Raw genomic sequence first — 57,203 nt, 5'->3', positions numbered from 1 at the left:
CGTCCTGATCGGAATTTTCACGCTGGCGGTGATCGCCGCAGCGTTCGGCTTCGTACTCTGGTTCCAGAATCTGCATTCGACCACGCAGCGAACGCCGCTGCGCATCATCTTCGAAGGCGCGGCGTCGGGCCTGCGCAACGGCGGCAATGTCAACTTCAATGGTATCAGGGTCGGCGAGGTCGTCTCTGTGAAGCTCGACAATCCCAAGCGCGTCGTTGCGCTGGCTATGGTCGAGAACATCGCGCCCATTCGCAAGGACACGCAGGTCGGTCTGGAATTTCAGGGGCTCACCGGTGTAGCGGCGATCGCGCTGAAGGGCGGCGATGAAGCTGCGCCCGCGGTCCCGCTGGACACCGACGGCGTGCCGGTGCTGACGGCCGATCCGGAGCTGTTGCGGGATATCTCTGAATCGATCCGGGCAACGCTGAACAACGTCAATCGTCTGGTCGCCGACAATCAGGATACTCTCAAGGGCGCCATGAAGAATGTCGAAACCTTCACGGCAACGCTGGCGAAAAATTCGGAAGTAATCGACGGCATCATGCTGAAGATCGACAGCGTGATGGGCAAGGCTGATGGTGTCATGGGCAAAGCCGACAGCGTCGTCGCGCGAACCGACAATATCCTGCTCGGTCTTGATGCGCTCGCGGGCGGCAAGGACGGCGGCGAACTCACGGCGGCCGTAAAGTCGTTCCATGAGCTGACCGAGAACCTCGACAAGCGCTCGGGTGCTCTGATCCTCGACGGTCGCCGCACGCTCGCCGATATCAGCCGTGCGGTGAACAATCTTGACCGCAACCCGACGCGCCTGTTGTTTGGCGCCAGCAGCGGCACACCCGCGGCTGCGCCTGCACCGGCGGCGCCTCCGGCATCTGTCGCTCCGCCGCGTCGTCGCCAGCAGGCTCAATAGACACCAGTCCCGATATACATGGAGAGCGCTGATGGAGACCCAAGATAGCTTCACCATCAGCAATGGCCGCGTCACGGCGACGATCAAGGCCGATGGCGCCGAACTCTGCTCATTGAAGGATGCGCATGGGCATGAGGTGCTCTGGCAGGCCGGCGAGGAATGGCCTCGCCACGCGCCGCTACTGTTTCCGATCGTCGGGAAGCTGAAAGACGATGTGCTGCGCCATCGCGGCCAGGTCTATGCAATGACCCAGCATGGCTTTGCGCGCGACCAGCGCTTCAGCTGGACCGGGCAGGGACCTGCATCCTGCGCGCTGTCGCTGGCGGACAACGACGCCAGCCGGGCGAAATATCCGTTCGCGTTCCGGCTCGACGTCACCTATGTGATCGAGGGCGATGAACTGGTGATCGGTTATGCCGTCACCAATATTGGCGACGAGATGCTGCCGGCCTCGATCGGTGCGCATCCGGCATTTCACTGGCCGCTGACGGACGGCGCCGACAAGCGCGCGCATACGATCATCTTCTCCGATGCTGAACCGGCGCCGATCAGACGGCTCGAGGGTGGACTGTTGCTGAGGGAGCCGGAACCATCGCCGGTGCAGGGCGGCGCACTGGCGCTGTCGGAATCGCTGTTCGTGAAGGACGCGATGATCTTCGATCATCTCGCCAGCAGGTCGCTGAGTTATAGCGCGCCTGGCGGACCGACGATCACCTTCGCCTGGGAAGGCTTTCGCGAACTTGGCATCTGGTCGAAACCATCCGGCGCTGCATTCCTTTGCATCGAACCGTGGTACGGCTATGCCAGCCCGGTAGATTTCGACGGCGAGTTCGCCGACAAGCCGGGCGTGATGCACATTGCGGTGGGCGAGACGCGCAGCTTCACCCAACGCATCGGGTTCGCATAAGGTAACTGTCGCGGCCCGTGATCCAGCAGACCGCTGCATCGAGGAGGTCCGTCATGTCGAGAACTGCGTCCTGTTCGTGCGGTCAGCTGTCCATCGTGCTCGAAGGCGAGCCGAGGGGCGTCGGTATATGCCACTGTTTTGCTTGTCAGCGCCGGACCGGTAGCGTCTTTGCAGCGCTCGCGGGCTTCGGGCCAAGTTACAATGTGAGCGGCACCGCGACTGAATATGTCCGCACAGGGGATCAGGGGGCGCGCTTCCGATTCCGGTTCTGTCCCGTCTGCGGCACCAATCTCTTCCACACCGAAGAAGGATATGAAGCGCGTTCCGTAGCCGTGGCGGTCGGCTGCTTTGCCGATCCGGATTTTCCGCCCCCGGAGATTTCCGTCTATCACTGTCGCCGGCATGCCTGGGTGTCTTTGCCATTCGGCGTCAACATTCACGACAAGGATCCGGCGTGATGACGGCACCGGCTTGGCCCGCGTCTAGCGCTCCGGCACAACAGCAGGCTCAACAAAAAAGCGGAGGCATCGCTGCCTCCGCTTTTCGCGTTCGTATTTAATCTTGCTTAGCCCAGCCGACCCGCTGCATGAGCGAGCAGGGTGTAGACCAGACCCGTTTCCGAGGTCAGATGGCTGCGCAGCGCTGCCGGACCGCGTTCATCGCGGGCGACTTCGTCAAGCAGGCGTTCGAACTCGGTGATGTAGCGATCCACCGTGCCCTTGAAGTTGCGGTCCGACCGATACTTGCGGGCGACTTCATCGAAAGCCTTCTGGCCGGCGGGCGTATAGAGCCGCTTGCTGAAGGCCTTGCTCTCGCCGCGCTGATAGCGATCCCACATCTCTGCAGCCAGCGTCCGATCCATCAGGCGGCCGATATCGAGCGACAGCGACTCCAGCGGATTGGCCGAGGTTGCAGGCTGCTGCGGAGCCGGTGCGCGGCGCGGCGGCGTGCGATCTTCCTCGACGTGATCGGCGCGGCCGAGTAGATCCGACAGCCAGCCGTCACGGCCCTGGTCGGAGTTGGCCGGAGCGACCGACGGCGCTTCGGTGCGACGCGGCGCAGGGCCACCGATATCGGGCATCGGCAAGTTCGTTGCGCTACGGGCAGGCGGCTCCTCGCGGCGTGGGGCCGGACGCGGAGCCTCGTGGCGCGCTTCACTACGGCTGCTGGCGATCGCCATCGCCGGCTCCTCATCACGCTGCACGCTGGTGACGCGGCTGGTCGAGACCACGTCGAGGCCGCGGCCGTGGCGGGCGACGATGCGGTTGAGCTCGGCGAGCGCCTCGATCTGGTCGACGATCACCTTGCGCATCTGCGCAGTGCTCTCGGCGGCTTCCTGCGGCATGTCGAGAACGCCACGGCGCAGTTCGGTGCGGGTGCTCTCGAGCTCGTTGTGCATTTCGGCAGCCATCTGCTTCATGCTGGCGACCATCGACGAGAACTTGTCGGCCGACTGCTTGAACATGGCATCGGCTTCCTGCGTGCCCTGCTGGTAGATTTCGCTCATGGCTTGCGTTGTCGCGCGGCGTTCTTCTTCCGCTGCAGTGCGGACGGCTTCGAACTGCCGGCTGATCGCTGCCGAGCCCTGACCTGCGGTCTCCGCGACGACGCGGGCGATGTCACGGGCCCGTTCTTCGGCGGCTGCCAGCGATTCATCGAGCAGGCCGGTGAAGCGGGTGAGGCGCTGATCGAGATCGGTGGTGCGCAGATCGATGGTGGTGACCAGCGATTCCAGCGCCGCCTTGCGTTCGCCGACCGACGACATCGTGGTGCGGTTGCTCTGTTCGACCAGAGCCGCGGCGTCCACGAGGGCATGGCCATGGGTTTCGAACTGGCCCGAGAGTGAGCCGAGATCTTCCAAGGCCTTGGAGGTCTTGGAGGTGAACACGGTGAGCTGTTCTTCCAGCGTCTGGGTAGCCAGGCCGTTGCGCGACGTCACGTCGTTCATGGTGGACACGAAGTCCGCCACGCGGGTGACCAGAGCGCGCTCCAGCGAGTTGAGATTGTCGTGGGCGCCGGTGAGGACTTCCTGCAGCAGGATGTTGCCTTCACGCAGGCGTTCGAACAGCGCCACGGTATCGGTGCGCAGGATCTTGCTGGTTTCCTGCATCTCCGTGACCGCAGTGATCGAGACCTGACGCGACTGCTCGATGGCGGTGCGCGAGCTCTGCTCGAGATCCTTCAGCGACTTGTTGACCGCACCGGTGGCGAGTTCGCCAGCCGTGGTGATTGCGCGAGCCACGTCCGTGCTGTTGGTGACCATGGTCTGCGAGAAGGTCTGGCCGCGGCTCTCGATCGCCTTGAGCGCGTCGGCGGTGACGCGATCGATATCGACCGTGAGCTGATTGGCCTTGGCGCCCAGCGCATCGACCAGCGAACCGCGCTTGGCGTCGACCATCTGCGACAGACGGTCGGTCTGCTGCTGCACATAGGTGACGATTTCGTCCGTCTTGCCGGTCATCGTGGTGCCGAAGCTGCCCGAAGCGGCGAATACCGACCGCTCGATCTCCGACGAGGTGGTCTTGATCTTGGTGGTGATCTCGTTCGAGGCGGCAACCAGCGAGTTGTGCGCATTCTGCGCACTGGTCTGGATGTTGTCGGTCGTGTTGGCGGTGACGTTCGAGAGCGAACGCTCGATGTCGGCGGAAATCACCTTGATCTGGTTCGCGGCATCCGCCGAGGAGGTTGCCAGCGAGGTTTGCACTTCGCGGGCACTCGACAGGATGGCAGCCGCCGTGTCGGCGCCGACGGCGGTGAGCGTGCGCTGCACGTCGATCGAGAGCGACTTCACATGGCTTGATGCCTCGGAAGACGCGGTGACCAGCGTGCTCTGGGCTTCGCGGGCGCCGGCGACGATCGACTCAGCAGTTGCGGTGCCGGCTGTCGTGAGGCTCCGCTCCATATCGGCCGCGAGGTTGCGGACATGGTTCGACGCTTCGGTCGAGGCGTCGATCAGCGAGGACTGGACGTTGCGCGTGCTGGCCAGGATCGAGTCCGCGCTGGCGGTGCCGGCGGCGATCAGGGTTCGCTCGACATCGGCCGCAAGGGTGCGGACCTGCTGCGAGGCGTCGGTCGATGCGGCGACCAGTGTGCTCTGCGCGGCGCGGGCGCCGGACAGGACCGAGTCGGCCGTCGCCGTGCCGGCGGCAGTGAGCGTGCGTTCGATATCAGCCGAGAGCGACTGGATCTGGCTGGCGACTTCCGAAGAGGTGGCGACCAGGGTCGACTGGGCGTCGCGGGCACCTGAGAGCATCGAGGCTGCGGTGGCGGAGCCGGCCGCGGTGAGGGTGCGCTCGACATCGGCCGACAGTGACTTCACCTGTAGCGAGGCTTCCGAAGACGCATTGACCAGCGTGGCTTGCGCATCGCGGGCACTGTTGACGATGGCCGTGGCGGCAGTGGTGCCGACAGCGGTCAGCGAATTCTCGATATCGGACGCCGTCAGCTTGAGTTGCGCGCCGACATCGGTCGAGATCGACACGAGGGATTCCTGCGCGGCGCGGGCGCCGGCCTGAATGGTCTCACTCGTATTGACCATGAGATGCGTGAGCGAACGCTCGGCGTCCTCGACATTGGTCTTGATGCCGATCGAGAGTTCTTCGGCGCGGGCCATGAGCGAGTCGCTGGCCGTGCGGCCGGACGTTTCAATACGGCCGGCAACAGCCTCAATGCGCGAGCCGAGCAGTTCCTCGAACTGTTCGACGCGGGTTTCGATCCCGCCGGCGACGATGCCGATACGACCTTCCATGCCTTCGTGGATCGTCTGGAAGCGCGCAGTGATGGTATCCGCGAACTGTGTGCTGCGGCTGTCGATGGCATCGGTGACGTTGTTGATGCGGCTGTCGATGGCCGTGATCGCCTGCGTCGTGCCTTCGGTGAGCGAGCTCGTGAAGTAGGAAAGGCGGTCGTCGATCGAGTGGATCGCCTGCACGGCGCCTTCCGTGAGCGCGGTCGTCAGGTGGGTCAGGCGGCCGTCGACCGAGCTGACTGCGAGATTCGCGCCTTCGGTCAGGGCGGTGGTCAGATGCGTCAGGCGCGCGTCGACCGACTGGACGGCCTGATTGGCACCTTCCGAGAGCGTCGATGCGAGGTTCTCAAGGCGCGTATCGATGGTCGCGGTGACCGACTGCGCCCGAGCGTCAAACGTTTCTTCAAGGCTCTTGAGACGTCCATCGACGGTCTCGTCGAACGACTTGATCCTGCTGTCGAGCGACGCATCGAGATTGACGACGCGGCCTTCGAATTTGGTCTCGAATTCTGCGAGGCGGGTGTCGAGCGACGACGTGATGCCGCCAACATTGGACGCAACGCGCGTGTCGAAATTGTCGACATAGGCCTTCAGCGTTTCGGAGATGTCCTGCGTGCGTTGACCGAGGCGATCGACGACTTCGCCGCCGAAAGTCTTCACGGTACGGTCGAATTCCGAGATGTGTTTGGTGATCAGCGCCCCCAGCGTGCCGCTGTCGCGCGAGAAACGCTCGGCGAGCTCGGTGCCCTGTTCCTTCACCAGCTCGTCGAAGGCGTTCATCTGCAGGCTGAGCGTGTCGTGCGCGGTCTCGGTCTGGGTCGCGACCTTGGCCACCAGCGCGTTGACGGTGGCGTCGAGGGACTCGCTGGCCTTGTCGCCTGACGTGAGGATCTGGTTGGCAAGGCGGTTGCCGGCATCGTCGATCTTGCTGACGAGGTCGCCACTGCGCAGCTCGAGCTCGAGCAGCAAGGAGTCGCTGGAATTCTTAAGCGAGTCGTGGACCTGCTCGGTGCGATCCGACACGCGATCGACGATGGTCGAGGAACGCTGTTCGAATTCGCTGGTGATGCGGTCGATACGCTCGTTGAGCATTTCGTGGACGCGGTCTGCGAGATCGACGAACTCGTCGTGTACGTGGCCGGTCTTGAAGTTGAGGCTCGTCGTCAGACGCTCGCTGGCGTCGAGCACCGCGCGGGTGGTCTCGGCGCTGGCCTCTTCGAGGCGGTCGAGCAGGTCGCCGCCACGCTCGCCGAGCGCGAGGATCATGTTGTCGCCGGCATTGCCGAGCGCACGAGTGATGTGTTCGCCGCGCTCTTCGAGGGCGCCGGTGATGCTCTTGGCGACTTCGTCGACGCGCGATGCGATGGCGTCCGAAATCAGCGCGATGTCGTGGCGAAGATCGATCTGCACACCCGAAATGGCGGAGCGAACCTGCTCGGCCTGACCGACCAGGTTGTCGCGCTGATGCGCGATGTCCTGCAGCAGCGCGCGGATGCGGACTTCGTTGTCAGAGTAAGCGCGCTCAAGCGCGGAAACTTCATTGGCGACGAGGGTTTCGAGTTCGCCGGCACGCGCAATCGCGCGCTCGACGCCGTCGCCCATCGCGGCGACTTCGCGGCGGATCGCCTGGCCGACCGTGACCATCGAGTCGCTGGCGGTGCTTTCGGGCTCGGAGAAGCGGATCGCAACCTGTGCCATCGACTGGGCGATCAGGCGCATTTCCTGGCCGCGCCAGGCAAGACTGGCGAGGAAGTAAAACAGCAGGATCGGGGCGAATAGCAGCGCGGCGAGACCGGCCAGCGCCAGCGTGCCGCCGGAGCCCTGACCGATCAGGGCCTGCAGCGACGGCAGGAACGCAACGGTCAACAGGCCTGCGCCGACGATCCACAAGCCGGCGAACAGGGTGGCGAGTGTATAGACGTTGCGAGCGGGGCGGTTCTTCTGCAGCGCCTGCAGGATCTGGCCGATGGTTTCGCGGTCATCGTTCGCGGGACGGCGCGCAAAGCGCTGATCGTCCTGCGGCTCGAAGCTCGGGCGATCATTGGCGATGCGTGCGTCGAAGGCGTTGTCGTCGAGGTCGACGGGGGAAGATGGATTGGTGGGAGCGTTGTCGGCACGGATCGCGGGTTGATCGCGATCGACATGCGCGGGGTCGCTGATGTTGAGTGCTTCCTGGATGGCAGAGAGAGCGACTTCGGTCGGATCCTTGGCCTTTTTGGTGTTGTTTGCCATGCTCGTTCCACGCCCCCTGATTACGCAACTGACACAGAAGTCCCCACGATTCGTTCCCGCCTGCAGCATGGCGACTGGCCATGTGCACCCCGCGGGACGAATTTCGGACTGCCGGTCGCTCGGCTTGTCCGCTACTTCCGCAAACATCCTATTGGCTTGGTCGTGCGAATGAAATGGTTCTGGTTAAGACATTCTTAATGATAGTTAACGGCTTCCCCCGGTAACTTCTTGTAGCGCCTCAAATAAACGGAATGGCCCCTCAATCGTGGCGAGTTTGCGTCAAAACTGCGTCAACCCGGCGGATTGTACCTAGAACGTTCCGTTAACCAATTCCGTGTTTGGCTGCAAAAAATCGCAGCCGGATCGTTCGGTTGGCGGGAATTTGGGCGATCATCAATGCCGCTTCACCTCGAACGGGTTCAATGGATGCCGTCACCGCCGCTGGTTCCCGATGACGGACCGATCGATTTCCCCCACCTTCAACGTATGACTATGGGCGATAGCAGCCTGGAACGTGAAGTTCTGGCGATGTTCGCGGCCCAGTCGAGCGAGTTGATCGAGAAGATCGTCAAAATGCCGGCGGATGCGGCTGAACTCACGCACAAGCTGAAGGGCTCCGCGCAGGCGGTCGGCGCGTTCCGCATCACGGAAGCCGCAGAATGGCTGGAAACGACGCTGCGCGATAGCAGCGATACCGCTGAGGCCCTGATGACGCTCACCGACGCCGTTCTCGAGGCGCGGGCGGAGATCGACGTCCTTCTGAAACGGTCCTGATCCCCAAGGGATCAGCTTTGATCCCGAAGGATCGTTTTTAATCCCCCAAAGGGGTCATGCTTGGCCCTGCTTTTCTAGATGACGGTTTTGCTGCGGAGCGCTGGCGCGATCCGGATCGACCCGTTATAGGACAGCCGGTATCTTCCTTTCGGCAGCGCGAGCATCATGGCCAAGATAAACTTTGTCGATCACTCCGGTGAGACCCGCAGCATTGACGCCGAGATCGGCTCCACGGTGATGGAGGCGGCCATTCGCAATGCCATCCCGGGTATCGAAGCCGAATGTGGCGGCGCCTGCGCCTGTGCCACCTGCCACGTCTATGTCGACGAAGCCTGGCAGGAGCGCGTCGGTGCGCCGACGCCGATGGAAGAGGACATGCTGGACTTCGGTTACGACATCAAGCCGAACTCCCGGCTGTCGTGCCAGATCAAGATCACCGATGCGCTCGACGGCCTTGTTGTGATCACGCCGGAACGCCAAGCCTGAGCTTCCCAAGACTTGTTCTGAGCTTTCCAAGCCCTGTTATTTACTGCGCGTTCAAGCCGCGCAGCATCCATGGCTGAAACCGTTCGATGACCTCGGGCGGGATCGGCGTCGGCTGGCGGTTGGTGAGGCCGACCATCACGGTCGTTGCAATCGCCGAGGCCATGCACTTGCCTTCCGAAAACACCACCTGCGAATAGGTCACCGAGGTCCGGCCGATCTTGGTAACGCCGAGCCCGAGTTCGATCTTGCCGGGCCAGTGCAATTCGGCGCGAAAGTGAATATCGAGCCGCGCTAGCACCCAGCTTTGCCCCGGCGCGATCAGCCCGCAGGCCGGGTCCCGCATCAGCAACACGCGGCTGGTTTCGAAATAGCTCGAATACACCGCGTTGTTGACGTGGTTGTTCGGATCGAGATCCGCAAAGCGCACATTGTCCGACAGGCGATAGGGATAGTCGTCGAGGACGGGCGCCGGGGCGCGGGCAGGGACGTTCACGAAATTGATCTCCAGCAATGCTTGGCAGGTTTGCGCCTGTTACAGCGCAGTTGCACAGCCCAGGCAAGGGCGGGGCACATGCTGATTTCAGGCCGAGCCGCTGTGGCTTTCCCCGTGTGGCGCCGCTAGGCTGGACGCAATTGCCGGATGGCGCCGGGCTCTGCGATCTCGCAGGGCTGGTTCAACCGAGAAAAAACACTATGGGCGAAACGATCAAGACGGACGTGCTGATCATCGGCGCCGGCCCCTGCGGACTGTTCGCCGTTTTTGAACTTGGTCTGCTCGATATGAAGGTCCACCTCGTCGATATCTTGGACAAGATCGGTGGCCAATGCGCCGAGCTCTATCCTGAAAAACCGATCTACGACATTCCTGCGATTCCGCTGGTCACCGGTCAGGGGCTGACCGAAGCACTGCTGGAGCAGATCAAGCCGTTCCATCCGACCTTTCATCTGAATGAAATGATCGAGACCATCGAGAAGATCGGCGATCCCTTGTTTCGTGTCACGACGGATGCCGGCCAGGTGTTCGAAACCAAGGTGGTGGTGATCTCCGCCGGCGGCGGCTCGTTCCAGCCGAAGCGTCCGCCGGTGCCGGGCATCGAGGCCTATGAAGGCACGTCGGTGTTCTACGCGGTGCGCAAGATGGAGCAATTCCGCGACAAGGATCTGCTGATCGTCGGCGGCGGCGATAGTGCGCTGGACTGGACGCTCAACCTGCATCCGGTCGCGCGGCGCGTCACGCTGTTGCATCGGCGCGATGATTTTCGTGCTGCGCCTCACAGTGTCGAGCAGATGCGCAAGCTCGTGGCAGCCGGTCAGATGGACCTGCAGATCGGTCAGGTCACAGCGCTCGAAGGCGAGGGAGGCCATCTCACTGGGGCTGTTATCAAGGGCAATGACAACGAAAGTGTCCGGATCGACTGCAATACGATCCTGCCGTTCTTCGGCCTGACCATGAAGCTCGGTCCGGTCGCCAACTGGGGCGTCACGCTGGAGAACAACCTGATCCCGGTGGAGACGGCGTCGTTCGAGACCAACGTGCCCGGCATCTTCGCCATCGGAGATATCAATACGTATCCCGGCAAGCTGAAACTCATCCTGTCCGGCTTCCACGAGGGCGCGCTGATGGCACAGAAGGCGTATCACTACGTCTATCCGGACAAGCGACTGGTGTTTCAGTACACGACGTCCTCCTCGAGCCTGCAGAAGAAGCTCGGCGTTAACTAACTTCGGCTAGTTGTTGGAATCATCTTGTATGACGGAGATGCAAAGGCGGTTCGGATCGCCGGTAACCGCGTCGGGTTCGGTGGGGCAGCTTGTGGCAAAGCTGTGGCCGCTGACACAATCGGACATCCGGCGCGCGATCGGCAATCTTGCAAAAGCCATCAACCGCAGTCACTCTCTCGTCGCGGAAGATTGATAGTCTATGCAATCGGATCGAGTGCGGATACTCGGCGGATGCCTGGACGACGAACTGCAGTGGGGAAGGCGATGGCACAACTTCGATTCCGACGTCTGGCGCTCACAGTCGCTTCAGGTCTGGCCGCATGCGCGATGTTCGCCGGCCCTCTCCGCGCCGCTGAGCCGACTGCTGCCGGGCTCTGGCAGAAGGTCGAGAACAACAAGCCTGTCGTCTGGGTTCTGGTGGTTGATCATGGCGGCGGCGTATTCGAAGGCGCGATCGCCAAGACGTTCCCGAGCCCCGATGACAAGCCGGGCGACGACTTCTGCGGCAAGTGCGTCGATGACCGGAAGGGCCAGCCAGTGCTGGGCATCTCCTTCATCCGCAACATGCAGCAGCAGGGACTGAAATACGAAAACGGCAACATTCTCGATCCGCGCGATGGCAAGGTCTACAAGGCCAAGATGAGCGTCAGCGCCGATGGTCGGGCGCTCACCGTGCGTGGCTATTGGGGCATTGCGCTGCTCGGCAAGGACGAGACCTGGTACCGTCTGCCCGACACCGAAATGGCCTCGCTCGATCCAACCGTGATCGCGAAATATGTGCCGACCCTCGCGGCAGCAGCCGTGAAGCCGCCAACCGTCGGTAATGCCGCCGCGAAGGCCCCCGTCGCGCCGATGAAGAAGGCCAGCAACGTGACCCCGGGTAGCAACGTCGCGCGCTGATCGCCGCCAACTTGATTGTGGCTCCCCCACAAGCGAAGACTGTCCAACACCCCGCATTCTGGAAGCCGACGCCATGGCGCGTCGGCCATTTCGTTGCCAATTCAATCGTGGCGCGCCAGCTTCCAACGTTGCTTGTCGGCTCTCTCCGGACGTCATTCATTTGAATACCGGATCGTAGAAATATGATTCCACGTCTGTTCTTCGCGGCCGGTCGATCGATATCGTGCATCGATTCAATGACAATGGCTGCTGAAGGAGCCCATCACGATGATCGTTGCGCATTACGAGCATCGCTTGCCCGCCGACTATGATCTCGGCTTGATCCGCTCACGCGCACAGGAGCGTGGGCCGCTCTGGGATGCAAAGCCGGAGCTTTATTTCAAGGGATTTCTCTTGCGAGAGAGCGGGCGCTTCGGTGCAACGACGTCTAGCTATTCCTCGCTTTATCTGTGGCGGCACGACGAGGCGTTTCGCGATTTTCTCGTGAACGGCGGTTACAAGATCGTCGTCGATATGTTCGGTCGGGCGCGGATCGAAACACGCGTTGCCCTCGATGCCCGCAAGGGGCGTAGCCGGAAAGCTCGCTTCGCCTATCGGCAAGATATCGCCATACCGCCCGACGCCGATCTTGAAACAACGATAAGAGGGGAGATCGAGCGCAACGCGGATCTCTCGGTTCGCGCCGGAATTGTTGCAGCCGTGATCGGACTGGATGCCGAAAAGTGGATATTCACCCGCGTTCTGCTGTCAGAGAATGAACAGACCGATGCTGGTGCTTGCTATCAGGTCCTGCATCTGGCGCAGCCGCTGCTGGATCGCCTTCCATACGCTACCTAGCTCGTATGCGCGCGGTGTTCGCGGAACGCAGCCGCGAGGGTTCGCAGCGCTTGGCGAGATTGCATATCCGACAGTGTCGAGAGAAGTACGATTTCCGATGACGCCAGCGGCGGCAGGCCAAACTTCTGGCTGACTTCGATGGTGCCGGCCGGTGCAAGCCGGCAGGAGAAGACCGCGGTGGCAAGGCCCGCCGAGACCGCGTCCGACACGACTGAAGAGCCGCCACCGAGAAACACCTCCGTCCATGCGATGCCGGCCGCGTCCAGCGCATGAATGGCAACGTCGTGCACGCCACATACTGGCGTTAGCGCCGCCAGTCGCAATGCCTCGCCCGGCCGGTGCACAAAGCCTGGTGCTGCGAACCAGCCGAAATGCTCGGGCGCAAGCACTTCGCCGTCGCGTCGGTCATCCTCACGCCGGACGATGGCCGCATCGATTTCGCCGCGGTCGAATGCGTCCAGCAAATTGCGTGAATTATCGAGGCGAACCTCGATCGTGAGCGTGGGGTCATGGGCATTCAGGCGAGCCAGCAGCGTCGGAACCTCCGGCCCGGCCACATGGGCCGCAATGCCGAGTGCGAAACGGCGACGGGTCGCAGACAAAGCTGCGACAGCGCGATCATGCGCGGCCAGGAAGTCGCGGGCTGAATCGACGAATAGCGCGCCTTGCGCCGAGAGGCGCACCATTCGCGGGGTTCGTTCGATCAATTTATGGCCGAGGCGGTCTTCCAGCCGCTTCAGCTTCACGCTGATCGCGCCCTGCGTCGTGCCGAGCGCTTCCGCTGCGCGGGTGAAGCTCTGAAGATTGGCGATGGTCACGAATGCCTGCACCGCATCCACGTCCAGGGCGCTCATTTGAGTTATCCAGATTTGTTGTCTCTGAAATAATCAACCATCCAATTCTGAAATGGTCAACCTCTGCCTATGTTGCGTTCATCACAACGGAGACCGGGTGGACCTCATCCTCTGTCGTCGGGCTTCACTGTGGCGCGTTATTATCCCGAAAGGCTCCCATGCTCTCCGAATCGACACGACAAAGCACATTGGCTTTGGCGGCTGCCTGTCTCACCTCCCTGATGTTCGGTCTGGAGATTTCCAGCATTCCCGCGGTCCTGCCGACACTGGAGCGGGTGCTTCATGCCGATTTCAAACAGCTCCAATGGGTCATGAATGCGTATACGATCGCGGTGACGACGGTGCTGATGGCAACCGGCACGCTCGCGGATCGCTATGGGCGCAAGCGCGTCTATCTGATTGCGATCGTCGCGTTTGCCGCTGCATCGCTGCTTTGCGGCCTGACCGAAAATATATTGGTGCTGATCGTTGCCAGATTTCTCCAGGGCATGAGCGGCGGGGCGATGCTGATCTGCCAGGTCGCGGTGCTATCCCATCAATTTCCGGAAGGGCGGCAACGCGCCGTTGCATTCGGCTGGTGGGGGATCATCTTTGGCATCGGTCTGGGCTTCGGCCCGATCATCGGCGGCGCAATCGTGGCTTTGTCGAGCTGGGAATGGGCCTTCCTCATCCATGCCCCGCTTGCCGTGATCGCCTTGATCCTCGCCGGGAGCGGAGTTCGCGAGTCGCGCGATCCGGAGGCCAGCAGCCTTGATCTTGCAGGGATCATCACGCTCTCGCTTGCAGTCTTCTGCCTCGCATTCTTCATTACGCAAGGCCCGGATATCGGCTTCGACAGCTGGACGGCGTTTGCGGTCGTCGGCGTGTTCGCTGCAAGCCTGATCGGCTTTGTCTTCGCCGAGCGTCTCAGCCCGAGGCCGATGTTCGACTTCACCGTCTTCCGGATCCGTAATTTTTCCGGCGCGCTGGTCGGCTCGATGGCCATGAACTTCAGCTTCTGGCCGTTCATGATCTATCTGCCGATCTATTTCCAGGCAGGGTTGGGTTATAGCAGCGTCGGCGCCGGACTGTCGCTTCTGGCCTATACGTTGCCGACGCTGGTCGTGCCGCCGGTGGCCGAACGGCTCGTGCTACGTTTCCATCCGGGTCTGGTCATCCCGCTCGGCCTGTTCACGATTGGAGCGGGGTTCTTCGCCATGAAGATCGGCAGCTCGGTCGCGCATGCGAGCTGGCTGACGATGCTGCCGGGATGCGTCCTTGCCGGCATCGGATTGGGGCTGACCAATACGCCCGTGACCAACACGACGACCGGATCAGTGCCGCAGGAACGCGCGGGCATGGCGTCAGGCATCGATATGAGCGCCCGCATGATTGCGCTTGCCATTAATATCGCGCTCATGGGCCTCATTCTCGTCGAGGGAGTTCGTGCGTCTTTGAAGGCCGCGCTACCGAGCGGTACCAGTGTCGAGCTCTTACGCTCGCTGGCAGAAAGCGTCGCAGCCGGCACGGCGCTCGCGTCCGAATACAATCCCGGCGGAGCCGTCATTCAAGACGCCCTGACCCAAGGGTTCGGCTGGGTCATGCTCTATGGCGGAATGAGCGTGTGGATTCTCGCGGGCATCAGCTTTGTTGTCTTCGGCCATGGACTGCCGAGACGCGCGCCACATGGTCAAAGCTGTGTCGAAGGCGACGGACGGGCGTAGTCCGGACCGCTTTCCTTCTGCCGGGACCTCGATGGATAGCTGAGCTGATCGTCCTATCGCGCAGCTGGCTGCAGCACCATCGGTGCCAGTGGCTCCTGCGTGACATCAGCTTCCGCGCCCAGCCGCAATACGCTCGCCGCTGCCGGCACGACGGCATCGGCCATTGCTGCATGACCTTCGCCGGTGGGATGGATCGCACCGCCATAGACGGCGGAGAGAATGCCCCAGGTCGCGTCATGGATATCGGCCGGCTGGATCGCCGCCGAATAGCCCTGCGGATAGGTCATCGCCGCGAAGTAGCTGTCATTGGCGTCGCGGATCCAGCGGCCACGCGGCAAATAGGGGCGGAATTCGCTGGCGCCGCGACCGCACACCATCGGCTGCGCCGCCGCTTCGACGAGACTGGTCTCGAAGCTGTCGCCCTTGGGCGAGAAGCAGGCGCGATCGAATTCGGGATCGGATGCGGAGCGTGCGCAGAAGCCGTGATTGGCGAAACTCGCCTGATGCTGATCGACGAAGGTCATACGGTCGGCTTCGGGATTGCGGCACAGTACGCCGCCTTGACACAGCGCGATGGACTTCAGTTGCGGCAGGAATTCGGACTCGACGAAATTCGCGACATTGGCCAGCCGCTGCGGATCGGCTGAGAATGACGGATGCACGTCGAAGCCGGCCGGGCCGCCGGGGCAGGGTGCGCCATTGGCGAAAGTCGGGTTGGCGTAAGCGGCAAACACCACGCGCGACATGTCTCCGCCGAGCAGCGGCTTCAGGGCTTCCCGCACCTTGCCGAAGCTGGAGGGCAGTTCGCGGACCAGCGCGCTGCGGGAGTCCTCGACCGAGCCAAGAATGCCGCCGCGCTTGAACAGCGCACGTTCGGTGGCGTTCTCGACGATGACGTCGGCAACGAGCCCGGAGAAGTTAATGTCGTTGGCGCCGATCGACAGCAGCACGAGATCGAGCCGGCGTGCCGGCTGACGGCGCTTGGCGGCAGTGATGGCTTCGCGCAGTTCGGCGATCTGCGCGTTGACGCTGCCCGCACAGGTGCTCGCATTCTTCGTGGTGAGGCACTCACGCGCGCGCTGTCCACCCAGCAATCCGTCGGCGATGGTCGCGCCCGAACAGGCCAGCGGCAGATAGGTGACGGCGACGTGCGGATACTGCACGGCAAGCGCCAGCGCGGCGCGGGTCTGGTAGCTATAGAGCGAACGGTGGCACGCGGCGTTGAACCACTGCGCGCCCGCGCGCTGCCAGGCCTGCAGCGACTCATAGGAGTCGCAGGAACGGCCACCTTTGAAGCCGGCACGGCTCGGCCGATAGAACTGCCCGCTGGGGCCGCCGAGATAAGAGCGGAAGCAGAAACCGTCATCGGACAGCGCAACCGGACGATCCGGATTGCCTTCACCCGACGCAATGGAATCGCCGAGGCCCGCAATCAGGATGTCGCGCACGGCGATGTCGGCGCTGACCCGCACAGGAGCCTCGGCGCCGCTGGTAACCTCCACAGTCGCGACCGTGCGGCGACCATAGATGGCGCGGAAATTGATCGGCTCGGCGCAGTCGAGGGTGGATTGACGCGGGCCTTCGCCGTCCTCGAAGGTCCAGGCGCAGATCGCACCGACCGGCACTTCGCCGGTAAGGCGGACGGTGATCGGATGTTCGGTCGGCGTCAGGTAGCTTTCCTTGACGGTGTCGCGGGTGCAGGGCTCGCTGACCTTTCCGGCCAGATCGATGCACAGCCGGTTGACGGTGTTGCGCGCCCAACCGCGGCCATCGCTCTGCACGCCCAAAGCCTGTTCGGCGGCCAGCACGCTGCGGTTGCGCATGGCGTCGACATGGAGCTGGAAGTCACGTTCTTCGCGGAACAGCCGGAAGCGGTTGCGCACTTCCCAGGAAATCTGGATCGAACTGTTGGCCACGCCCTGCGCGGCGGCCAGTTCAACCGGCAGCGCGCCCAGCATGCCGAGCAGCACGGCGAGGTTGATCAATGAACGTCTGAAATAGATGGGGGCCATGGCGGTGTTGAACGTCACGTATGGGGCGGAAGTAAGAAATCGATTGGCCGGACGCGTGATGTGGCACGCCCGGGACTGATTCAACCCTGTGACTGACGCTTCAATGGCTGCTCATGCACCACGACCGGGGCGGGCTCGATCTCGCGACGTTCATTGCGGTCATCCAGGCGGCGCCTGTGCCATGGCTGGATGACACTGAGCCAGATTTCGCGGGTGCCCATGATGCAGATCGAGATGGCGAACGGGATCATGAAATACAGGATCCGGAACATGACCACGGTGGCGACCAGCTCCTCCTGGCGGAACTGCGGCAGCGCCACCAGCAAAGCGGCGTCGAATACGCCAAGGCTGCCCGGGGCATGGCTGGCGAAGCCCAGCAGGGTGGCGAGGATGAACACGACGGCCAACGAGACGAAATCGATAGTGGGCTGATCGGGCATCAGCAGATACATGGCCAGCGCGCAGAAGCCGAGATCGACAACGCCGATGGCGATCTGCAGCAGCGTCAACTGGGCGGAAGGCAGGACGACCTTCCAGCCGTTCTGACCGAGCTCGCGGCGTTGCTTGCCGACCGACAGCCAGACCAGATAGCCGATGATGCCGGCCAGACAGCCGAACCCGATCAGCCGATTGATGGCATTGGGCAGGAGATCGATGGCCGAGGCGGCCTGCGGATGCCAGACCATGCCGATGCCTAGCACGAACAGATTGCCGAGCCAGAAGGTCAGTCCGGAGATGAAGCAGATCTTGGCGACGTCAATGGCATTCAATCCGTAGTCCGAATAGATGCGGAAGCGGATGGCGCCGCCAGTGAACACGGTGGCCCCGATATTGTGGCCGATGGTGTAGCTGGTGAAGCCCGAGAGTGCCGCGATCCGATACGGCACATGCTTCTTGCCGATCGTTCTGAGCGCGAAGTAATCGTAGAAGGTGAGAGTGCAGAAGGCGCCGATCACGCACAGCGTCGCCATGGCGATTTGCATCGTCGATTTTGCGGCCATCGCCGCCAGGATCTTGGCGGTATCGAGGCCCTTCAGCGTATGCACCAGATGGGAGATGGCGAGGGCGATGACGATCAGGCTTGCGACAACACCCAGCCGTTTCCAGCCGACGTGTTGCTTGAAGCCGCGCCCGAGCGCGGTCAGCAATCGTTGCATTCGTCCTCCCGGCGGAGCGCGAACAGGTGGAAAGCCGATCGGGGTAACAGGCGGCAAGCGGCGACCAATTCACTCATACGCGAAGTTCACTCATCAAGCCCAAACCCTTACGGCAAAAACGTTTCGTTGTGCAGTCCTTGACAGCGCCAGCGTTAATACCGCGCCGCAAGGTCGCCACATACCCGCGCCGGCTGCAAAGCCCTGACCCTGCACGACAATCGCACAGACAATTCCGAGCCATTCGTCCCGCATTTCATATAGGCGGGCAAGTCGAATGTTCCATGCGGCAAATCAAGACGTTCCCGGAACACGTCCCAATATCGATGGTTACCGGCCTATCGCAACCGAGCGGGACAATGCGCCGCAGCGGCCACCCCGTTCCAGAACACCGGGATTGAAACGATGGGACTGTTCACCAAGGATATCAAGACGATGGATGACCTGTTTGTGCATCAGCTGCAGGACGTTTATTACGCGGAGAAGCAGCTTCTGAAGGCGCTGCCGAAAATGGCTGACAAGGCTGCAGAACCACTGTTGAAGCAGGCTTTCAAGACGCATTTGCAAGAAACCGAAGTGCATGTGCAGCGGCTTGAGCAGGTCTTCGCCATGCACGGCGCCGAGGTGAAGGCGGTTACCTGCCCGGCAATCGACGGTATCATCAAGGAAGCCGAGGAGACCGCCGGGGAAGTCGAGGACAAGAAGGTACTCGACGCCGCGCTGATCAATGCGGCTCAGGCTGCCGAGCACTACGAGATCGCGCGTTACGGCAGCCTGATCGCCTGGGCGCGCCAGCTTGGCCGCAACGACTGCGCGGCCGTGCTGCAGAAGACGCTGGACGAGGAAAAAACTACCGACAAAAAGCTGACGTCATTGGCCGAAGGCAAGGTCAATATGCGCGCTGCAAGCTGATCGCGGTATTAGCGATCACACGGCACGGAAACGTCGCGCGGGCAAAACCTGCGCGACGTTTTGCTTCGCCTACGTCTTTCGCAGCGCGAAATGGGCTCCGCAGAACGCCATGACGCCGCCGAGGCCGAGGGCGGCAAGACTGGCCAGAACACCTGATGCCGTCGGTATTGCGTTGGGCGCCGAGGCCGCCTGACCGGCGCCGGCCAGAAACAGCACGCCAATAGTGATCAGAAACTGCCGCATGCGCTGCGGGATGCGACCGGATGCTGCGCTGTGCAGCAGGTTAGCGGTCACATAGCCGCCGACAAAGGCCATCGCCGCTATCAGCCACCAGGCGAAGGCGGATCCGATCGGCATGAAATTGTCGGGATCGTTGCGCCAGAGGCCACCGAGGTCGAGGCCGAATCGCTGGCCGAGCATGTGTACGGCCAGCGCCAGCAGCAATCCTGAAATCATCGCGCCGGCCAGAATCAGGCGGCGCGGAAAAGTGGTCGTCTCGGCCATGGCAAGCTTGTAAGGGACATGCAGGCGATCGCGCAAGCAAGCGAGGTCGAACAGTGCAGGGGACTTCTGTTTGCTCAAGACCCTCTTCAGGCGCAGGGACGCATCGTTTGCCGCAGAAGCGGCAGGGCCGGGGCACACCTATGCCTACAAGGCCTCCCTGATTGGCGCCGCGCATCGTTATGAATTGACCGATGAAGGTTTGTTATGGCGCACAGGTCGTCGCTCCGGTGTCTGGGCCTATGCGGATATCGCGGCGATCCGGTTGTCCTATCGGCCGATGGGTATGCAGCACCGCCGCTTTCGCGCCGATATCGATCATGCCGACGGTCGTCACATCACGATCTTCTCGACGTCGAAACAAACCGTCGCGCTGATGGAGCCGCAGTCGGGCTACAGCGCGTTTATTCTGGAGCTACATCGACGCCTCGCTGCGGCAGGTAGTTTGGCCAAGCTCAGCTCCGGCCTGCGACCAGGCATCTACACAATGATTGTCGCGGCACTGGCCTTTGTCGGTCTCGCGATGACCGCGCTGCTCCTGCGCGCGTTGCTCACCGGCGAGTTTGCCGGCGTGGTCTTCATCATTGGCTTCTCAGTATTCTTCGGCTGGCAGATCAGCGGCTTCATCCGCCGCAACAAACCGCGCAACTATGCGTTCGACAGCGTGCCGCAAGAGCTGTTGCCGTAGTCACGGCCGCACGACGAGTACCGAACATTTGGCATAGCGCACCACATGGCCGGCATTGGAGCCGAGGAAGTAAGTGCGCATCGCCGGGCGGTGCGAGGTCATCACAATGAGATCGGCCTTGATCGCCGAGGCTTCTTCGAGAATCTCGTGATAGATGCCGCCCTGTCGCACCACGCTGGAGACGCGGCTGCTGTCGATGCCGCAATCGCGGGCCACCGCCGCAAGAGCGGCCTGCGACGATTCCAGTTGCTGAGTATCGAAATCCGCCGGGACATATTCGGCCAGCATCACCGGCGTCATCGGCATTATGTTGAGCAGCCGGACGGTGGCACCGAAGGTTTGCGACAGCGTCGCGGCCTGGGCAATCGCGGGTTTGGCCACATCGGTTTCGGCCAGATCGATCGGGACCAGAATGGATTTGTACATGTGCACCTCCATCGTCGTCCGGAGGAGGATAGCACAAACCGGTTCCAATGGGCGCGGCTTATTCGCCCGCGGCGCCCTTCAGCAGTTTCGGACTGACGAATTGCACGAGTTGTCCATCGCGGAAGGCAACGTCGTTCCAGTCCTCGATGGGAAAGTCGATCACCACGATGCTGCCGGTCGGCAGATTGTCGGCGACGGCTTTCCTGCCTGCGGCATCGCCGCCGCCGATCAGGCTGAGCGCCATTTCATGCAGACCGGGATTGTGGCCGACCAGCATCAACTGCTCTGGGTCTTCCACGGCTGCGCCGCGGATCACCGCCAGCAATTCGGAGAGGCCGGCGCCATAGAGTTCATCAAGGCTGGCGACTGTCGGTTTCGCCGCCGGCATCGCCGCGGCCACGAGGCTCCAGGTCTGCTGCGCGCGGACCGCCGTGGAGACGCAGACCAGGTCGGGCAGGGGCGGATTTCTGCTGAGCCAGGCGCCCATGAGAGCTGCATCCAGCCGGCCGCGGTCATCCAGCCTGCGATCGAAATCCTTGCCGCTCGGCGCGTCCGTTTCAGTCTTGGCGTGACGCAGCAGCAGTAAACGGCGCATGGCGCGATCTCGATTCGGCAAGAGCAAGAGGTAGTAGCGAGGCGGGCGGCGCGGTCGCGCCAGACGTCAGGTCTGCGGATTAATGGACATGAACCGTGAGGACAAGGTGACAACCGCCCCACCTGTCCGTAAGAAAACGTCATGACTGCCCCTTCCGCAAGCGTGACATTTGGACCTGAGGTCGCCGACGCCGACCGCGCGCGGCTGACCTTCAGCCTCGATGTCGATGTCTGCGTGGTCGGGGCCGGGCTCGCCGGGCTCAGCATTGCGCTGGAAGCGGCACGTCTGGGTGCAAGCGTCGCGGTGCTCGAAGGGCGTTATGTCGGCTGGAACGCGTCCGGCAACCAGTTGGGAACCGTGATGCCGGGCTTTGGCCTGCCGCTCGCCGATCTGATTGCGCGTGTTGGCCTGGAGGACGCTCGTGAGTTGTGGGCGCTGTCGAAGCAGGGCGCAGAGTATGTCCGGACCCAGGCATCAGACGAGCTGATCCCCGGTCTCGGCCTGTCCGAGGGCGCGCTGGAAGTCTCCAATGTCGATGTCGGCGATCGCCTGATCGCCCGCCTGCAGATGCTCGGCGAAGATTTCGATACTGAAGTGGACGGCTGGCAGATCGACCGCGTCCGCGATGTGCTGAAAACCAAACGCTACTTTCACGGCGTGCACTATCCGAAGGCGTTTCAGATCGATGGCCGCAAATATCTGCTGGGTCTCGCAGCGCTGGCGAAACAGGCTGGTGTGCGGATCTTCGAGGACACGCCGGTGGTCAGCATCGATGCCGGCGGCATCCGCAAACGCATCGTGACTCCGTCGGCGCGGATGCGTGCCACACACATCGTGCTGGCCGGCAACATCCATCTCGGTGCGCCTGCGCAAAAGCTGTCGGACACGCTGTTGCCGGTGTGGCGCTATGCCGGCATCACCGAACCGCTCGGTGAACGTCTCGCCGAGGCGGTGACGTTTCAGGGCTCGGTGAGCGATAGCGACGGCGTCGACCATTTCCGTATTGTCGATGGTGATCGGCTGATGTGGTCGAGCCCGGAAACGACATGGGCCGGGCAGCCGGAGCGCTATGCCGGCGCCATCGCACGCCGCATTCGCACCGTGTTTCCGGCGCTGGGCAAGGTTGCCATGGCCGAGACCTTCGGCGGCGCGCTCGGCCAGACCGTGCACGGCATGCCGCAGATCGGGCAACTCCGTCAGGGATTGTGGGTCGCCAGCGGCTTCAGCCATCGGGGCCTGAACACGACGGCCATGGCCGGGCAACTGATCGCCCGTGGCATGTATGCCTATGACGATCGCTTCAAGCTGTTCGCGCCGTTCGAGCTGGTCTGGGCTGGTGGCACGACCGGGCGGGCCGTCGGCTACGCGGTCGGGCTATGGGAGCGGCAGGGTTCGGCGCTGGCCGGCACGCTGGCGCGGTATCGCGAACGGGCCCGGGCGCGGGAGCGGATCCGTGAGGCCCGGCTGGCCGAGGCCAATCTGCGCGCCGGAACGCGGGGCCCGCGGCCGGGCTAGGCAGATCCACCAGGTTTGGGCGCGCAACAAAACGTGAGTAATATTCCGGAACCGGCGTGTAACTTCCGGCTCGTCCGCCCGTATTTCAAGCGAACGAGATGATTGTCTCGATTGTCAGGGAGACCAACCATGATCGACCGCCGCTTTCTTTTGACGACCGCTGCTGGCCTGGGAGGATTGCTGTCGCTGAAATGGCTGACGGCTTCGTCGGCGCGGGCGGCCTCGGACGAGAAGTTCGAAGTCATGAAGACCGATGAGGAATGGCGCAAGCAGCTGACGCCGCAGCAATACGAGATCCTGCGCAAGGAAGGCACCGAGCGGCCGTATTCGAGCCCGCTGAACAAGGAAAAGCGCAAGGGCACCTTCGCCTGCGCGGGCTGCGACAATCCGCTGTTCTCGTCGGAGACCAAGTTCGAGAGCGGCACCGGCTGGCCGAGTTTCTGGCAGCCGCTGCAGAATGCCGTGGGTGAACGCAAGGATTCGACGCTCGGCATGGTTCGCACCGAGATCCACTGCCGTCGCTGCGGCGGCCATCTCGGTCACGTCTTCGATGACGGCCCGAAGCCGACCGGCCTGCGCTACTGCATGGACGGCTTCGCGATGATCTTCAAACCGGCCGCGCCGTCGGCGACCTGAGCAACTACGTAGAACCCGGCGAAATCAGGCGCCGATCCGGCAAATATTTCCCCGCTAGGCAATTGTGCCCCGGTCCATGGACCGGGGTTCTTTGTTTAGTGCGTTGAATTCGTTGAATTTATCCCCTTGGCACGGGGCTTGCGACATCTCCTCCGACAGCGGCTGTGAATTTGGCACCGTCCGGCGGGCCGCCCGGATCGAAGTTGGAGACGATGTAATGGGTATCTTCGGCGCTCTCACCACGTCCGTTGCGGGCCTGCGGGCGAACTCCTATGCGCTGGAAAACATTTCCGGCAACATCGCGAACTCGCAGACCACCGCCTTCAAGCGGATCGATACCAGTTTCCTCGACCTCATTCCCGATGCCGGCACATCCGCACAGGTGGCCGGCAGCGTGACGGCGCAATCGCGCAGCACTAACACCATTGCGGGTTCGGTGCAGTCGTCTTCGGTGGCGACTTACATGGCGATCAACGGCGACGGTTTCTTTGCGGTGCAGAAGCCGGGCAACGTCTCCGACAGCACGCCGGTGTTTGACGGAGTCAACAAATACACCCGTCGCGGCGACTTCTCGCTCGACAAGAACGGCTATCTCGTCAACGGCGCCGGCTACTATCTTCAGGGCGTCAAGATTGATCCCACGACCGGCAACCCGGCCGGCAGCTCGCCGGAAGTACTGCGCTTCCAGAATGACTTCCTGCCGTCGCAGGCCACCACCAAGATCGACTACCGCGCCAACCTCGCCAGCTATCCGCTGACCACCAAGCATCAGACATCGGTGCCTGGTTCCGAATTGCTGCGATCGGCCGACTTCGTGTCAAACCCGCGCGTGTTGGGCACTGCGGCAACGCCCTTCGGGAATACTGCTGTTCCCGGAAACGCGCGCAACAATTTCGCGACGACGCCGGCGCCGATCTCGGCGAATACCATGCTCGCGCCCGTATCCGGCAGCGATACGCTCCCGGTCGGCTTCGCAAACGGCGATACGCTCGTGCTGAAGACCACCAGCGCCGGCGTTACCACGACCAAAACACTTTCGTTCTACACGGGCGCCGTTGCTCCCGCGGCCGTGCCGGGCACGACCTTCATCCCTATCGATACGGCCGATGTCGGCGACGTGCTCACGGCCATCGACGCCGCGACCGGCAACACCTCGCCGCTATCGAGTGTGTCCGCCACCGGCGTGATCACGTTGAACTCCGGTACGGCAAACGACTTTACGCTGGCGGCAGGTTCGACGACTACGGCGGTCGCCGCATTCCAGGCCCTGGGTTTCACTGGCACCGTCACCGGCCTTCGTTCGGGCGGCGGCACGGCGGGCACCGGCATCGTGATCGGCAGTGACGCTCAGACCTTCCTCGATGAATCGATCAGCGGTGGCGCCAAGACGGTCTATGATGGCAACGGTGCACCGGTCAGCCTGCAATTCAGGTGGGCGAAGGTCGAGTCCGCCACGCAGGGCGGAACGGATACCTGGAACCTGTTCTACCAGACCGACCCCGCGGCCACGGGCGCGACCGCTGCCTGGCAGAATGTCGGCACCGACTTCAAGTTCGGGCCGAACGGCCAGATGCAGCCGGTCGTCGGTCAGATCACGCTGACCGGCCTGACCGTCTCGGGCAAGGCACTCGGCAACGTGACCATGGCGTTCGGCACCGGTGGCCTGACCCAGTTCGCCGACACCAACGGCAACGTTCAGGTCAATCAGCTCGAGCAGGACGGCTATGCTGCGGGTCAGCTGCAGAGCGTATCGGTCAGCAACGAAGGACGTGTGGTCGGCAGCTACTCCAACGGCCGTAACATCGATCTTGCTGAAGTCAGTATCGCCACCTTCAACGGCGCCAACTTCCTCAAGCGCATCGACGGCGGCGCGTTCGAGACCACCAACGAATCCGGCGAGGCACTGTACGGCAAGGGTGGCAGCATTTCCGGCTCGTCGCTGGAGTCGTCGAACACCGACATCGCTGACGAATTCACCAAGCTCATCGTCACCCAGCAGGCCTATTCGGCGAATACCAAGGTGATCACGACCGCCAACACCATGGTTCAGGATCTGCTGAACGTGATGCGTTAATCGCAAGGCCGCATCTGCGGCCTTCTTCCCGCGTGAACCTTGAGAGCGACAGTTAGTTATGAGTCTGAACGACGCACTCTCCATCGCCATGTCCGGCCTGCGCGCCAATCAGGCCGCGATGTCGCTGGTCTCCTCGAATGTGGCCAATGCGGAAACGCCTGGCTACATTCGCAAGTCGACGGATCAGGTCGCAGTCAATTCCGGCAACGGCAGCAGCGTCCGCACCGTTGGCGTCAATCGCGAACTCGATCAGTATATCCAGGCGCAGCTCCGCACCGAAACGTCGGGCGCGGGCTATGCCTCGCTCCGTTCGAGCTTCCTGCAGCAGATGCAGAGCCTCTATGGCGATCCTGGTTCAGTCGGCTCGCTCGAATATTCCTTCAATGCCCTGACGACAGCAGTGCAGGCGCTGTCAACGAGCGCTGACAGTCAGTCGGCGCGGATCGGCGTGCTCAACGCCGCGCAAACACTCGCGCAACAATTGAATTCGATGACGCAGGGCATTCAGAGCCTGCGCAGCGCGGCGGAAAGCGGCATCAAGGATTCCGTGACGACCGCCAACACGCTGATGAAGCAGATTGCCAAGATCAACAATCAGTTGACGGCCAATCCGCAAGGCGGAACATCGACGGATTCCAACACCGCCGCGCTGCTCGATCAGCGCGATCAATACGTCACGCAGCTGTCGCAGCTGATGGATATCCGCGTCACCACCAATGGCGCCAATCAGGTCACCATCTTCACCGGTTCCGGTGTGCAGCTGGTGGGTAATGAAGCGGCGACACTTGCGTTTAATGCCCAAGGCACAGTATCAGCCGACACGACGTGGAGCGCGGATCCCAGCAAGAGCAATCTTGGCTCGGTGGTGATCGAATTTCCGAACGGCGGATCGATCGACCTGACTGCTGCCGGCGCTATCAAGTCGGGCACGATCGCCGCATATACCGAACTTCGCGACAAGACGCTTGTCGAGGCGCAGAATCAGCTCGATCAGTTCGCAGCGTCGATCTCGAGCGCGCTCTCGGACAAGACGGCAGCTGGAAGCGTCTTTCCCGTGCCGACGGTGCCGCCGACGGCGCTGCCGCCGGGAACGCCGACCGGCTTCACGCTCGACGTCTCGCAAATGAAGCCGGGCAATGTCATTCACTTCACGTATACGGATACGGCGACCAACACGCAGCGCGAAATTTCGTTCATGCGGGTCGATGATCCCAGCGTGCTGCCGCTGCCGAACACGGCAACGACCGATCCGAATGATACCGTCATCGGCCTCGATTTTTCTTCGGGCTTCGGCTCGGTTCTGAATCAGTTGAACGCGGCGCTTGGCGGCCAGGCTACGTTCTCCGGCACGGCTGGCGCGCTCACCGTCGTCAATAATCCCGCATTCGCCAACATCAACGCGGCGTCGGTGACAGTCACGCAAGGTCCCACCGATCTGAGCAACGGGAGCCCGGAGCTGGCGTTGTTCACCGACAACGGCGCCGCCTATAGCGGTGGCATCAGCAAGAACGGTTCGCAGATGGCCGGTCTCGCCGGCCGGCTGACGATCAACAATGCGATCGTCGCCGACCCCTCCAAGCTGGTGGTTTATAGCGGGTCGACGGCAGCGGGCGACACGACGCGGTCGGCCCTCCTGCTCAACCAGTTGAACAATGCCAGTTTCACTTACTCGCCGGCGACGGGAACGGGCAGTGATACGGCACCGTTCAAGGGGACGCTGTCGAGCTATATGCGCCAGTTCGTCGGGCAACAGGGCGCTGCGGCGGATTCCGCCAAGCAACTCGCGGATGGCCAGAACGTCGTTCTCAACACACTCGACAAGAAGATGGCAGACGCGTCCGGCGTGAATATGGATGATGAGATGGCGCATCTGCTGTCGTTGCAGAACGCCTATTCGGCCAATGCGCGCGTGATGTCGACGGTCAACGAATTGTACAAAACCCTGATGCAGGCATTCTGAGGTAATCATGACGATCAGCGGTGTCGGCTCACGCACATCCTATATCGGATCCGGAATTACCAATCTGCGCGATCAGCTCGACGCGCTGACGCAGCAGCTGTCGAGCGGCAAGATCTCCAACACCTATGCAGGGCAGGGCAGCGGTCGCAGTCTCGCGATCGCGCTACGCGCGCAGATCAGTGGTGTTGCGGCCTATGCCGATACCGCCGTCAATCTGAACACGCGCATCGGCGTGGCAAATCTGTCGCTGCAGCGGCTGGTGGCGGTCGGATCGGATGTGAAAGGCGCCGCGGTCAGCGCTGGCGCCAATTTCGACAATACCGGTCAGACGCCGGGGCAGAAGACCGCGTCGCTCGGCTTCTTCGATTCCGTCGATATGCTGAATGCGCGGTCGGGCGACCGCTACCTGTTCTCCGGCCGCGCCACCGATACGGCGCCGGTCGCTCCCGCCGACCAGATCATGAATGGCAATGGTGCGCTCGTCGCCGGCCTCAAGCAGGTGATCGCCGAGCGCAAGACGGCCGATCTCGGCGTCAACGCAAACGGGCGTGTCGGCAGTGCGGTCGGAACCCCGGTGACATCGGTCGTCATCTCCGAAGAAGACGCGACGCCAGCCCCGCCGCTGGAAGCTCAACCCTTTGGTATGAAGGTCACCGGCGTGTCTACCACGATCGCCGGTGCCACCGTCACCCAGCCGGTCGATCTGCCAGCGACCATCCCGCCTGCGCTGCCGGCGACGCCTGTGGCCAAATCGATGTCGATCGACCTTGGCGCGACCAATCCGAATGTCGGCGATCAGGTCAAGTTCACCTTCACGATGCCGGATGGCACGAAGGAAGACATCGTCCTGACCGCATCGGATAAGACACCCTTGCCGGACAATTCGTTCCTGATCGATCCCGGTCAGCCGAACGCCGTTCCGCCGGTGGCGCCGTCATCGACGGTCACCGCAGCGAATCTCAATGCCGTGCTCGGCACAGCCATGAAGGATCTCGCCAACGGGCCGATGGTGGCGGCATCCGCGATCGAGGCCGGCGACAACTTCTTCGACCAGCCGCCGCTGCGCGTGGGGTCGGCCCCGCTCGGCTCCGCGACCACGCTCGTTGCCGGCACGGCCGACAATACCGTGATCTGGTATCAGGGCGAGCAGAACACGGCCGCCAACGGCTCGGCCCGCGGATCGGCAGTCTCCCAGGTCGATACATCGATCAAGGTGCAATATGGCGCGCGTGCCGACGAGCAGGCCCTGCGCGCGCAACTGCAGACAGTCGCGGTGTTCGCGGCCGTGGCCGTCGATCCGGCACAACTCGGCAATGCGACCTATGCAAAGAGCGCCAATGCGCAGATCGCGGCGCTGAACCAGCGCGTGGCGCAGAACCTGGCGAATGTCCCCGGTCAGCAGACGATTCAGGACATCCAGGCCGACTTTGCCGGCGCGCAGGCATCGATCAAGTCGACCACGGATCGTCAGGTTCAGACCAAGGCGATGGCCCAGACGATGCTCGACTCCATCGAGGGCATCAATGACGACGAGGTCGCGACGAAGATCCTGGCGCTGCAGACCGCGCTGCAAGCTTCGTACCAGACTACGTCGTCATTATATCAGATGAGTCTGGTCAAGTTCCTCTGATCGCCAGAGGCAGGGAGAATATTTCGAATGAGTTTGGCCAGACACGCTGCGCCTGCGGTCCATCGCAAGCAGGACAAGCTCATGGCGCTGCTGATGCAGGCGCAGCAAGTGCATCAGCGCGGCGACATCGAGCAAGCGCGCGGGTTCTACAAGCAGGTTCTCAAAAAGCATCCGAATCACTTCGATGCGCTTCATCTGCTTGGCGTCTGCGAGCATCAGACGGGCAATCAGGATTCGGCCGAGCGTTTGGTGCGCCGAGCGATCATGCTCGATTCGGCGTCGGCCGCCGCCTATTCGAACATGTCGGCGATTCTCTCCGCCCAGCTCCGCTTTGCCGATGCACTCGATTTTGCCGACCGGGCGCTGGTGCTGGATCCGAATTTCGCGGACGCACATTACAACCGCGGCAATGCGCTGGCTGGACTGCACCGCAATGTGGACGCCATCGAGAGCTTTGATGCTTCGATCGCGCTGATGCCGTCAAATGCAAAAACCTTCAACAACAAGGGCAATGCCCTGCACAGGCTACGCCGCTTCGCCGAAGCGCTCGAATGCTACGGCGTCGCGGTCCGTCTGAAGCCGACGTTCCTGCTGGCCCATGTCAACCGTGGCGCCGTGCATCTGGAGATCCGACATTTTTCAGCAGCCGTCACGGATTTCGAATGCGCGCTGGCGCTTGATACGAGCCACACCGGCGCCTGGGTGAATCGCGGCGAAGCCTTGTTCGCATGCGGCCAGCGCATCGACGCGCTGCGCAGCTTCGACAAGGCGCTGTCACTCGACCGCACGATCGCCGAGGCGTGGCTCGGGCGCGGCAACGTGCTACTCCACGCGATGAAAGTCTCGGAGGCGCTCGAAGCCTACACCGAGGCGCTGAAGATCAATCCGGAATTCGTCAACGCGCTGTCGCAGCTCGGTCAGTGCCACGCGTTTCTCGGCGACATCGAGGCGGCGAACGCTTGCATCGACCGCGCGCTTGCCCTCAAGCCGTATGCCGAAGCTGCGCTGTCGAACCGGATCTATATGCTGGATTTCATCGAAGGCGCCGGTTTCGAGCAGCATTGGGCGGCGAGGTCGGAGTGGTGGCGCCAGATCGGTGCCAAGATCGCCGTCGAGCGAACGCTTCTGCACGACAATGCGCGCGATCGCGACAAGCGGATCGTCATCGGCTATGTGTCGGGAGACTTCAGGCAGCATTCAGCAGCGTTCGCCTTTCGGCCGGTGCTGCGAAACCACGACAAGTCGCGCTTCGAGGTGGTGTGCTATTCGGTGTCCGCGCATCAGGACGCCGTGACGGAGACGTTCAAGGCCTGCGCGGACCGGTGGCGCGATGTGTCCCAAATGTCGGACGGCGAACTGGCCGAACAGGTCAAGGCAGATGGTGTCGACATCCTGGTCGATCTGTCCGGCCATAGCTTTGGCAATCGGTTGCGCAGTTTCTCGCTGAAGCCCGCGCCGGTTCAGGTGACCGCCTGGGGCCATGCGACGGGGACTGGGCTGCAGACCATGGACTATCTGTTCTCCGATCCGGTCGCGATTCCCGACCATGCGCGGCATCTGCATGCCGAGAAGATCGCTGATCTACCGTGCCTGATCATCGTCGAGGAGCCGCCTGCGGGCTTGCATTCGGCGGCGCTGCCGCGCGCGACGAACGGCTATACGACCTATGGCATTTTCAACCGGATCACCAAATTCTCCGACGCCGCCATTGCCCTCTGGGCGCGCATTCTCGATGCCGATCCCACGTCGCGCCTGTTGATCAAGGATACGGCGCTCGACGATGCGGGCGTGCAGGCGACGCTGCTCGGCCGGTTCACCGCCCAAGGTGTTGCCGCCGATCGCATCACTTTGCTGGGCGCGACGTCGCGCGAGGAGCATCTCGCCGCCTATGCCAGCGTCGATGTTGGACTGGACACGTTTCCGCAAGGCGGTGGCGTCTCGACCTGGGAGGCACTCTATATGGGTGTGCCCGTGGTGGCGAAGCTGGGCATCGCCGTTGGCAGCCGGTTGTCGGGGGCGATCCTGTCTGCCGTCGGGCTCAATGACTGGGTCGTCGATGATGATGAGGCGTATGTCGCGCGCGCGCTCGGTGCGACGCTCGACGAACTCGCGGACATTCGTGTCCGGCTTCCCGACATGATCGCCGAGCGCTGCAGTCCGGCCGCCTATACTCGCGCGGTCGAGGAGCAATATCGGGCCATGTGGACCAGGTATTGCGAGGAGTCGACGTCGTAAGCTCATGCCGCCCGATCGAGCGCAACTGCCACGGCTCACCGTCGACGGCGGTGGGCGTGTCATGCCGCGCCAGCATCGGCGGCAAACTCAATGACATTATGGCTTGAGGATGAAGCGGCTGGCAGCCACCGGTCGCAATCGACCGTGCAGTCGGGCAATTGCCGGCGTGGCGGTTGGTACATGCTTCAGACGCGAAATTGTTGCATGCGCCATGACCTATTTAGTTAAGTTTGTCTGAATGCCCACTCCGGAAGCTGCAACCGGGTCGATGATTTGATATCGCGGATGAGCACAGCATGACGCGCTGCCTCGGATTGAAAGTCGCTGATACACTTCAACTAATCGATGTTTTTATGGGATATTTGGCCTCGGTTTTCGAGGCGTCCGGTAGTTAAATACATCCTCCGGGCGTGTAAAATAGCGTGCTTCCCTTTTACGCAATCTTAGAATCTGACGGTCATGTTACTCCGTGTCGACCAAGAAGGTCGCTCGTTGTGTCTACCAGGAAGGTAACCAAACATGTCCGGCATTACACTCTCGGCTTCCGTTCGCCAGAACCTGCTCTCGCTGCAGTCCACCGCGGACCTCCTCTCCACCACCCAGAACCGCCTCGCGACCGGCAACAAGGTCAACTCGGCGCTCGACAATCCCACCAACTTCTTCACCGCGCAGGGCCTGAACAACCGCGCTGGTGACATCAACAACCTGCTCGATGGTATCGGCAACGGCGTGCAGATCCTGCAGGCTGCCAATACCGGCATCACCTCGCTGCAGAAGCTCGTTGACTCCGCCAAGTCGATCGCCAACCAGGCGCTGCAGGCGACCTCGGGTTATTCGACCAAGTCGCAGTTCTCCACGACGATCGACGGCGCGACCGCCGAGACTCTGCTCGCACCCGACACGGCTGCGACACTGACCGGCTCCACGGTCGCCACCCTCGCAACCGGCTCTGACCTGAGCACGGCCGCTGGTGGTGCCTTCGCTGCTGGTGACACGCTCACCGTCAACGGCAAGACGATCACCTTCGCGACCGGAGCCGCGACTGCCGGTACGGCTGCTTCGGTGACTGATACGGATGGCAACGTCACCATCAACCTCACCTATGACAACGCCGGCACCGGCGATCAGTCCACGACTGCCACGCTGAAGGCCGCCGTTGAAAGCCTCGCTGGTGCAGGCAGCACCTTCGCGATTGCCGCCAACGCGGTAACGATCACGGCAGGCGATACGTCGACCAGTATCACGCTCGGCGGTACCGCACTCAGCAAGCTCGGCCTCACTGCCGGCACCACCGTCCCGACCAGCACTTTGGCTGGACAGGCACTGACCATCGGTGCGATTGACGGTAGCGCTGCCCAGACTATCACGTTCGGCAGTGGCGCAGGTCAGGTCAACACGCTCGACGGCCTGAACAAGAAGCTTGCCAACAGCAACCTGCAGGCTTCGGTCAACAAGGACGGTAAGCTGACCATCCAGACCACCAACGATGAAGCCTCGTTCGACCTGACGGCCAGCGGCATCATCGGCGGTTCGGCGACTGGCGCGGGCAAGATGTTCGGCGTGCTGAACACCTCCGCTCCGGTGGAAGACGTCAACGCTCAGAACACCCGTGCGGGTCTGGTTGCCCAGTACAACACGGTGATCGATCAGATCAAGACGACGGCTGCTGACGCTTCCTTCAACGGCGTCAACCTGCTGAACGGCGACACGCTGGCTCTGACCTTCAACGAAACCGGCAAGTCGAAGCTCAGCATCTCGGGCGTCACCTTCGACCCGGCCGGCCTCGGTCTCGAGTCGCTGACCAAGGGCGAAGACTTTCTCGACAACGCTGCCACCAACAAGCTCCTGACCGGTCTGAACAACGCGTCTTCGACGCTGCGTTCGCAGGCTTCGGCCTTCGGTTCGAACCTGTCGGTTGTGCAGATGCGTCAGGACTTCTCGAAGCAGATGATCAACGTGCTGCAGACCGGTGCGTCGAACCTGACCCTCGCCGACACCAACGAGGAAGCGGCCAACAGCCAGGCGCTGTCGACCCGCCAGTCGATCGCCGTCTCCGCGCTGTCGCTGGCCAACCAGTCGCAGCAGGGCGTTCTCCAGCTGCTCCGCTAAACTTCAGCGGACTAGTCGAAACAGAAGGCGGCGGGGCAGAAAGCCCCGCCGTTTTTCGTCGTCCGATCGTCGCAAAGGCCCGGAAAGCTCAAGCTTTCCGGGCCTTATGCCGTTTTGGGACAGTTTTACGAAAGCCTTAATCCGCTGTTAACCATATCTTAAATGGTCATCGGTCATATTCGGCCTGAGTAGGAAGCAGGTAGGCCGAGAATCGGCCGCGTTTAATCCGGGCATCGCCGCAAGGCGGACCGAGATTCCTCTTCCAGAAGGGCGTCAAATTTAACCGGCAGCATCGCGGCGAGACGGGTCTCGCTAGATGCACCATGCGCTTGCGCGACCTGAAGGTCGACCGCGCTGGGAACAGGAAGGTTTCCATATGTCAGGCATCGTTCTTTCGGCTTCGGTTCGCCAGAACCTGCTGTCGTTGCAATCGACCGCGGACCTCTTGTCCACGACGCAGAACCGACTTGCGACGGGCAAGAAGGTCAACACTGCGCTCGATAACCCCACGAATTTCTTCACGGCAGCAGGGCTCGACAGCCGCGCCGGTGACATCAACAGCCTGCTCGACGGCATCGGCAACGGCGTGCAGGTGCTGCAGGCGGCCAATACCGGCATCACCTCGCTGCAGAAGCTGGTCGATACCGCGAAATCGATCGCCAATCAGGCGCTGCAAATTCCGGTCGGCTATAACGCCAAGTCGTCGTTCACGACGCCGATCAATCCCGGTGCGACCGCCGACAACCTGCTGGGTACATCCACGAAGACTGACAACACCTATGTTGGCACTGTCGCGAATAACAAGAATGCCGCTGCCATCACCGGCGCCACGCTGCTGTCGGGTGCTGCCGCCACCGACTCGATTGCTACCAGCTTCGCGGCGAACGACACTATCACAGTCAATGGTCAGAGCCTGACCTTCAGAGCTTCGGGCGCGTCGGGCGCCAACGAAATCAACATCACGGACACCGTCGCTACGCTGCTGGGCAAGATCGATGCGCTGTCGGGTGGTGCGGGCTCTGCAGTCAACACGGCAGCGCCCATCGGGGCGATCACGCTGCACACGGGTGCGGCTTCCGATCTGTCGATCACGAGCTCGAACACCGCCGCGCTCGCCGGGCTCGGCCTGGGTACGTCGGTGACCCAGGCGCGGACCTCAGGTCCGACCGCCCTGGGTGGTCCACCGGCGCTGACGCTGACGATTGCGGCGACCAATCCGTCGAGCACCGCGACGAACATCACCTTCGGTACCGCGAGCGGCCAGGTCTCTACCCTGGCGCAGCTCAATGCCGCGCTGGCGCCGAACAACCTGCAAGCCGTCATCGATCCCGCTGGCTTCATGACGATCCAGACGTCCAACGATGCGGCCTCGTCGACCATCGGCGCCATTGGCGGCACAGCCGCGGCCGTCGGCAAGCTGTTCAATGGCCTGGTGCCAAGCACGCCGGTGACGGACTTCGCGTCGCAGACCTCGCGCGCCAATCTCGTTGCGCAGTACAACAACATCATCGATCAGATCACGACCACGTCGCAGGATGCCTCGTTCAACGGCATCAACCTGCTCGGTGGCGATCAGCTCAAGCTGGTGTTCAACGAAACCGGCAAGTCGACGCTCAACATCGCCGGCACCACGCTGACGCCGGCAGGTCTCGGTCTCGGCAAGCTTGCCGCAGGCGCTGACTTTCTCGACAATACCTCGGCCAACAACACGCTGGCTGCGCTCAACATCTCCAGCTCGGTTCTCCGCGCGCAGGCCTCGGCGCTCGGCTCCAACCTGTCGATCGTGCAGATCCGTCAAGAATTCGCCAAGAACCTGATCAACGTGCTGCAGACCGGTTCGTCCAACCTGACGCTGGCCGACACCAACGAGGAAGCCGCGAACAGCCAGGCACTGTCGACCCGGCAGTCGATCGCTGTCTCGGCGCTGGCGCTGGCCAACCAGTCGCAGCAGAGCGTGCTCAAGCTACTCCAGTAACTCTGACGGCCGCACTGGGATTACCGGACGGCGGGGGGAAACTCCGCCGTTTTTCGTTGGTCGCGGGTAATTAGCGGCGCGTTGCCCGGCATCCTGGCTTTCCCCAGACTGAAGACGCCGGTCGCTGAACGCTGGTATTATTCGAATCGCAGGCGTATTTTCAGGGTTCCTGGATAGTCATGCCCGCCCGAAATGTGGCACCAGATACCGTTGGCTTTGCATGTGGCCTCACGGCCGCTGCGGGGAAGGAGAGCTGAATGCCTTTGCGAGTCGAACTGAAGCCGGGTGAGCGAATCATCATTGGTCAGAGCGTGATCACCAATTCCGATACGCGCACGGCGTTCCTGATTGATGGCGATGCGCCGATCATGCGTGAAAAGGATATCCTCACGGCGGAGACTGCTACGACGCCGGTCAAACGCGTCTATCTCTGCGTGCAGATGATGTATCTGGAGAACGATATCCCGGCCTATCAGGAGCTGTATCTCGGTTTCATCAAGGAATTGATCGAAGCAGTTCCGAGTTTTCGTGAAACGATCGAGGACGTCAGTAAGCTTATTTTAAGCGGCTCGCTTTACAAAGCACTCAAGGAATTGCGTCCGCTAATCAAGCGGGAAGAAGAGTTTTTGAGGTAGCGAATGTCGATCGGTGCTCAAGCTTACGCGCGTACTGCGCAGACCACGGCGACACCGAGAGACATCGAAGCCCAAGCCCTTCTGAAAGCAGCGCGCAAGCTGCAGGACGTTGTGGAAAATTGGGGCCATACCGATGCTGGTCTCGACGACGCTCTTCTGTTCAATCGCAAGCTCTGGTCCATCTTCGTCGGCGATGCCATGAATGATCAGAATCCGGAATCGATCGGGATCCGGCAGAATATCGCCAATATCGGCATTTTTGTTCTGACGCAGTGCACCGCGCTTCAGCAGGTCCGCCAGGTTGAACATCTGCAAGCGCTCATCGACATCAACCGCAATATTGCGGCGGGACTGTCCGGTCGCCCGTGAGCGTGTCGACACTGTAACTTTAGCTTAATGGTTGGCGCGGCCTAATGGCGCCTGACAGGCGCGGCGATTCGAAGCCGCGTGCGACGAGGCACGATGGCAGACGCACTCAGCATTCTTGCAACGGCTTACAAGACCACCACGCCGGTCACGGCAGGCAAGTATGTGGCGGTGGATGCCGACGCCTACAAAGGCAGTTGGCAGGGCACCTACGCTAATGGAAAGAAGTTCGAGGTCGCGATTTCGCAGGTCGAAGGCTTCCGCGCGCAGGTGAAGTATCAGAGCGAGGGGACCGTGAAGTATCAGCAGGTCCTGATCAAGGATAACTCGTTTCGCGTGGGCGACACCAAGTTCCAAATGACGGCCAACAACAAGGCGACGATCAAGAACGTCGTGACCGATGCCGCCACCGGCAGCACCTATCTCGATACAGCCTTTGCAACGCGCAACGTCTGATCAGCGCATTAGATCCTGCGATCCGTCTCCATACGTCGATTCTGCAGCTTTGCGTCCTGGTTGAGCGTGTCCATGGCGCGCAGATAGGCGCGGGAGCGCAGTCGCGATTCCTCGGGATACTGATCGATCACCTGATTGGACTTCTTGTCCACAGATACGAAGACGATCTCGCCTGCGCCCTTGTCGATGATGACTTCCTTGGAGATGCGTTCGCTGTCCATCTGCTGGTAGTTCGCTGCAGAAATGTTCGGCTGCAGTACACGGGGCGCTGCTGACACGGTCTTGTCGGGAGGGAGTTGCGTAGGCACGGCTTCGCGCACCGCTTCTGGTGCGGGTCGTATCACCGGCGTGGCAACCGGTGCCCCCACCGGTTTGATATTGAAGTCGGCACCCATGGCAGCCCTCCTGGCTCCATTCGATAAATCCCGACCCGTTCCCAAACGACATTATGCACCGGACGGCTGAATCCGGTGCTTACTTGCGCGCTGTAATTTAAGTCAAAAGATAGCAATCCCGCGGCGCATCAAACGGGCCAGCGATCGCATGACCCATTATACGATCAAAGTGACCGGCTGACGACGATGGGCGTCATGTTGACCCGGCCCGGCTGAGCCTGCCGACCGGCCGCCGTATAGGTCTGCGGGATATTACGCTTCTGAACCTCGGCATTGACGCCGCGGACAATGCCTTCCGAAACCGCATGCGCGGTGGCGAGCACGGTCAGATTGACCTGCAGCATCGCACGGAACACGTCATGGTGCTTGCGCAAGGCCGAAAGCAGGTCGGGCGTCGTCTGCGCGAGATATGTCTGGCTGATCTTGAGCAGCGAGATCATCGCAATGTAGCGACGCGAAATGTCCGCCTTCGGAGCTTCGAGCTTGATAGCCTCGCGGATATGGCCGTTGCGGACCAGCGTTGTCTCCTGTTCGATGATGGCGAGCAGCTCGTTCATCACCTTCATGAGTTCGTCGGCGAGCTGACGGGCTTCCATCAGCGTCGCGACCGAACGCGGTGCGGCGATCGGGGCGGCTTGCTGGCGTTGCGCATTGTTCATGGCGGTGTCCTCTGCGATCAGCTGGCGCGATTGGCTTGCTGGATGATGAGTGAACGAAAGACTTCGTTGGAGATGCCGACGCCGCCGGCCTTGGCGAAGGACTTCGAATATTCGTCGGTTAGCATCGAGCGCCATGCGCCGGTGCCGGTGGTATCGCCGAACGGGCCTTCGCCCTTGATGCCCGATGTCATCTGCGAGAACATCGTGTTGATGAACATCGCCTCGAAATCTTCGGACTGTTTGCGCGTCTTGGCCTGAGCTTGCGGCGATACTTTCTGCAGCGCATCGATCAGGTTCTGATCGGGGCGGCCGTTGATGGTCGGGTGCTTGGCCTGATAGGCGGCGACAGCGGTATTGACGTTCATCACATCACCTCGATGTCAGCCTGGATGGCGCCCGCGGCCTTGATGGCCTGGAGGATGCCGATCAGGTCGCGCGGGCCGATGCCGAGTCCGTTGAGGCCGTCGACGAGCTGCTGCAGCGAAACGCCGTCCTTCACCAACGCGAATTTCTTGCCGTCCTCGGTCACGCCGACTCGTGTGCTTGGCGTGACGACTGTGCGGCCGTTGGAGAATGCGTTGGGCTGGCTGACATTGGCACTCTCCGAAATCGTCACGGTGAGATTGCCTTGGGCCACAGCGACGGTAGCGACGCGGACGTCGCGGCCCATCACGATGATGCCGGAGCGTTCGTCGATGATGATCTTAGCGGCCAGATCCGGTTCGACCTGTAGCTGCTCGATCTCGGTGAGCAGCGCGACGACGTTGCCCTTGAACTCCGGCGGGATCGACAGCTGCACGGTGGAGGGATCGATCGGCTCGGCGGTCTTGGATCCCAGGAAGTCGTTGACGGCGGCGGCAATGCGCTTGGCCGTGGTGAAGTCAGGGTTGCGCAAAGCGAGGCGCACATTGGGCAGGCGGTTCAGCGCGAATTCGATCTCGCGCTCGATGATGGCGCCATTGGCGATGCGGCCAACGGTCGGCACGCCGCGGGTGATGCTGGCGGCAGCGCCTTCGGCGGCAAAACCATTGATGGCGAGGGAGCCCTGGGCGACGGCGTAGACATTGCCGTCGGCGCCGAGCAGGGGGGTGACCAGCAGGGTGCCGCCGGTCAGGTTCTTGGCGTCGCCGAGCGCCGAGACGGTGACGTCCATGCGGGTGCCCTGGGTGCCGAAGGCGGGCAGGTTGCCGGTGACCATGACGGCGGCCACGTTGCCGGTGCGCAGCGTCTGGCCGCGGATATTGACGCCCATGCGCTCCAGCATCGCCTGCAGCGACTGGCGGGTGAACGGGATGTTGTTGAGGGTGTCGCCGGTGCCGTTGAGGCCGACCACGAGACCGTAGCCGATCAGCTGGTTCTGCCGGACGCCTTCGATATTGGCGAGATCCTTGATCCGCGACGTCGCATGTGCCGACACCGCCTGTACGAGCAGCACGAGCAGCACCGCACAGGCCGTCTGACAGAATCGGATCGAAGGTAGGCTCGGCATCCTCTGCTCCCCGCTGAGGTCTTCACTGGACCGCTCATCACTCCCATGACGACGATCCGGCATTAACTATGCGAGCGCCGTGCCAGCGTTCTAATTCGCTTTAAAATATTGATTTATAAGGATAATGAGGAAAGCTCTCGGGCTGGATGTGTGATCCGAGCCCCGACGAATGTGCCGCCTGCGGCAGATTTTGCCGGGCCGTTTACGATTGATTAACCATAAAAGACGACCTTTCCGGATGGAGGTCCGTTTACGCTCGCGATGGTACTGAGCGAACGGCAAGCCGCCGTGGGCCGGGATCGGCCATTACCCTTGCTGGACACGCCGATGCGCATTTACGGACCGAACGGCACCACATTCGGAGCCCCGTCGTCAGGAGCGAAGAAAACCAGTTCGACCGGGTTTTCGTTGCCGGACGCGACACCGACCTCCGACACCAGACCGACTGTCGCGCCCCGGGCGGCCAACAGCATCGATGCGCTTCTGGCCATGCAGAGCGTCGAAGATCCCATGGAGCGCCGCAAGCGCTCGGTGAAGCGCGGCCGCGGTGCGCTCGATGTCCTCGACGAACTCAAGATCGGCCTGCTCACGGGCTCGATCAATTCGGCCATGGTGGCGCGGTTGCGCAGTGCGGCAGCCAACCTCAAGGAATCATCCGGCGAGCCCGGTCTGGACGCCGTGCTCTCCGAGATCGAACTGCGGGTTGAAGTCGAACTGGCCAAGGCTGGCCAAGTCTGACCCGCTCGGAGCGGCTCCAAGTCCGGCTGGAGCCGCACAAAATACCGTCTAGCCCTTCACACGCCCTTTGCCAAAGACCGGGCTGAGGGGGCCAGGTGCTGCAGCAGCACGGTTCCGGCCCTGAAACCCGGCGGTGGATGGCCGTTCTGGAGGTATCCTGACGTTATTGTCTGTCACATGACCTAGCTATATAAGCTGCGGCGCGGCCGGTCATTTCCGGCGCCTTGCACGCATAGATGGATTGGCCTTGGACAAGTTGAAAAGCTATCGCCCCTCCGAAAAAGAGCCTTTCATGAACGACCGGCAGCGCGACTATTTCCGCGCGAAATTGCTGGCTTGGAAGGAAGAAATCCTCCGTGAATCGAAACTCACCCTGCAGGCTTTGCAGGAGGAGAACGTCAATCACCCCGACCTCGCCGACCGTGCATCGTCGGAAACAGACCGCGCCATCGAACTGCGGGCGCGCGACCGGCAGCGCAAGCTGATCTCCAAGATCGACGCCGCGCTGCTGCGCATCGAGGATAATACCTACGGCTATTGCGAGGAGACCGGCGAGCCGATCTCGCTCAAGCGGCTAGAAGCCCGCCCGATCGCAACACTCTCCGTGGAAGCTCAGGAGCGCCACGAGAAGCGCGAAAAGGTCTATCGCGACGAATAGTCTTTCAGATGCCAAACGGCCGCCCATCGGGCGGCCGTTTTTCATTTCGGAGTTCCGGAAGGCAATCGCGCATGCTGTGCGATGCAGTGATCTGCGATAACTGCACTGCAGCACGGCGACATTCTTAAACACGGGAATATGAACGTCATCATTCGCCGATAGGACGTAGGCTTGCTCCAGAAAAAAAACGGGAGGATGAACAATGGCTGCGCCTGCCTCTTATGATCCCGATACGATCGCGCTGATGCGGAATGTTCTTCAAAAGGTCGTCGCAAGGGTGCCGGAGCAGCACCGCACCTCGTGCAATCAGGCGGCCATCGCCTCGCGCATCCTTGCGACTGCTGCGCAGGGCCGGCGTTCTGAAGATGTCCTGACGACGGAGGCTCTGGCCGAGGTGAAGGAGATCTTCACCGGGCCTGCGGGGATGCGTCGGCTTCATGAAGACCTGACCAGGGTCTTCGGCTGAACTCCAGAATCGAGGAATTGCAGTGGCGCGAGCGTCGGTTCGCGCCAGCAACGCTGCGCACCGTTGCCAAGCAGGATGGTGGTCGCTACCCGTTAGTCATATGTCAGCATGAGCCGTGTGACGAGCGAAGGGACCGCCGATGGAAAAGTATCTCGCGATCGCCGAAATCCTGGCTTACGTCCGCCATAACCGCACGCCGCTCACCGTGTTGCCGCCAGACGCGGTCCCGCATGACGAGGCCGATGGCTATCGCGTGCAGGACGCGCTTCACAATTTGCTGTCGCCCGATTTCGGCTTGCAGGTCGGTTACAAGATCGGCTGCACAAGCGCGGTGATGCAGCAATATCTCGGTATTTCGCACCCTTGCGCTGGCGGACTCTATATGAGTGGTGTTCATGCCGCCGGAACGTCGCTGCGCTACAACGATTATGTACATGTCGGCGTGGAGTGTGAAATTGCGGTCCAGCTCGCGAGCGATCTGATGCCGTCGGGCGAGCCGTTCACGGCTGATGATGTCGCAACAGCGATCGATGCCTACCATCCTGCCATCGAGATCGTCGATGATCGTTATGCGGACTGGCGCAGTATGGATGCGCCGACACTGATCGCAGATGATTTCTTTGCGGCGGGATGTGTTCTGGGTGCGCCTGTTGCTCGTGGCAAGGCGCCTGACCTTCTGTCGGTGATTGGACGTGCCGTCGTCAACGGCACGGAGGTGGGGCGCGGCAATGGCGCCGATGTTCTTGGTCATCCACATCATGCACTGGCCTGGCTTGCCAACCATCTCGCGGCCCGAAACAAGATATTGCGCGCCGGGGACTTCGTACTGACGGGCAGTCTGGTACAGACGGCGTGGCTCAATGCCGGAGATCACGTCCGGATGGAGTTGCTGGGACTGGGCAGCGTCGAGGTGGACTTCAAAGGCTGACGACTGCCCCGTGGCCAATCGGTGCGCAACAATCACTGTTCAGAACGACGACGGCCTTCCGCCAGGGGAGCTGACGAAAGGCCGCGTGTGAACACCTCACCATGTGGGAGCACGATGAGATGTGGGAGCTGGTTAGCGGTTAGAAGGGCAGCAGCACGTCCATGACCTGTTGGCCGTAGCGTGGTTGCTGGACGTCCGAGATCTGGCCGCGGCCGCCATAGGCGATGCGGGCCTGCGCGATCTTGGCGCTGTCGATGGTGTTGTCGCTCTGAATGTCTTCCGGACGCACGATGCCGGCGACGATCAGCTCGCGGATTTCGTAGTTGACGCGGATTTCCTGCTTGCCCTCAACCACGAGGTTGCCGTTCGGCAGCAATTGCGTGACCACTGCGGCGACGCTGGTCTGCAACGCTTCCTGTCGTGCGACCGATCCCTTGCCGTCGCTCGACGACGATCCATCAGCCGTCAGCAGACGGCCGGGCAGCACCGAGGCGGCCGAACCTGTCAGCAACTTGCTGCCCGCAAAGTCGGTGATCCCCGAGTTTTCCGTATTGGTACGGCTGCGCTGGGTCTCGTTGGCGATATTGGCCTTGTCGGTGAAGTTCACGGTGACCGTCAGGATGTCGCCGATCTGGCGCGCGCGCTGATCCTTGAAGAACGCGCGCGATCCGCTGCGCCACAGGGAGTTGGCGTTGTAGGATGCGACCTCCGGCTTTGGCATTGGCATCTGCACTGGCTTGTAGCCGGGCTGTGTCGTCGGGTTTTCGATCGCCGTGAGCGCCGGTTTCTCGCCGATGGACGCGAGACGGTCGATCGATGAACAGCCGCTGGCAGCAAGGCCGACCGTAAGAAGCGCAGCGCCGGTGGCGAAGGGACGATGGAACTGGAACATCAACTTTACTCAGCTTTTCGAGAAACAGGCACGTGGTCGTTGGCAGCAAGCGCGACGGGAGAGTTGGCAGCGGGAGAGGCGGCCAGAGGAGGTCTGGCCTGGGAGATTTTTTCGGACGGGAGAGAATCGCGGGTTGGGGCAGGCGTTGGCGCGGGAGTTTCGACTTGCGCGGGGAGACGCGGCGACGGAGCGGAAACGGCGACCTGGCCGCGACCGACCACGACGCCGGAGACTGTGCGCTTGGACTGCAGATTGATGACGTTGACCACGTCGCCTTCGGTGCCGCCTTCGATGGCCTTGCCGCGGAGCGTGAGATAAAGCCCTGCGGTTTCGTAGATCAGCGTCACCGCCTGATCGCGGGTGACCAGATCTGGCTTGGCGAGGTCGGCATTGCGGATTGCCTGACCGGCGCGCAATTGGCGGCGGCTCTGCATGCCCACGGCGCGGTCGCGCGTTACGCCATCGCTGCCGACTTCGGCTTTCGGGCGACGCTCGACGACAACATCGGAAGATTTCAGCACTTCATTGCGTTCGACGCCGCGGACCAGCACCGCCGCTTCCACGGTCTCAACGGCACTGCCGGTGAAACGCAGCTTGGTGGCGGACACATTGGAATCGTTGCCGATCGCAAAGGTGACGTCGAAACGGCCGCTACGTGCGTCGAAGCGGACCGCGACAGGCTGCAGCGCGCCGGTATTGCTAGCGTCAAGCTGCAGGCCCTGGACTTCGCGATCGAAGGTCAGGCTCAGATTGGCGGCGGCACCAAGGCCGTGGCGGTTCTCCAGCGACTGCGCGACTTGGTTCTCGATATCCTTGCTGTCGATGCTACGCGACAGCCGCGTCACGGTGATGGACTTGAGCTCGCGTGTATCGACGCCAATCACCTGATGCTGCCGCAACGCCGCGATGACCTGCGCGGTCGACAGCGTGCCGACGGTGCCGAGGTCGGGCGCCCGATAGATCGCGATCTGCGCGGTGGGGCCGGCATTGTCGATGACATCGCCAATCCGCACCACGTCACTGGACACGGTGACATTGGCGCGCAGCGTTGGCGATGCGATGACCTCGTCGCGCTGCGCCTGGCCGAGCGCAGCAGTGGCCGCTGCAGCGAGCAGGGCGGTGGCGAGGAGAAGCGAACGCATGGCTGATGTCATGATCATTCTCCTCAGCGGAACATGCCGGCGGTGGATTGCAGCATCTGGTCGGCCGCGCTGATGACCTTGGCGTTCATCTCATAGGCGCGCTGCGCGGCGATCAGGTCCGAGATTTCGGTGACCACTTCGACATTGGCCATTTCGAGGTTGCGCTGCTGCATGTCGCCGAAGCCGTCGGCATTGGCGACGCCGTCCTGCGGTGGGCCGGAGGCAGGTGTTTCGGTGAACAGGTTGTCACCGATCGAATTGAGACCGGCCTTGTTGATGAAGCGGGTGAGGCTGATCTGGCCGAGAACGGTCGGGGTCGTCGAGCCCGGTACGATGACCGAGACCTGGCCCTGCGCATTGATCGAGAGTTGCGACGACGCCTGGGGAATCGAGATCGTTGGCTGCAGCAGGTTGCCCTGCGGGTTGACGATGCGGCCCTGCTGGTCAGTGGAAAACGTACCATCGCGGGTGTAGGCGAAGGTGCCATCGGTGAGCTGGATCTTGAAGAAGCCTTCGCCGCGGACCGCGATATCGAGATCGCCGCCGGTCGCCGACAGCGTGCCCTGGGTCATCATGCGCGGAGTGCCGACGGTCTTCACGCCGCCGCCGATATCGACGCCGACCGGAATGACTGTGCCCTGATCCGATGCTTGCGCACCGACGCGGCGAACGTGATCGTAGATGAGGTCCTGGAATGCGGCACGCTGCTTCTTGAAGCCGGTCGTGCGCATGTTGGCGATATTGTTCGAGATGACCTGGACGTTGAGTTCCTGGGCCGCCATCCCGGTCGCTGCAGTGTAAAGAGCGCGCATGGGTCAGATTCCTTAAGCCGGAACGTCGGCAAGTTTTTCGATGGCGGAGCGCCGCGCGTCGCCTTGCGACTGCAGCATGTTGGACAGCTCGGTGTAGGCGCGGGTGACGTCGATCATCCGGGTCATTTCGACGACCGAGCTGACGTTCGACTTTTCGATGAAGCCCTGATTGAGCTTCGAGGTGGTGGACGGCTGCGGATTGGCGCCGGGGCCGGCCGAGAACAGGTTGGAGCCTTCCTTCACCAGCCGCTGGGGCTGCGCGAAATTGACCATGCGAATCTTGCCGCGCACGGAGTCGATGCGGTTGATGCCTTCGAGCACCGTGACCGTGCCGTCCTGCGAGATGTTGATGTCGTGGTCGGTCTGCTGGAACACGATCGGGCCATTGGCGCCGAGCACCGGTGCGCCCGACGCTGTCACGAGCTGGCCCTGCGAATTGATCTGCATGCCACCGTCGCGGGTGTAGCGCTCACCGTTCGGGGTCTGCACCGCGAGGAAGGCGTTGCCGTCGATGGCGACATCCAGCGGATTCTTGGTCTGCTCGGTCGCGCCGCCGGTGAAATCATGCATCGTGGCGCGGTCCTGCACGAAGGACACGCGGCGGTCGCGGCCGACGAAGTTGTCTTCGCGGGCGGCCGGGCTCAGATATTCCTCGAAAATCGTCCGCTCGGCCTTGAAGCCGCTCGTGTTGATGTTCGCAATGTTGTTCGCCACGACGTCCATCTGACGCCGAAGCGTCATCTGCCGCGACAGTCCGACGAGAAGCATATTCTCCATCGGTGGTTCTCCCCTAAGTTCGCGCGGATCGCTCTCCCAAGCTCGCCGCGGATCCCGTAAACCGCACAGCTCTCCCAAGCCGCGGTTCGCTAAGGTGAGTAGCGAAAGCCGTGCCAAGTCAAAAAGCTGATATTTTTCAACTTGTTGGTGGTTTCCGAGGCGCGAAAACGGGCGGCAGAAAGGTCTTGTTGACCATATTTGCCGGCAGAATTTTCCTAGTTGAGCGTCAAAAGAAAGATTCCGTTAACCATTGCGACCTAGCGTCACGATCACACAGGGCCTTGGGCGCTGGCAGCATTTGTATCGCGTCTTTAAAGCCTGCTTTGCAGCATCGAGCTCATCCCAACCCCGGACGGGCAGGCGATGGCGGATACGGAAACTTCAGAAAGCACCCCGACCGGGGACGAGGCGGCAGCTCCCAAGAGCAAATTCAAGCTGATCGCAATCGTCGTGGGCGTGCTGGTGCTTGCAGCGGGCGGTGGCGGCTGGTTCTTCCTGAAGGGGCACCCCAAGGAAGAGAAGAAAGAGGCGGCGCCGGCTGCGAAGCCGCTCGCCTTCATCGATGTGCCGGAAATCCTGGTGAACCTTGCCGGTCAGCCCGGCGAGCGCGTGCAATATCTCAAGGCCAAGATCGTGCTCGAGGTGAAGGAAGCGCCGCTGGTGGCGCAGATCACGCCGTCGATGCCGCGCATCACCGACATGTTCCAGGTTTACCTGCGCGAACTGCGCACCACCGATCTGAACGGCTCCGTTGGCATGTTCCGGCTGAAGGAAGAGCTGACGCGGCGCGTCAATGCCGCGATCTCTCCTCATCACGTGAACGCTGTGCTGTTCAAGGAAATCCTCATTCAGTGAGGAATTGGATTTAGGCTGATGTCTACCGAACAGGTCGATCAGGACGCAATTGCCGCCGAATGGGAAGCTTCTCTGGATTCAGAGGATCCCGTTGAGGCGGCGAAAGCGGCTGCCGAAAACGAACTCACCGGCACCATGGCGGAGCAATGGGCCGCCATGGTCGAGGATGGCGGTCGCGATATCGGCGGCGGCAAGAACGGCGGCGAGCGCGTTCTCTCGCAGGAAGAAATCGACAACCTCCTCGGCTTCAGCGTCAACGAGGTTCATCTCGACGAGAATTCCGGCATTCGCGCCATCATCGATTCCTCGATGGTGTCGTATGAGCGTCTGCCGATGCTCGAAATCGTGTTCGACCGTCTGGTGCGGTTGATGACCACGAGCCTGCGCAATTTCACCTCCGACAACGTCGAAGTCTCGCTCGATCGCATCACTTCGGTGCGTTTCGGCGACTATATGAATTCGATTCCGCTGCCAGCCGTGCTGTGCGTGTTCAAGGCAGAGGAGTGGGAGAATTTTGGCCTCGCTACCGTCGATTCCAGCCTGATCTATTCGATGATCGACGTGTTGCTCGGCGGCCGTCGAGGTCAGGCCTCGCTGCGCATCGAGGGTCGTCCCTATACCACCATCGAAACCAATCTGGTGAAGCGCCTGATCGAAGTCGTGCTGGCGGATGCCGAGCAGGCGTTCCGGCCACTGTCGCCCGTGGCTTTCACCATCGACCGGCTTGAGACCAATCCGCGCTTTGCCGCCATCAGCCGTCCAGCCAATGCCGCAATCCTGGTGCGCCTGCATATCGACATGGAAGATCGCGGCGGCAATATCGAATTGCTGCTGCCCTATGCGACGATCGAGCCGATCCGCGCCGTGCTCATGCAGATGTTCATGGGCGAAAAATTCGGCCGTGATCCGATCTGGGAAAGCCATCTCGCCACTGAAATTGCTCAGGCCGAGATCGCCGTCGACGCCGTGCTGTATGAGGCGGAGATCCCGTTGAAGCAGCTGATGCTTCTCAAAGTGGGCGATACGCTACCGCTGGAAATGCGGGCGGATGCCCTTGTTGCCGTTCGTTGCGGAGCCGTGACCTTGACTGAAGGTCGCATGGGCCGTGTCGGCGACCGCGTTGCCATTAGAGTCACGAAACAATTACGCAAGCCTAACACAACCTTCGCCATGTTTGAGAAGGCTGATGAGCAAACTAAATTGATGGAGGCACAATGAGTCATTCATTAGGAATTGTGATCGAGAGCCTGGTTGCGGTGCTTCTGATCCTGACCATCGCCTATTGCATGTTGCTCAATAAGCGCCTGAAGCGCCTCAAGGCGGACGAGCAATCGTTGAAGGCCACGATCGGCGAGCTCATCACCGTGACCGAGATCGCCGAGCGTGCGATCGGCGGACTCAAGCTTACCGTGCGCGACGTCAACGAGAATCTCGGCAGCCAGATTTCGGCGGCAACGGCGCTGGCCGATCAACTGAAAGCCCAGCTCGCCGAGAGCGACGCTGTCGTGCGCCGGCTATCGAAGATCGCGGTGGCGGCACGGCCGCTCACCGAAACCGACCCTGATGTGCCGCGGGTGTCCGCAGCGCGGGCCAATGCCGCGGCAGCGCAGGCGTTTGCCGAGCGGAGGAGGCCTGACGGCATCGCTGCATGAAAGCTTTTCGGGACGTTCGTATTCTTCCTGTCGTCTTGGTGGCGGTTTTCGGGCTGGCGATTCTCAAGATCGCCGGCCTGGTGATCGATGGCGGCTACGTGTTCAACTACGATCCGCAGCCTCAGCCTACGAAAGGATCGTGGGCGCAGGAGATGTTCAACTTCCCGGGCGGCAAACCCGCAGATGGCGACATTACCGGCTCGGTGTCAGCCAAGAAGGAAGAGCCGAAGCCCGCGGTAGCAGCGCCTGCAGCGATCGAACCGACCAGCAACCCGCCTGTCGAACTGTCTCCTCAAATCTCGCCTGCTGAACGCGCGATCCTCGAACGGTTGCAAGCGCGCCGTCAGGAGCTGGAAGCGCGTGCACGCGAGATCGACATTCGCGAGAGCCTGCTGAAGGCCGCCGAGAAGCGCATCGAAACCCGCGTCGACGAATTAAAGGGCGTCGAAGCCGGCATCAAGACGGCGAACGACCAGAAGAGCGAAGTCGATGCCGCCCGCTTCAAGGGTATCGTCACCATGTATGAAAGCATGAAGCCGAAGGACGCCGCGAAGATCTTCGACCGGCTGGAAATGCCGGTGCTGTTCGAGATCGCCTCGCAGATTGCGCCTCGGAAGATGTCCGACATTCTCGGTCTGATGCAGCCGGAGGCCGCTGAACGCCTCACCGTTGAACTGGCGCGCCGCGCCTCGGGCGGCGAACGATCTGCCGCGGCGGTCGAACTGCCCAAGATCGAAGGCAGGCCGATCCAGCAGGGCCGGAATTAAAGAAATTAATTAACAAATCCTTAGAGCGCGGAATCTAGATTCGACACAGGGCGAACGACCGGTCGTCCTTCGAGCATCGGGCTGAGAGACACTTCTGGATGGCACGGACGGCTGCCGTTGCATGTTGGACGCAAGCTCGCGCATGGACGCGGGCCGTTCGACGTTGTGCGGTCCTCGCGGGCATTGTCTGTCTTGCGCTGTCGTTCCCGGATGCCGCATCTGCGCAAGCGGTGAGGGGCACCGCCAGCATGGGCACGTCGGGCGGCTATGGCCGCATTGTGCTGAAGCTTGCCGAGGACGTGGAGTCCGAGGTGACGCAAGCCGGCACCATTCTCGTCATTCGCTTCAAGCGGCCGGTCGATATTCCTGTCGAGATTCTCGGTGACGCCGCACCGGACTATATCGGCTCCGCACGCCGCGATCCCGATGGCACGGCGATCCGTCTCGCTTTGTCACGCAGGGTGACCGTCAATTCGATGACGGCGGGCGAGCGCATCTTCATCGATCTGTTGCCCGACACCTGGAAGGGCATGCCGCCCGGTTTGCCGCAGGATGTGGTCAAGGAATTGTCGGAGCGTGCGCGCGCGGCAGAGCGCGCCTTGCGCCAGCAACGCGCTGCCGCGGAAAGCCAGAAGAAGCCGCCGATCCGCGTGCGCGCATCCGTGCAGCCGACCTTCGTGCGCTTCGTGTTCGAGACCGGCGGCGTCGGTGTGTCGTCGGTGCTGAACGAGAAGACGCTGACGCTGACCTTCAACGCCGGTCTGGTGTTCGATCTCGCCGATGCCAAACTGTCCGCACCCGCCAATGTCGCATCGATCGGTCAGGCGATGGACGGCAACCGGACCGCCGTCGAGATCGGCTTGATCGGCGACGTCGATGTGAAGTCGTTCCGCGAGGACAAGAGCTACGTCGTCGACATCGGCTTCCAGCAGAATGAGAAGCCGTCGCCGCTGGCCAAGCTGCCGGTGGCCGCTCCTGTGGACGAGAAACCGCCGGTTGCGGCGAAGCCTCCAGAGGTCGAAAAGCCCGCCAGCGTCCCGGCACAGCGCTCCGGCGAGATCGTGCCGCCGACCTCCGAGACGATCGCAAAAGAGATCGTTCCGGAGAAGAAAGTCGAGGTTGCGACGGCTGCACCGGCAGCGCCCGTCGCGGCAGCGAAGCCGGAAGAGCCAAAGCCCGAGGCGGCCAAGGTCGCTGAATCACCCAAGCCTGCGCCGGCAGCCGAGCCTGTTGTCGTAGCTCCTGCCAAAGAAACACCGCCGCCTGCGCCTGTCGTTGCGGCGGCCCCTGCTGCTGCACCCGTTGCTGCTGCGTCGACCGAACCGGCGGGCATGCCGGTTGAGGTCAAGCGCAGCAGCGACGGCGTGCGCATAGCCTTTGCCTTTCCATCGCAAACGCCGGTCGCTTTGTTTCGCCGCGGCGATATCCTGTGGCTGGTGGCAGATTCGACGCGGCCCATCGACACCGCGCCGATCCGCCGCGATAGCGGATCGATCATTGCCGATGTGAGCACGATCCCGCTGGAGAAGGGGCAGGCGATCCGCATCCGCCTTAATCGCCCACAACTGGCTTCGCTCACGACCGACGATCCTGCCGGCGCGGGACAGGCCTGGTCGCTGATGCTGGCCGATACACGTCAGACGCCGTCGCAGCCGCTGTCCGCCGTGCGCAACATTGCCGATCCCTCGCGCGCCAGCGTGCAGGTGCCGTTGGCCAAGCCCGGTCTCAAGCATCGCCTGGTTGATCCGGATGCCGGCGATACGCTCAATATCATCACCGCGCTGCCACCATCGCGCGGCTTCATCCGTCGCCAGGACTTCGTTGAATTCTCGTTGCTGGAATCGATTCACGGCGTGGTGGTTCAGGTGAACTCCGACGACGTGTCCGTTGAAGCCAGTATCGACAAGGTGATGCTCACCAAGCCCGGCGGCCTGACGCTGTCGGCAGCCGATGCGGCGCCGCAGCGCGCCTCGACGGTCGCCCGGCCGATCTTCGATGTCGGCCAGTGGCGCAAGGATCAGGAAGGCCCGTTCAACGCGCGCTTCGACGAGTTGATCGACGCGATGTCGTCGGCCGAAGCTAGTTCGCTGCCGCAGGCGCGGATGGATCTGGCCAAATTCTACATGGCGCGCGGCATGTATCACGAGGCCAAGGGCGTCGCCGATCTCGCGATCGCGGACACCAAGGTCGGCGAGGAAAGCCCTGTCGCGCTGATCGTTCATGCGGTGGCCAGCGCGATGATGGGGCGTCCCGAACAGACCCTGAAGGATATCGCCAATCCGGTGCTCGGGCCGGGTTACGATGGTGAATTGTGGAAGGCGCTCGCCTACGCCAAACAGGAAAAATGGGTCGAGGCGCGCGAGCGTTTCAAGAATGCCGAGTTCACGCTCGCCGCGCTGCCGGCCGATCTGCAGCGTGCGGCCCTGATGCTCGCGCTGCGGGCCTCGCTCGAGGTCAAGGACTATGCCGGCGCGTCGTCGCGCGGCAGTGAGCTCGAAACGGTCGGCATCTCGCCGGAGATCAAGCCCGCGGCCATGCTGCTCAGCGGCTGGCTCGATGAGGCGCTCGGCCGCGAGAAGGATGCGCTGTCGAAGTATCAGGACGTCACCGGGTCGGTGGATCGTCAATCCGCAGCGGAAGCCAAGCTGCGCGAAATCAATTTGCGCCAGAAGCGCAACGAGATCAGCAGCGAGGACGCGCTGCATGATCTCGAAATTCTGGCGGTGACCTGGCGCGGCGACGGCACGGAAGTGCAGGTGCTGCAGATCCTGTCGCGCATGTATGCCGAACTCGGCCGCTACAATGACTCGCTGCTGGCCGCCCGCACAGCCACCGAGCGCCAGGCCAACAGCGAAGCCGCGCGCCAGGTGCAGGACGAAGCTCAGGCGCTATTCTCGCAGATCTATCTGTCGCCAAAGGGTGACAGTCTGCCGCCGGTCGATGCGCTGGCGATGTTTTACGAGTTTCGCGAGCTGACCCCGATCGGCCGCCGCGGCGACGAAATGATCCGCCGTCTTGCAGATCGTCTCGTAGCTGTCGATCTGCTCGATCAGGCCGCCGAGCTTTTGCAGTATCAGGTCGATCACCGTCTCGAGGGCGCTGCACGCTCGCAGGTCGCTGCGCGTCTGGCGATGGTCTATCTGATGAGCCGCAAGCCCGACCGCGCCATCGCCGCGCTGCGCACTACGCGGATCGCCGATCTCAATGGCGAGCTGCGTCAACAGCGGCTGCTGCTCGAGGCGCGGGCGCAGAGTGACATCGGCCGCCGCGAGCTGGCGCTCGACATCATCTCTCATGTCAGCGGACGCGAAGCGATCCGGCTCCGCTCGGATATCTACTGGTCGTCGCGGCGCTGGCGCGAGGCCTCCGAGCAGATCGAACTCTATTATGGCGACCGCTGGCGGGATTTCTCGCCGCTGACGCCAAGCGAAAAGAGCGACATCATCCGTGCTGTTGTGGGTTATGCGCTGGCGGAAGACGCCCTCGGTCTCGCACGCTTCCGCGAAAAGTATGCGCCGCTGATGAATGTCGGTGCCGACAAGATCGCCTTCGACACCGCGAGCAAGCCGACCTCGACCAACTCTTCGGAATTCGCCGCCATTGCCAAGATGGCCGCGTCCGTCGATACGCTCGACGGCTTCCTGCGCGAGATGAAGACGCGCTTCCCCGAAAGCAGCGCCAAGGCGACCCTGCCAGGTGCCAGTGCCGATCCGATGCCGACCGGCTCGCTGAAGCCGCAGCCGGTGGTCAATGTCCGCAAGATCGAGATGACGCGGTAGAGGATAAGCCTCGCTACTGTCCGTAACTTTGCACCAGACTGCCGGCCACCAGCGACCAGCCATCCACCAGCACGAAGAAGATCAGCTTGAACGGCAGTGACACCACCGCCGGTGGCAGCATCATCATGCCCATCGCCATCAAGACCGAGGCGACAACGAGATCGATGATCAGGAAGGGCAGGAACAGCAGGAAGCCGATTTCGAAGGCGCGCTTCAGCTCCGAGATCATGAAGGCCGGCACGAGAATCCGCAGCGACATGTCCTCGGGTGTTGCCGGCACCGGTTCACCCGACAAGTCCATGAACAGCTTGAGATCCTTCTCGCGCACGTTCTTCTGCATGAAGCCGCGCAGCGGAATGGATGCGCGCACCAAAGCTTGTTCGACGGTGATGTCGTTGGAGATCAGCGGCTTGATACCGTCGTCATAGGAACGTTGCAGCACCGGCCCCATCACGAAAGCCGTAAGGAACATCGCCAGCGCGATGATCACCGAGTTTGGCGGAGCCGTCGCTGTACCCAATGCGGTGCGCAGCAGCGACAGCACGACCACGATGCGTGTGAATGACGTCATCATGATCAGGATCGACGGTGCGATCGACAGCACCGTCAACAACGCGATCATCTGCACGGCACGTTCGGTGACGCCGCCGCCACCGCCGCCGAGATTGATGCTGATGTCCTGCGCCATCGCGGGACCTGTGAGGGTCCCGGCGGCGATCAGAACTGAAAGGAAAAATACTCTACGCGGGAGGTTCGCCGAACTCACGAACTGGACTTTGGCCGTCCCAGCAGGGAGGCCATCTCGTCTTCGAGATTTTCAAAACCCGATTTGACCGGCGGGACGACCGGCGGCGCCTCCGCACGGGCAGGGCTGGCGATCGAGACTTCCGGCGACCGCGAAGCCGGACGGATCGATAGTGCCTCAGGCGCCACCGACGGAGCGCCGACCCGGGGCTCGGGCGCATCCTGGCGGGTTTCGCCGGCAGGGCGGCGCAAGGCTGCTTCGAGGCGCTGCGCCATATCGGCAAGGTTCTGATCAGCAGACGACACGGCGGCTGCCGGAGCGGGTGCAGGGACCGGTGCGGGTGGCGCGACGACCGGGGCGGGCGCCGGGGCAGCAACGACCGGAGCGGGCGGTGTCGGTGCTGCTGCGACGGGACGGTCCGGCGTGCGGGGCTGCGGCGTGGTGCGGATCGGCGGATCGGCACGCATCGGGCGCGGCATCATCGGCTCGCTACGTGGCATCTCGGCACGTGGCATTTCACTTCGCGGAATCGGCCGCTGCGGGAAAAGGTCGTTGCGTGGCGCCGGTTCGGGGCGCGGCGTAGGCTCTGGCGCGAGGCTGGCCACCGGATCGGGACGACGCTCCGGCAAAGGCGCGGCCGGGCGGCGTGGCTCCTCGATAAAGGAGGGGCGCGCGGGACGCGGCGCCGGCTCCGGCACATGCGGTTCGGAATCGAAGCCGGACTCGTTGCTTTCTGCCCAGCTCGGGGCTTCCGGCAGCGACGGGCCACGGCTTGCCACATCGGTGGCGAGACCGCCGCGCTGCGGGGCCTGCTCGCGGCCGGGCATGGCGCGGACGATATTGGGCTCGACGACGATGTCCGACGGGCCACCGATCATCAGCAAATGTTCGACATTGTCGCGCCGGACCAGCACCAGGCGGCGGCGGCCGTCCACGGCGGCGGCGTCGATCACTGCGAGCCGCGGCAAGCGCCCGCGGCTGGTGTTGTTGCCCAGCCGGTTGCCAGCGAATCGGCGCACCAGCCAGGCGGTAAGCCCGATCAGCGCCAGCACGACAACGAAGGCCAAGATAAATTGCACCGATGATTGCATCATAAAGTCCCCAGCCAGACAGGGTGGCTGCAACGTCCACGTCCAGAGCCGGAGGTGTCATACCCCCGCACGCCCCGCACGCAGCGTGAATCACGCCCCATCTGTTAACGCCCCACGGCAGAACCTGCCGTTGGTTAATAATAAACTATGAATCGCTGCAGCCAAAACGACTTCTGCCGCCCCGTCGTATGGCCGATGGGGATGGTTAATCGGCCAATTCAGGCGAAAAAGCGTTGGCAGTTGCGAAAAACGTCAATTTTGCAGCATTCATTTACGGTTCGGTAACAAGTACCGCCGGAAATTAACTTCGTATTAACCATGCAGGCGGCAAATTCTGCCTAGCTCAGGACACTCCGTCCGGGCGGGCGGAGAAGGCCGATGGCGATCAGCGACATGCCGATGTTGTCGGCGCTGCGCACCAAGATGCAGTGGCATCAGGAGCGCCAGCGTGTGCTGGCCGAGAATATCTCGAATTCGGACACTCCGAACTTCCGTCCCCGCGATCTCGTGGAACCGAAATTCGACAAGGCCGGGAACACGTCCGTCACCGCCGGCGGCATGGGCTCGCTGCCGATGATGCGCGCCGCCGGCACCAATATCCTGCCGACCGGGGGCTCGGCCTCCTTCAACCAGAACAACCGGGTCGGCTACGAGACCCGCCCCGCCGGCAATGCCGTCAATCTGGAAGACGAGATGCTCAAGGTCTCGGCCAACCAGATGGACTATGCCGCCGCGACCTCGCTCTACACCCGCAGCCTCGGTCTGTTGAAGACCGCTATCGGCAAGCGCTGACGCCGCCGCGCGCATAAAGGGAGCTCATCATGGCAGACGATATCAGCGACTTCTCGCGCTCCATGGGCATCGCGACCTCCGGTCTGCGCGCCCAGGCGGGCCGCATGCGGGTGATTTCGGAAAACATCGCGAATGCGCAGTCCACAGCGCAGACTTCGGGTGGCGATCCCTATCGCCGCAAGGTGCCGACCTTCAAATCCGAGCTGGACCGCTCGCTGGATGCCCGCATCGTCGGCCTCGGCCGCATCAGGCCGGATCAATCTGCATTTCCCACGCGCTACGAGCCCGGCAATCCCGCGGCGGATGCCGCCGGCAACGTCAAGTACCCCAACGTGAACTCGCTGGTGGAAATGACGGACATGAAGGAAGCGCAGCGCTCCTACGAAGCCAATCTCAACATCATCAGCGCCACGCGCCGGATGATCCAACGCACGCTCGACATCCTCAAGGCCTGAACAGGACAGCTGAACCATGGCAACTCCCTCTGTCGCCGCCAATGCTTACTCGGCCCTCTCGCGCATCATGGACGCCGGCGGCGGCGTCGGTGGCGGTCTCAACAAGGCGGCGGACGCCGGTGGTGGTCAGTCGTTCGGCGCGGTCCTCAAGGACGCGCTGGGCAGCGTGCTCGATTCCGGCCGCAAGTCGGATGCGCAGACCATCGCAATGGCCAACGGCAAGGCCAATGTGATGGACGTGGTCACGGCAGTTGCGGAAACCGACGTCGCCGTGTCGACGCTGGTTTCGGTGCGCGATCGCGTCATCCAGTCCTACGAAGACATCATGAAGATGCCGATCTGATCTTCCTCATCACGAACACCGCGTAACACAAGGATTACTGCAATGACCGGCCCCGAAACTCTCGACGTTGCCCGTGATGCGATCTGGACGATTGTGATCGTGTCCGGTCCGCTGATGGTCGTGGGCCTCCTGGTTGGCGTCGTGGTGTCGCTGGTGCAGGCGCTGACCCAGATCCAGGAACAGTCGCTGGTCTTCGTGCCAAAGATTCTCGCGGTCTTTGCCACCATGATGCTGACGCTCCCGTTCATGGGGGACGCATTGTCGAGCTACATGTTGCGGATATCGTCGCGAATCATCGGGGGGTGATGCACAATCCCGTATGCGCATCGATGTCTCGCTTCTGCCCGCTCTCGCCGCTGCCTTCATGCTGGCCTTCGCCCGCATCGGTACGATGGTGATGTTGATGCCGGGCTTTGGCGAAACCAACATTCCCGCACGGGCCAAGCTGTCGATCGCATTGGGACTGACCCTTCTCATGCTGCCAGCGCATCGCGGCGCTTATAACGTCGATATGGGATCGATCGTGCCGATGCTGGTTCTGCTGGTGCATGAGATCATCATCGGCGTCGTGCTCGGCGCCACCGCGCGCGTCACGCTGTCGGCGCTGCAGGTCGCCGGATCAATCATCGCACAGCAACTCGGTCTCGGCTTCGTCACCTCGGTGGATCCGACACAGGGTCAGCAGGGCGTGCTGATCGGCAATTTTCTCACGATGCTCGGCATCACGATGCTGTTCGCCACCGATACGCATCACCTTGTGATCGCCGCCATTAATGACAGCTACAAGATTTTCGCGCCCGGCGAGATCATGTCGAC

The 57,203-nt window shown here is 62.2% G+C and carries 54 protein-coding genes (2 of these 54 running past the window's edge); 36 read left to right on the top strand and 18 right to left on the bottom strand.

Annotated elements, in window-relative coordinates:
* The 3 genes in view from SFY93_RS25275 to SFY93_RS25265 are tightly spaced (at most 53 nt apart) and all read left to right on the top strand, a layout consistent with a single transcriptional unit that may run on beyond the window.
* A protein-coding gene (locus tag SFY93_RS25275; RefSeq protein WP_089265211.1) for an MlaD family protein crosses the window boundary here: on the top strand, positions 1-910 show its 3' portion. 20 nt of this gene lie to the left of the window's left edge; only the last 910 of its 930 coding nucleotides appear in the window; its start codon lies beyond the left edge, outside the window; its stop codon occupies positions 908-910.
* A gap of 31 nt (positions 911-941) precedes the next feature.
* Positions 942-1,817, top strand: a complete 876-nt coding sequence (locus tag SFY93_RS25270; RefSeq protein WP_320445027.1) for an aldose 1-epimerase family protein — start codon at positions 942-944, stop codon at positions 1,815-1,817.
* Positions 1,818-1,870: 53 nt separating this feature from the next.
* Positions 1,871-2,275, top strand: a complete 405-nt coding sequence (locus SFY93_RS25265; protein WP_089265209.1) for a GFA family protein — start codon at positions 1,871-1,873, stop codon at positions 2,273-2,275.
* Positions 2,276-2,382: 107 nt separating this feature from the next.
* Here SFY93_RS25265 and SFY93_RS25260 read toward each other — a convergent pair whose 3' ends face one another.
* Positions 2,383-7,797, bottom strand: coding sequence for an apolipoprotein A-IV repeat region-like domain-containing protein (locus tag SFY93_RS25260; RefSeq protein WP_320445026.1), 5,415 nt, complete (start codon positions 7,795-7,797; stop codon positions 2,383-2,385).
* Positions 7,798-8,100: 303 nt separating this feature from the next.
* Here SFY93_RS25260 and SFY93_RS25255 point away from each other — a divergent pair, with 303 nt between their 5' ends.
* Both SFY93_RS25255 and SFY93_RS25250 read left to right on the top strand, forming a co-directional pair.
* Complete coding sequence (locus tag SFY93_RS25255; protein WP_320445025.1) at positions 8,101-8,571, top strand: Hpt domain-containing protein; 471 nt, start codon at positions 8,101-8,103, stop codon at positions 8,569-8,571.
* Between the two features lie 165 nt (positions 8,572-8,736).
* On the top strand, positions 8,737-9,057 hold the full coding sequence (locus tag SFY93_RS25250; RefSeq protein ID WP_089265206.1) for a 2Fe-2S iron-sulfur cluster-binding protein: 321 nt from the start codon (positions 8,737-8,739) through the stop codon (positions 9,055-9,057).
* A 40-nt stretch (positions 9,058-9,097) separates the two neighbouring features.
* Here the strand turns inward: SFY93_RS25250 and SFY93_RS25245 are convergent, their stop codons facing one another.
* Entirely contained in the window at positions 9,098-9,550 is a 453-nt protein-coding gene (locus SFY93_RS25245) for an acyl-CoA thioesterase (RefSeq protein WP_309948199.1), read from the bottom strand.
* A gap of 200 nt (positions 9,551-9,750) precedes the next feature.
* On the opposite strand from SFY93_RS25245, the gene SFY93_RS25240 reads away from it, so the two are divergent.
* The 3 genes from SFY93_RS25240 to SFY93_RS25230 all read left to right on the top strand — a co-directional run bounded on the left by SFY93_RS25240 (position 9,751) and on the right by SFY93_RS25230 (position 12,516).
* The gene (locus SFY93_RS25240; protein WP_089265205.1) at positions 9,751-10,779 is read left to right on the top strand and encodes an NAD(P)/FAD-dependent oxidoreductase; all 1,029 of its coding nucleotides are present in this window, start codon (positions 9,751-9,753) and stop codon (positions 10,777-10,779) included.
* Between the two features lie 264 nt (positions 10,780-11,043).
* Positions 11,044-11,679 carry a DUF2147 domain-containing protein gene (locus tag SFY93_RS25235; protein ID WP_320445024.1) on the top strand — a complete coding sequence of 212 codons (636 nt, stop codon included), beginning with the start codon at positions 11,044-11,046 and terminating at the stop codon, positions 11,677-11,679.
* 267 nt (positions 11,680-11,946) lie between these two features.
* On the top strand, positions 11,947-12,516 hold the full coding sequence (locus tag SFY93_RS25230) for a DUF4865 family protein (protein WP_320445023.1): 570 nt from the start codon (positions 11,947-11,949) through the stop codon (positions 12,514-12,516).
* On the opposite strand, the gene SFY93_RS25225 is transcribed toward SFY93_RS25230, so the two are convergent.
* Entirely contained in the window at positions 12,513-13,370 is an 858-nt protein-coding gene (locus tag SFY93_RS25225) for a LysR family transcriptional regulator (RefSeq protein WP_068735591.1), read from the bottom strand. The genes SFY93_RS25230 and SFY93_RS25225 overlap by 4 nt on opposite strands.
* 158 nt (positions 13,371-13,528) lie before the next feature.
* Between SFY93_RS25225 and SFY93_RS25220 the strand changes: the two genes are divergently transcribed.
* Complete coding sequence (locus SFY93_RS25220; protein WP_089265202.1) at positions 13,529-15,073, top strand: MFS transporter; 1,545 nt, start codon at positions 13,529-13,531, stop codon at positions 15,071-15,073.
* Between the two features lie 53 nt (positions 15,074-15,126).
* Here the strand turns inward: SFY93_RS25220 and SFY93_RS25215 are convergent, their stop codons facing one another.
* Both SFY93_RS25215 and SFY93_RS25210 read right to left on the bottom strand, forming a co-directional pair.
* Complete coding sequence (locus tag SFY93_RS25215; protein ID WP_414716977.1) at positions 15,127-17,085, bottom strand: SGNH/GDSL hydrolase family protein; 1,959 nt, start codon at positions 17,083-17,085, stop codon at positions 15,127-15,129.
* Positions 17,086-17,165: 80 nt separating this feature from the next.
* On the bottom strand, positions 17,166-18,242 hold the full coding sequence (locus SFY93_RS25210) for a lysylphosphatidylglycerol synthase transmembrane domain-containing protein (protein ID WP_320445022.1): 1,077 nt from the start codon (positions 18,240-18,242) through the stop codon (positions 17,166-17,168).
* Positions 18,243-18,644: 402 nt separating this feature from the next.
* Between SFY93_RS25210 and SFY93_RS25205 the strand changes: the two genes are divergently transcribed.
* Positions 18,645-19,151 carry a YciE/YciF ferroxidase family protein gene (locus SFY93_RS25205; protein ID WP_320445021.1) on the top strand — a complete coding sequence of 169 codons (507 nt, stop codon included), beginning with the start codon at positions 18,645-18,647 and terminating at the stop codon, positions 19,149-19,151.
* A gap of 69 nt (positions 19,152-19,220) precedes the next feature.
* Here the strand turns inward: SFY93_RS25205 and SFY93_RS25200 are convergent, their stop codons facing one another.
* Positions 19,221-19,655 carry a hypothetical protein gene (locus SFY93_RS25200; protein WP_320447851.1) on the bottom strand — a complete coding sequence of 145 codons (435 nt, stop codon included), beginning with the start codon at positions 19,653-19,655 and terminating at the stop codon, positions 19,221-19,223.
* 70 nt (positions 19,656-19,725) lie between these two features.
* Between SFY93_RS25200 and SFY93_RS25195 the strand changes: the two genes are divergently transcribed.
* Positions 19,726-20,340, top strand: coding sequence for a hypothetical protein (locus tag SFY93_RS25195; RefSeq protein ID WP_320445020.1), 615 nt, complete (start codon positions 19,726-19,728; stop codon positions 20,338-20,340).
* Here SFY93_RS25195 and SFY93_RS25190 read toward each other — a convergent pair whose 3' ends face one another.
* Together SFY93_RS25190 and SFY93_RS25185 are read right to left on the bottom strand one after the other, a co-directional pair.
* Complete coding sequence (locus SFY93_RS25190; RefSeq protein WP_093757305.1) at positions 20,341-20,766, bottom strand: universal stress protein; 426 nt, start codon at positions 20,764-20,766, stop codon at positions 20,341-20,343. It lies immediately after the preceding gene.
* Between the two features lie 58 nt (positions 20,767-20,824).
* Entirely contained in the window at positions 20,825-21,361 is a 537-nt protein-coding gene (locus tag SFY93_RS25185) for a SixA phosphatase family protein (RefSeq protein ID WP_068735601.1), read from the bottom strand.
* A 141-nt stretch (positions 21,362-21,502) separates the two neighbouring features.
* On the opposite strand from SFY93_RS25185, the gene SFY93_RS25180 reads away from it, so the two are divergent.
* From SFY93_RS25180 to SFY93_RS25130, 11 genes are all read left to right on the top strand, one after another.
* Complete coding sequence (locus SFY93_RS25180) at positions 21,503-22,876, top strand: NAD(P)/FAD-dependent oxidoreductase (protein ID WP_320445019.1); 1,374 nt, start codon at positions 21,503-21,505, stop codon at positions 22,874-22,876.
* A gap of 129 nt (positions 22,877-23,005) precedes the next feature.
* On the top strand, positions 23,006-23,512 hold the full coding sequence (gene msrB / locus SFY93_RS25175; RefSeq protein ID WP_320445018.1) for a peptide-methionine (R)-S-oxide reductase MsrB: 507 nt from the start codon (positions 23,006-23,008) through the stop codon (positions 23,510-23,512).
* A gap of 217 nt (positions 23,513-23,729) precedes the next feature.
* Complete coding sequence (locus SFY93_RS25170) at positions 23,730-25,586, top strand: flagellar hook-basal body complex protein (protein ID WP_320445017.1); 1,857 nt, start codon at positions 23,730-23,732, stop codon at positions 25,584-25,586.
* A gap of 58 nt (positions 25,587-25,644) precedes the next feature.
* The gene (gene flgK / locus SFY93_RS25165) at positions 25,645-27,546 is read left to right on the top strand and encodes a flagellar hook-associated protein FlgK (protein ID WP_320445016.1); all 1,902 of its coding nucleotides are present in this window, start codon (positions 25,645-25,647) and stop codon (positions 27,544-27,546) included.
* A gap of 7 nt (positions 27,547-27,553) precedes the next feature.
* The gene (locus SFY93_RS25160) at positions 27,554-29,176 is read left to right on the top strand and encodes a flagellar biosynthesis protein FlgL (RefSeq protein ID WP_320445015.1); all 1,623 of its coding nucleotides are present in this window, start codon (positions 27,554-27,556) and stop codon (positions 29,174-29,176) included.
* A 27-nt stretch (positions 29,177-29,203) separates the two neighbouring features.
* Positions 29,204-31,411 (top strand): tetratricopeptide repeat protein, encoded by a 2,208-nt coding sequence (locus SFY93_RS25155; RefSeq protein ID WP_320445014.1) that lies wholly within the window; start codon positions 29,204-29,206, stop codon positions 31,409-31,411.
* Between the two features lie 519 nt (positions 31,412-31,930).
* Positions 31,931-33,520: a flagellin N-terminal helical domain-containing protein gene (locus SFY93_RS25150; RefSeq protein WP_320445013.1), complete on the top strand. Its 1,590-nt coding sequence runs from the start codon at positions 31,931-31,933 to the stop codon at positions 33,518-33,520.
* Between the two features lie 376 nt (positions 33,521-33,896).
* Positions 33,897-35,495, top strand: coding sequence for a flagellin N-terminal helical domain-containing protein (locus SFY93_RS25145; protein WP_320445012.1), 1,599 nt, complete (start codon positions 33,897-33,899; stop codon positions 35,493-35,495).
* 257 nt (positions 35,496-35,752) lie between these two features.
* On the top strand, positions 35,753-36,130 hold the full coding sequence (gene flbT, locus SFY93_RS25140; protein WP_320445011.1) for a flagellar biosynthesis repressor FlbT: 378 nt from the start codon (positions 35,753-35,755) through the stop codon (positions 36,128-36,130).
* Positions 36,131-36,133: 3 nt separating this feature from the next.
* Positions 36,134-36,499 carry a flagellar biosynthesis regulator FlaF gene (gene flaF, locus SFY93_RS25135; RefSeq protein ID WP_320445010.1) on the top strand — a complete coding sequence of 122 codons (366 nt, stop codon included), beginning with the start codon at positions 36,134-36,136 and terminating at the stop codon, positions 36,497-36,499.
* A gap of 93 nt (positions 36,500-36,592) precedes the next feature.
* Positions 36,593-36,952 carry a hypothetical protein gene (locus tag SFY93_RS25130; RefSeq protein ID WP_068735624.1) on the top strand — a complete coding sequence of 120 codons (360 nt, stop codon included), beginning with the start codon at positions 36,593-36,595 and terminating at the stop codon, positions 36,950-36,952.
* Positions 36,953-36,960: 8 nt separating this feature from the next.
* On the opposite strand, the gene SFY93_RS25125 is transcribed toward SFY93_RS25130, so the two are convergent.
* The 4 genes from SFY93_RS25125 to SFY93_RS25110 form a co-directional block, all read right to left on the bottom strand.
* Positions 36,961-37,347, bottom strand: a complete 387-nt coding sequence (locus SFY93_RS25125; RefSeq protein WP_175366561.1) for a hypothetical protein — start codon at positions 37,345-37,347, stop codon at positions 36,961-36,963.
* A gap of 164 nt (positions 37,348-37,511) precedes the next feature.
* Positions 37,512-38,006, bottom strand: a complete 495-nt coding sequence (locus tag SFY93_RS25120; RefSeq protein WP_320445009.1) for a hypothetical protein — start codon at positions 38,004-38,006, stop codon at positions 37,512-37,514.
* A gap of 17 nt (positions 38,007-38,023) precedes the next feature.
* Complete coding sequence (gene flgJ / locus SFY93_RS25115; protein WP_089265185.1) at positions 38,024-38,371, bottom strand: flagellar assembly peptidoglycan hydrolase FlgJ; 348 nt, start codon at positions 38,369-38,371, stop codon at positions 38,024-38,026.
* A complete protein-coding gene (locus SFY93_RS25110; RefSeq protein WP_089265184.1) occupies positions 38,371-39,495 on the bottom strand; it encodes a flagellar basal body P-ring protein FlgI in 1,125 nt (374 codons plus the stop codon). The genes flgJ and SFY93_RS25110 overlap by 1 nt, the downstream gene beginning before the upstream one ends.
* Positions 39,496-39,822: 327 nt before the next feature.
* Between SFY93_RS25110 and SFY93_RS25105 the strand changes: the two genes are divergently transcribed.
* From SFY93_RS25105 to SFY93_RS25090, 4 genes are all read left to right on the top strand, one after another.
* Positions 39,823-40,233, top strand: a complete 411-nt coding sequence (locus tag SFY93_RS25105) for a flagellar assembly protein FliX (RefSeq protein WP_320445008.1) — start codon at positions 39,823-39,825, stop codon at positions 40,231-40,233.
* Positions 40,234-40,480: 247 nt separating this feature from the next.
* Complete coding sequence (gene dksA, locus SFY93_RS25100) at positions 40,481-40,891, top strand: RNA polymerase-binding protein DksA (RefSeq protein ID WP_068735634.1); 411 nt, start codon at positions 40,481-40,483, stop codon at positions 40,889-40,891.
* Positions 40,892-41,093: 202 nt separating this feature from the next.
* A complete protein-coding gene (locus SFY93_RS25095) occupies positions 41,094-41,357 on the top strand; it encodes a hypothetical protein (protein ID WP_120291376.1) in 264 nt (87 codons plus the stop codon).
* Between the two features lie 139 nt (positions 41,358-41,496).
* Positions 41,497-42,285, top strand: coding sequence for a 2-keto-4-pentenoate hydratase (locus SFY93_RS25090; RefSeq protein ID WP_320445007.1), 789 nt, complete (start codon positions 41,497-41,499; stop codon positions 42,283-42,285).
* 139 nt (positions 42,286-42,424) lie between these two features.
* Here the strand turns inward: SFY93_RS25090 and flgH are convergent, their stop codons facing one another.
* Genes flgH through flgF form a run of 4 tightly spaced genes read right to left on the bottom strand, consistent with a single transcriptional unit; the run spans position 42,425 to position 45,908 of the window.
* Positions 42,425-43,177: a flagellar basal body L-ring protein FlgH gene (gene flgH, locus SFY93_RS25085; RefSeq protein WP_068736258.1), complete on the bottom strand. Its 753-nt coding sequence runs from the start codon at positions 43,175-43,177 to the stop codon at positions 42,425-42,427.
* Positions 43,178-43,182: 5 nt separating this feature from the next.
* A complete protein-coding gene (gene flgA / locus SFY93_RS25080) occupies positions 43,183-44,331 on the bottom strand; it encodes a flagellar basal body P-ring formation chaperone FlgA (protein WP_414716975.1) in 1,149 nt (382 codons plus the stop codon).
* A gap of 11 nt (positions 44,332-44,342) precedes the next feature.
* Entirely contained in the window at positions 44,343-45,131 is a 789-nt protein-coding gene (flgG, locus tag SFY93_RS25075) for a flagellar basal-body rod protein FlgG (protein ID WP_089265180.1), read from the bottom strand.
* 12 nt (positions 45,132-45,143) lie between these two features.
* Complete coding sequence (gene flgF, locus SFY93_RS25070; RefSeq protein ID WP_089265179.1) at positions 45,144-45,908, bottom strand: flagellar basal-body rod protein FlgF; 765 nt, start codon at positions 45,906-45,908, stop codon at positions 45,144-45,146.
* A gap of 363 nt (positions 45,909-46,271) precedes the next feature.
* Between flgF and fliL the strand changes: the two genes are divergently transcribed.
* The 5 genes from fliL to SFY93_RS25045 all read left to right on the top strand — a co-directional run bounded on the left by fliL (position 46,272) and on the right by SFY93_RS25045 (position 52,961).
* Entirely contained in the window at positions 46,272-46,763 is a 492-nt protein-coding gene (fliL, locus tag SFY93_RS25065; protein WP_175366556.1) for a flagellar basal body-associated protein FliL, read from the top strand.
* Positions 46,764-46,781: 18 nt separating this feature from the next.
* Positions 46,782-47,981, top strand: coding sequence for a flagellar motor switch protein FliM (gene fliM / locus SFY93_RS25060; protein WP_410001823.1), 1,200 nt, complete (start codon positions 46,782-46,784; stop codon positions 47,979-47,981).
* A complete protein-coding gene (locus SFY93_RS25055) occupies positions 47,978-48,415 on the top strand; it encodes a DUF6468 domain-containing protein (RefSeq protein WP_320445005.1) in 438 nt (145 codons plus the stop codon). The genes fliM and SFY93_RS25055 overlap by 4 nt, the downstream gene beginning before the upstream one ends.
* Complete coding sequence (locus SFY93_RS25050; protein ID WP_068735654.1) at positions 48,412-49,182, top strand: MotE family protein; 771 nt, start codon at positions 48,412-48,414, stop codon at positions 49,180-49,182. The genes SFY93_RS25055 and SFY93_RS25050 overlap by 4 nt, the downstream gene beginning before the upstream one ends.
* Before the next feature lie 98 nt (positions 49,183-49,280).
* Positions 49,281-52,961 carry a tetratricopeptide repeat protein gene (locus tag SFY93_RS25045; protein WP_320445004.1) on the top strand — a complete coding sequence of 1,227 codons (3,681 nt, stop codon included), beginning with the start codon at positions 49,281-49,283 and terminating at the stop codon, positions 52,959-52,961.
* Between the two features lie 13 nt (positions 52,962-52,974).
* Here the strand turns inward: SFY93_RS25045 and fliP are convergent, their stop codons facing one another.
* Positions 52,975-53,727, bottom strand: a complete 753-nt coding sequence (fliP, locus tag SFY93_RS25040; RefSeq protein ID WP_116662912.1) for a flagellar type III secretion system pore protein FliP — start codon at positions 53,725-53,727, stop codon at positions 52,975-52,977.
* A complete protein-coding gene (locus tag SFY93_RS25035; RefSeq protein ID WP_414716973.1) occupies positions 53,724-54,800 on the bottom strand; it encodes a flagellar biosynthetic protein FliO in 1,077 nt (358 codons plus the stop codon). The genes fliP and SFY93_RS25035 overlap by 4 nt, the downstream gene beginning before the upstream one ends.
* Positions 54,801-55,175: 375 nt before the next feature.
* On the opposite strand from SFY93_RS25035, the gene flgB reads away from it, so the two are divergent.
* The 5 genes in view from flgB to fliR are tightly spaced (at most 42 nt apart) and all read left to right on the top strand, a layout consistent with a single transcriptional unit that may run on beyond the window.
* Complete coding sequence (gene flgB, locus SFY93_RS25030) at positions 55,176-55,589, top strand: flagellar basal body rod protein FlgB (RefSeq protein WP_320445003.1); 414 nt, start codon at positions 55,176-55,178, stop codon at positions 55,587-55,589.
* Positions 55,590-55,618: 29 nt separating this feature from the next.
* Complete coding sequence (gene flgC / locus SFY93_RS25025; RefSeq protein WP_089265171.1) at positions 55,619-56,044, top strand: flagellar basal body rod protein FlgC; 426 nt, start codon at positions 55,619-55,621, stop codon at positions 56,042-56,044.
* A gap of 16 nt (positions 56,045-56,060) precedes the next feature.
* A complete protein-coding gene (gene fliE / locus SFY93_RS25020; RefSeq protein ID WP_068735666.1) occupies positions 56,061-56,387 on the top strand; it encodes a flagellar hook-basal body complex protein FliE in 327 nt (108 codons plus the stop codon).
* Positions 56,388-56,429: 42 nt separating this feature from the next.
* Entirely contained in the window at positions 56,430-56,693 is a 264-nt protein-coding gene (fliQ, locus tag SFY93_RS25015) for a flagellar biosynthesis protein FliQ (protein WP_068735669.1), read from the top strand.
* A gap of 13 nt (positions 56,694-56,706) precedes the next feature.
* Positions 56,707-57,203 carry the 5' portion of a flagellar biosynthetic protein FliR gene (gene fliR, locus SFY93_RS25010; RefSeq protein ID WP_068735671.1) on the top strand. It continues 274 nt past the right edge of the window, so 497 of the gene's 771 nt are visible here — the first part of the coding sequence; its start codon is at positions 56,707-56,709; its stop codon lies beyond the right edge, outside the window.

Source organism: Tardiphaga sp. 42S5, assembly GCF_034044155.1.
GTDB lineage: Bacteria > Pseudomonadota > Alphaproteobacteria > Rhizobiales > Xanthobacteraceae > Tardiphaga > Tardiphaga robiniae.
The sequence above is the reverse complement of the archived record's forward strand: the minus strand, read 5'-3'. Positions and strand labels throughout refer to the sequence as shown.

Coding starts and splice junctions, on each gene's coding strand:
- SFY93_RS25220 (WP_089265202.1), top strand. CDS start 13,529: ATGCTCTCCGAATCGACACGACAAAGCACATTGGCTTTGGCGGCTGCC.
- SFY93_RS25230 (WP_320445023.1), top strand. CDS start 11,947: ATGATCGTTGCGCATTACGAGCATCGCTTGCCCGCCGACTATGATCTC.
- flgA (WP_414716975.1), bottom strand. CDS start 44,331: ATGACATCAGCCATGCGTTCGCTTCTCCTCGCCACCGCCCTGCTCGCT.
- SFY93_RS25045 (WP_320445004.1), top strand. CDS start 49,281: ATGGCACGGACGGCTGCCGTTGCATGTTGGACGCAAGCTCGCGCATGG.
- SFY93_RS25130 (WP_068735624.1), top strand. CDS start 36,593: ATGGCAGACGCACTCAGCATTCTTGCAACGGCTTACAAGACCACCACG.
- fliE (WP_068735666.1), top strand. CDS start 56,061: ATGGCAACTCCCTCTGTCGCCGCCAATGCTTACTCGGCCCTCTCGCGC.
- flgH (WP_068736258.1), bottom strand. CDS start 43,177: ATGTTCCAGTTCCATCGTCCCTTCGCCACCGGCGCTGCGCTTCTTACG.
- fliL (WP_175366556.1), top strand. CDS start 46,272: ATGGCGGATACGGAAACTTCAGAAAGCACCCCGACCGGGGACGAGGCG.
- SFY93_RS25125 (WP_175366561.1), bottom strand. CDS start 37,347: ATGGGTGCCGACTTCAATATCAAACCGGTGGGGGCACCGGTTGCCACG.
- fliM (WP_410001823.1), top strand. CDS start 46,782: ATGTCTACCGAACAGGTCGATCAGGACGCAATTGCCGCCGAATGGGAA.
- SFY93_RS25095 (WP_120291376.1), top strand. CDS start 41,094: ATGGCTGCGCCTGCCTCTTATGATCCCGATACGATCGCGCTGATGCGG.
- SFY93_RS25225 (WP_068735591.1), bottom strand. CDS start 13,370: ATGAGCGCCCTGGACGTGGATGCGGTGCAGGCATTCGTGACCATCGCC.
- SFY93_RS25055 (WP_320445005.1), top strand. CDS start 47,978: ATGAGTCATTCATTAGGAATTGTGATCGAGAGCCTGGTTGCGGTGCTT.
- flgC (WP_089265171.1), top strand. CDS start 55,619: ATGGCAGACGATATCAGCGACTTCTCGCGCTCCATGGGCATCGCGACC.
- SFY93_RS25240 (WP_089265205.1), top strand. CDS start 9,751: ATGGGCGAAACGATCAAGACGGACGTGCTGATCATCGGCGCCGGCCCC.
- SFY93_RS25035 (WP_414716973.1), bottom strand. CDS start 54,800: ATGATGCAATCATCGGTGCAATTTATCTTGGCCTTCGTTGTCGTGCTG.
- flgF (WP_089265179.1), bottom strand. CDS start 45,908: ATGGAGAATATGCTTCTCGTCGGACTGTCGCGGCAGATGACGCTTCGG.
- flgG (WP_089265180.1), bottom strand. CDS start 45,131: ATGCGCGCTCTTTACACTGCAGCGACCGGGATGGCGGCCCAGGAACTC.
- SFY93_RS25145 (WP_320445012.1), top strand. CDS start 33,897: ATGTCAGGCATCGTTCTTTCGGCTTCGGTTCGCCAGAACCTGCTGTCG.
- SFY93_RS25210 (WP_320445022.1), bottom strand. CDS start 18,242: ATGCAACGATTGCTGACCGCGCTCGGGCGCGGCTTCAAGCAACACGTC.
- SFY93_RS25270 (WP_320445027.1), top strand. CDS start 942: ATGGAGACCCAAGATAGCTTCACCATCAGCAATGGCCGCGTCACGGCG.
- SFY93_RS25265 (WP_089265209.1), top strand. CDS start 1,871: ATGTCGAGAACTGCGTCCTGTTCGTGCGGTCAGCTGTCCATCGTGCTC.
- SFY93_RS25215 (WP_414716977.1), bottom strand. CDS start 17,085: ATGGCCCCCATCTATTTCAGACGTTCATTGATCAACCTCGCCGTGCTG.
- SFY93_RS25185 (WP_068735601.1), bottom strand. CDS start 21,361: ATGCGCCGTTTACTGCTGCTGCGTCACGCCAAGACTGAAACGGACGCG.
- SFY93_RS25200 (WP_320447851.1), bottom strand. CDS start 19,655: ATGGCCGAGACGACCACTTTTCCGCGCCGCCTGATTCTGGCCGGCGCG.
- msrB (WP_320445018.1), top strand. CDS start 23,006: ATGATCGACCGCCGCTTTCTTTTGACGACCGCTGCTGGCCTGGGAGGA.
- SFY93_RS25250 (WP_089265206.1), top strand. CDS start 8,737: ATGGCCAAGATAAACTTTGTCGATCACTCCGGTGAGACCCGCAGCATT.
- SFY93_RS25260 (WP_320445026.1), bottom strand. CDS start 7,797: ATGGCAAACAACACCAAAAAGGCCAAGGATCCGACCGAAGTCGCTCTC.
- flgJ (WP_089265185.1), bottom strand. CDS start 38,371: ATGAACGTCAATACCGCTGTCGCCGCCTATCAGGCCAAGCACCCGACC.
- flgK (WP_320445016.1), top strand. CDS start 25,645: ATGAGTCTGAACGACGCACTCTCCATCGCCATGTCCGGCCTGCGCGCC.
- SFY93_RS25180 (WP_320445019.1), top strand. CDS start 21,503: ATGACTGCCCCTTCCGCAAGCGTGACATTTGGACCTGAGGTCGCCGAC.
- SFY93_RS25150 (WP_320445013.1), top strand. CDS start 31,931: ATGTCCGGCATTACACTCTCGGCTTCCGTTCGCCAGAACCTGCTCTCG.
- SFY93_RS25235 (WP_320445024.1), top strand. CDS start 11,044: ATGGCACAACTTCGATTCCGACGTCTGGCGCTCACAGTCGCTTCAGGT.
- SFY93_RS25050 (WP_068735654.1), top strand. CDS start 48,412: ATGAAAGCTTTTCGGGACGTTCGTATTCTTCCTGTCGTCTTGGTGGCG.
- SFY93_RS25105 (WP_320445008.1), top strand. CDS start 39,823: ATGCGCATTTACGGACCGAACGGCACCACATTCGGAGCCCCGTCGTCA.
- SFY93_RS25160 (WP_320445015.1), top strand. CDS start 27,554: ATGACGATCAGCGGTGTCGGCTCACGCACATCCTATATCGGATCCGGA.
- flaF (WP_320445010.1), top strand. CDS start 36,134: ATGTCGATCGGTGCTCAAGCTTACGCGCGTACTGCGCAGACCACGGCG.
- SFY93_RS25190 (WP_093757305.1), bottom strand. CDS start 20,766: ATGTACAAATCCATTCTGGTCCCGATCGATCTGGCCGAAACCGATGTG.
- SFY93_RS25155 (WP_320445014.1), top strand. CDS start 29,204: ATGAGTTTGGCCAGACACGCTGCGCCTGCGGTCCATCGCAAGCAGGAC.
- fliQ (WP_068735669.1), top strand. CDS start 56,430: ATGACCGGCCCCGAAACTCTCGACGTTGCCCGTGATGCGATCTGGACG.
- SFY93_RS25090 (WP_320445007.1), top strand. CDS start 41,497: ATGGAAAAGTATCTCGCGATCGCCGAAATCCTGGCTTACGTCCGCCAT.
- SFY93_RS25120 (WP_320445009.1), bottom strand. CDS start 38,006: ATGAACAATGCGCAACGCCAGCAAGCCGCCCCGATCGCCGCACCGCGT.
- flbT (WP_320445011.1), top strand. CDS start 35,753: ATGCCTTTGCGAGTCGAACTGAAGCCGGGTGAGCGAATCATCATTGGT.
- SFY93_RS25205 (WP_320445021.1), top strand. CDS start 18,645: ATGGGACTGTTCACCAAGGATATCAAGACGATGGATGACCTGTTTGTG.
- SFY93_RS25170 (WP_320445017.1), top strand. CDS start 23,730: ATGGGTATCTTCGGCGCTCTCACCACGTCCGTTGCGGGCCTGCGGGCG.
- SFY93_RS25110 (WP_089265184.1), bottom strand. CDS start 39,495: ATGCCGAGCCTACCTTCGATCCGATTCTGTCAGACGGCCTGTGCGGTG.
- flgB (WP_320445003.1), top strand. CDS start 55,176: ATGGCGATCAGCGACATGCCGATGTTGTCGGCGCTGCGCACCAAGATG.